Genomic DNA, 56,482 nt, shown 5'->3' with positions numbered 1-56,482 from the left:
GTTTCTGGCCACCTTGACTCGTGGGACCTCGGCACCGGAGCCATCGACGACGGTGCAGGAATTGCTGTTGCTATGCAGGCCATTCATCTTCTGCACGATCTCAACATCCATCCCAAGCGCACTGTGCGCTTTGTGGCGTGGATGGCGGAAGAAGAAGGCTCACAAGGCGAAGCCGCCTACGTGCCCGACCACAAGTCGGAGTTCGCCAACCACATTGGAGCTATCGAAGCCGACCTTGGGGCGGACCATCCCTCGGGCCTTGTCTACGCGGGCAAGCCTGCACTTGCGCAGTATCTGCGCCCTGTAGCGAATGTTCTGGAGCCGATTGGCGCAAACGTTTTACAAAGTGCGCCGGAAGCCGGCTCGGACATCGGCAGCCTGGGGGAAGCGGGTGTGCCGACCTTTGCGCCTATCCAGGATAGCCGCTTCTACTTCAACTACCATCACACTCCGGCAGACACCTTTGACAAGGTGGACTTCAAGCACCTGAACGAAAACGCTGCTGTGATGACGGTTTATGCGTATGCGCTGGCGGATGCTACGGAGGCTGCGCCGAGATAGAAAGACAGGGAGTAGGTGACAGTTTGCTATAGCCTTTATTGTCACCTGTAACCCTCCCCCTCTCTCACCACGTGGTTTCCATCTGCACTCCGTAAGTCATTCCCTTTGTGCCGGTCAGGTAGGCATTGCCCGCAACCAGTCCGCGGAAGCCGCCGAAGCCACAGCGGAACGGGCCTTGGCTGCTGTATCCGGCGCAACTCCCGGCAATGCAGGTGCGCTTACCGCAGGCTGCTCAGGAGTGGGAGCGTCACTGCGCGCCTCCAGCACGGTCAGCCGTAGTTCCAGTTCGCCAATCCGGTTCGCGTAGTCCTTCTTCAGTTGCTCAAGCTCGCCGCGAATCTCCGCAGCCTCCTGCACTTGATTCGGTGGGTGGCTGGATGGCTGATTTTGCGCGCTGGCAGGGAAAACAGCAGTGCTGAACAGGGCAATCCACAGCACAAGGGACTTTTGCCGCATCGGGGACATGCCGCACCTCCGCTTCCGCTGCAGCATAAATTTCGCAAGCCGCAGCCGCACGCGGCAGAGCCGGGTGTGCGCCTCAATGAGCAACAAAAGGGCGGAATCCGCACAGCAGATTCCGCCCCTTGTTCTGACCCCTGATCTCTGAAACCTGATCCCTATTCTATTTACTCAGCGTGTCATCCTTCCAAAGCATTACGCCACCAAGCAAACCCTCTTCATTCGAGACAATCGACACATTCTTCGGCAGCTCAAACTCAATCTTCTTCGTGTTGCCGCCGCCAATGTAGAGATGGTCCCAGTTAAAGGTGTGCAGTGTCTGCTCAATCACTTCCTGCACGCGTTTGTTCCACTTCTCTTTGCCGTACTTGTCGAGCCCGCGCCGTCCAACGTAGTCCTCGTAGGTGTGGTTCCGCCACGGATGATGTCCAAGCTCAAGCCCGGGGCAAAGCCGTCCGTTGGTGTAAAGAGAAGAGCCCAATCCCGTGCCCAGCGTAAGGACCATCTCCACGCCCTTGCCTTTGATGGCGCCGTAGCCCTGAACGGCTGCGTCGTTGGCCACACGCGCCGGCTTCTTCCAGAGCTTTTCAAGCTCTGCCTGCAGAGGGAATTCCTTCCACTCCGGGTGCAAATTCACCGCTGTGAACACCACGCCGCGCTTAATCACACCTGGAAAACCGGCAGAGACGCGGTCAAAGCCCGGCAGCGCCTTTGCAAGCTGCTCCAGGTCTGCAAGCACAGCCTTGGGCGTTGGCTCTTCCGGAGTAGGAATCCGCTGCCTGTCACTGATGGCATTGCCCACGGCATCCAGCAGCATGGCTTTCAGGCCTGAGCCGCCAATATCAAATGCCAGCGTAATGGGCTTTTTGGGCTTCGCGGTTTTCGTCGGTTTCGGGGAAGTGGGAGATGTGGTCGCGGCACTCATTAGCAACAAATTGTACCTGCGCGCGCGAGCTTCTGTACAAGGTCAAACTGCCTTTTCGGCTATCTGTAACAAAGTCACATACTCCTTGAGCGCTACGCAGCCAAACTCGTCGTTAATCACGCTGCGCAACTGGCTAAACAGCCGTTCCCGCACATCCGCAGCCATCACGCGGTGGTCAGAGTGCGTATCGAGCATCTGCACATACTCCTCCGCACTCAACTTGCTGCTCCAGTGGTAAACCTTGGTTTGCGCATGTGAGAAAACCCCGGATGCCTCCCATTCCTTCGCATCCGTTGCTTCAATATCCTCAATGCGCGGCAGCGAGTTTTGCGTGAGCTGCGGAAGGAGTTCCGCGTTGGCTTGTGCATGGATGGGCTGTGTGGCTGCGTTGAATTGCCCACTTGCTTCGCCCTGCACGTGGAAATTGCGGATGGTGGCAACATGCCCGCCTGCCGCAAGCCGCTCCGCAATACGCGGCACACGCGTAGCCGGATTCAGCCAGTGGTAGGCACTGGCTGAAAAGACGAGCTCGTAGAGCCCCGAGCCTTGCCACGTATCGAAATCCGCCACCGCAATGGCCACATCAGGAAACTCCGCCAGCTTTGCCCGCGCTACAGCGGCCATCTGCGCGCCCAACTCAATGCCGTCAATGTGCAATCCGCGTTGCGCCAGCGGAAGCGTGGCATGGCCTGTGCCTGAGCCAATCTCCAGCACCCGCGAGCCGGCTTTCAGCCCAACCAGCCGTACTAAATCGTCAAAGACCACTTCCGGATATCCCGGACGGGCCGCGTCATAAAGCGCCGCAACCTCGTCAAAACTCTCCCGCCGTTTCTCCCGCTGTTTTTCTACCGACATACTGCCAACTATGCCACACGCATTTTGATTTTCCTCCGTCGCTAGCCTTTTGCCCCTCATCACTCGATACACTGTTTCTTGCCCCCATGCCCGTTTATTGCGAAGTCGCACTCCCCGTTCCGATTGACCGCACCTTTACTTACGCGCTGCGTGATGGGCAGAATCCTGTGCGCGGCTCCCGCGTCATCGCTCCCTTTCGCAATGAAAAACTTGTCGGCATTGTGCTGAGCACAGGCGGGGAACCGGCGGCTGATTACGAAGTCCGCGCCATCGAAGCTGTTCTTGATGAAGACGAGCCGATTCTCGACGAAGGACTGCTTTCACTGGCAGAGTGGATGGCCGGTTATTATCTCGCACCTGTCGGAGAGGTGCTGCGCGGGATGCTGCCGCTGGTAGCGGAGGTGCGTCGCACCGTCTACTACCGCATTACGGATTTAGGCCGCGACATTCTCGCAAAGCTTGCAGACGGCGAACCAAACCTTCTGCATTCCGCCGCGAAAAAGGCGAAGGCTCCGCGTATTGGACAAGGGGAAACAGACGCGGCAGATTTGCAGCACCGCGTTCTGCATCGCCTTGCCGACGGAGAAGCCATCAAGCTCTCCACGCTGCGCACTTCGACAGGTATCTCGCAGCCTGCGCTTGCCGCCATGCTGCGCAAGAAGTGGATCGCTCGCGAAACGAGCGCAGTCGAGCGCGACGCACGCCGCCTGGAGCGCTTCGCAGTGCTGATTCCAGAGGCGCGATTGCCTTCGCTGACCGAGAAGCAGCAGGCGATTCTTGCCGAGCTTGCGGCGTGCGATGGTGAGATTCCTCTAGCCGTGCTGCGTGCCAAGGACCTGCCGCATTCCACGCTGCAAACGCTTGTACGCCGAGGCCTGGTGCGCATTGAGGAGCGGCCAATGGCCTTTCGTCTCGGCGGCATTGAGCGCTCCGCCGCGCCGGTGCGGTTGAATGAACCGCAAACTGAGGCTCTGGCGTCGATTGCCTCTGCGCTCGGCACGTTCAAGCCATTTCTGCTGCATGGCGTTACCGGATCCGGCAAAACTGCGGTTTATATGGCCGCGATGCAGAGGGCGCTTGATCGTGGGCAGTCCGCAATCCTGTTGGTGCCGGAGATTGGGCTTACGCCGCAGATGGCGGGCATTCTCGATGCTGCTTTCGGGCGAAAGGTGGCGCTGTTGCACTCCGCGCTTACGCCGGAAGAACGCAGCGAGCAGTGGAGGCGTATTCGCAGCGGCGATGCGCCAGTAGTTGTAGGCACGCGCTCCGCAATCTTTGCGCCTGCGCCGAATCTTGGGCTCATTCTCGTGGATGAGGAGCACGACCAGAGCTATAAGCAGGAGGAGACTCCTCGCTACAACGCTCGCGATGTAGCCGTGATGCGTGCGCACAATACAGGCGCGGTGGTGGTGCTGGGGTCGGCGACGCCTTCGCTGGAAACATGGCAGAATGCCGTGGCAGGGAAGTACACGCGCATTGCGATGAGCGAGCGCGTGAACCAGCGTCCGCTGCCTGCTGTTGAACTCATCGACATGCGCAATGAGTTCAAGGAAGCGGGGCGTGAAAATCTTTTTTCCCGTGCGTTGATTGAGCAAACGCAGGCTGCGCTAGATCGTGGCGAGCAGGCGATGATTCTCCTGAACCGCCGTGGCTATTCCTTTGCTGTAATGTGCCGGTCATGCGGCACGAAGCTGGAGTGCATCAACTGCGCGATTGCGCTCACGCATCACAAGCCGCACAACGGTGACGACCTCGCCCGTGAAGGCCAGCGGCTGGAATGCCATTATTGCGGCTATCGGCGCACTGTTCCGGCGCGGTGTCCGCAGTGCGATTCCGAGCACCTCTACTACCTGGGCGCAGGCTCCCAGCAGGGCGAAGAGCGGCTGGCGGAGATATTTCCCACGGCGCGCATTGGGCGCATGGATCGCGATACTGTGCGGGGTAGGCATGACCTGGAGCGGCTGCTGGCACGCCTGCATTCCGGCGAAATCAACCTGCTTGTCGGCACGCAGATGATTGCGAAGGGGCATGACATTCACGGCGTGACGCTGGTTGGGGTGGTGGGCTGCGACCACTCCCTTTCTATGCCGGACTTCCGCGCCGCCGAGCGTGTCTTTCAGTTGATGACGCAGGTTTCAGGCCGCGCCGGACGCGGCGATTTGCCGGGGCGCGTCGTGGTGCAGACGTACTATCCCGACCACTACGCGGTTCTTGCGGCCAGCACGCATGATTACATGAGCTTCGTTGAGAAAGAACTGAAGTACCGCCGCTGGATGCACTACCCGCCGTTCGGCGTGCTGGCCAACGTGCTGATTCAGTCGCAGAAGCTAGAAGAGGCTGCCGGATGGTCCGCAATTTTAGGCAAGTGGTTTGAGCAGGCAAAGCCGGAAGGCGTGCGTGTCCTTGGCCCCTGCACAGCGCCCATCGCCCGTATTAAAGGCACCTACCGCTTTCACCTGATATTGAAAGCCGCTTCGCGCAAAGCCCTCAATGCAGCGCTTCGCAGCATGCTGGCGCATGCCGAAGCCGCAAATGTTCCGCGCAGAAATGTGACCGTGGATGTGGATGCGCAGCGCCTGATGTGATCGAAGGGCGAGTGACGAAATCTACTCGGGAGATTGTCCCTCGTGCTTCGTCCCTCGCCCTTCAAAGATTACTCTGACTTGAGCTCGTGCAAGTCCTTGCCGGGCTTGAAACGGACAGCCTTGCCGGGGGCAATGGTCACTTCCGTGCCGGTGCGGGGGTTGCGGCCGATGCCGGTTTTGCGCGCGCGCACGCTGAAGACGCCAAAGCCGCGCAGTTCGATGCGGTCGCCCGCTGCCAGAGCCTCTTTGAGTCCTTCAAAGACCGTGTCCACGGCCGCCTCAGCCTTGGTGCGCGGCAGTCCCGTGCGCTCAATCACATGATGTACGATGTCCTGCTTAATCAAGGTAGACCTCTCGTGCTGCCGGTATGAACGCCCTACGTCACAGATGCTACAGGTTTTGTGGGATTTAGGGAATGGGGCAAATTTCCCTGTGCGGTGCAAAATCCTTCAAAACCCCTTACAGCTTACCCCAAAAAGCAAAAGCAACTGCAGCCAGAATGCATAGAAATGACAGGGCGTAGTTCCACTTCAGTCCTTCGCCAAAGTAAAGCCACGCAAAAATGATGAATACGGTCAGGGTGATGACTTCCTGAATGATCTTGAGCTGGAAGGCGGTGAACTGACCGTAGCCGAAGCGGTTGGCGGGAACCTGGAAGCAGTACTCGAAGAGCGCGATGCCCCAGCTTGCCAGAATCGCCACAAAAAGCGGCGAGTTGCGGAACTTCAGGTGGCCGTACCAGGCGAAGGTCATGAAGACGTTGGAGCAAAGGAGGAGAAGGATGGTTCTCATAGTTGCAACAGTAACCGAAAACTGCTGCTTTGATGGATGCCATACTGCTCAGAATTTCCACCCTGATTTGCACAATTGTCACACCCCGGCCAACTCTCGTAACATTGGCCTCAACCAGTCCAGACTGGGTTCAGGCAGTGGAGCAATTCCACGGCAAAAGTGAACATACAGGAGAAGCATGTCCATCAAGAGCGACCGTTGGATTCGGGAACAGGCAATCAACCACAAAATGATTGAACCCTTCAGCGAAAAGCAGGTTCGCGAGGGAGTTATCTCCTACGGGCTCTCGTCTTATGGATATGACCTGCGCGTTTCCGACGAGTTCAAGATTTTCACCAACGTCAACTCGGCCATCATTGACCCCAAGGCCTTTGACGAGCGCTCGTTTGTCTCCGTGCAGGCGGATTCCGTCATCGTTCCGCCGAACTCCTTTGCGCTGGCGCGGTCCATTGAGTACTTCCGCATTCCCCGCGACGTGCTCACGATCTGCGTCGGCAAGTCCACCTATGCGCGCTGCGGCATCATCGTGAACGTCACGCCGTTTGAGCCCGAATGGGAAGGCTTTGTGACCCTCGAGATTTCCAATACCACGCCGCTGCCGGCCCGGGTCTACGCCAATGAAGGTCTCTGCCAGATTCTCTTCTTCCAGGGTGACGAGCCTTGCGAAGTGAGCTATGCGGACCGCAAGGGCAAGTACCAGAAGCAGCAGGGAATTGTTTTGCCCAAGCTGTAGTTCGCTCTCCCGGTGGGACGCAGCTTCCCCTTGTACTTTTTTCGCGTGCTCGTTTGGCAGGACGCGTAATTGCTGTTGCACTCTGTTCGATTTTTTTGCCTGAGTGGGAGTAACGAATGTCCAGATCCGGCCAGGCGCCTAAAGCGTCCGGAAATGCTGCAGCATCCCTCGAACCGGTTCGTATCGGCATTGTCGCCGGGGAGCCGATTCGCGTGGAGGGTCTGCGTTCTATTTTTGACCAGCCTGCCACGCCGGGTCGGCCTCCGCTAGTGCCAATGGTCGGCAGCCTCTCGGAGCTGCTGGCCAACAAGCAGTTGGAGTATCTTGTTGTCGATCTGAACTCCTCAGACGGTGGTCTGGAAACCCTGCAGTCCGTACGCCGCGCGCGCCCTTCCATCAAGCAGATCGTTATTGGGCCCAGTAACGATGATGAGCTTATTCTTGACTCAATTGTTGCCGGAGCACGCGGTTATCTTGATTCGTCAGCAAGCCCGGAAACCGTCCGTGCGGCCATTGATGTGGTTGTCAGCGGCTCTATCTGGGCGCCGCGCCCGCTGCTTTCCCGCCTGATCGACCGGCTCCTCGGTATCCCCCGCAGCATGGTGCAAACCTCGTCCATGCGCCTCACCGACCGTGAGCGCCAGGTACTGGAACTGATTCTGCTCGCCCGTTCTAACCGGGAAATTGCCCGCCAGCTTGGCATTGAGGAGCGCACGGTCAAGGCACATGTGGGCCGCCTGATGAAGAAAACCGGCTCCGAAAACCGCATCGAGCTCTCTATGCGGGCTCTGAACCGTTCGCTTGTTTCCAGTAAATCCAACGCAGACTAAAGATTAGCGGCAGGCGTCCTGTCTCAAATAGCGCCAAATCGCTATTACCCACGAGTAAACAGGGTGGTTACTAAAATCCATTGTCCTTCCGTACTCTTGTCGCTTTCTTAGAGCGACCTCAGACTGTGTACAGAAACAACGCAGATCTGGGGAAAGGCGTTCCCTGACCGCATGTTTACATGTAGCCACGGAACGCCTCTTTTTTATTCTTTTTCAGCTCGTAAGGGCGTCCCATTCCTGCCGATTACCCTCCTTTGCCATCAAAAAATCCTGTTAACTCAACAAGTTCCTTTCCCGCTGCGGTGCGTGGAATGCGATAGCCTCGTTTTGGAGAGGTCTGGTGACGCCATTTGCGCGCGCCCACCAATCCGGCTTTCGCCCGTCTCAAGAAAGAATTGCCGCCCGGCGAAGCATAGAATCCGGCGCGGCGGATAAATAGAAAGGAATTACCCCAGAATGATGAAAAAGCTGATTCGCACCGTCGGCCTGTGTGCCGCTCTCAGCCTTGCCGCCAGCACCAGCTTTGCCGCCGCCTCACACCAGGATGTCCAGGACCGCGTGGACTCCGCCAAAACGGTGCTGGAGCAGATTATGAACGCTGGCGACAACAGCATTCCGCTGAACATTCTCAAGCAGGCCACCTGCGTGGGTGTCGTTCCCGGCATGATTAAGGGCGCATTTATCTTTGGCGGGCAGTACGGGCAGGGCGTTGTGACCTGCCGTACGGGCCATGGATGGTCCGCGCCGGTCTTTATCCGCCTTGCCGGTGGAAGCTGGGGCCTGCAGATTGGCGGCCAGGCTACGGACCTTGTGCTGATTGCCGTGAATGACAACGGCTTTCAAGACCTGCTCAAGAGCAAGTTCAAGATTGGAGCGAATGCCTCTGCGGCGGCTGGCCCGATTGGTCGCAGCACGGAGGCTTCCACGGACTGGAAGCTTACTTCCGAACTGCTGACCTATTCCCGCTCGAAGGGACTCTTTGCTGGTATCGACCTCGACGGTACTTCGATAAGCCAGAACACGGACGACACCACCACGTATTACAACGGCCAGGAGCAAAGCTTCTCGTCCATCCTGAAGGGCAACGTCGCTGTGCCGCAGGGAGCAATTCCGTTTGTCCAGTCTGTTGCGCACTATTTTGTAGAAGCAAAGAAGCAGTAGAAAAACAGGTGACAGGTTACAGAGAAGGCGCGGCGTATGCCGCGCCCTTGCTTTTGCTGCACACTGTAACCTGTAGCCTGTCACCTATTACACTTGTCCTTTAGCTCACATGAAGCAAAGGTTTGAATATTGGCTGGTTATCGGCGTAGCGAGCACCCTGGGATGGCTCCCGCGCCCCATTGCCCGCGCAGCCGTCCGTCTTCTCACGGCTACGGCTTATCTGGTTCTTGGACGCCTCCGCAAAACCGGCCAGCGCAACCTGGAGCTGGCGCTCCCCGGTCTTCCGAAGACTGAGCGCGACGAGATACTGCGTAAGCTGTTCCGTAATCTTGGCTGGCAGATGGTCGAGTTCTGCCGCATGCCTCGCTACACCCGGCAAAATACGCAGGGCTGGTTGCGCACGGACGGGCTTGAGCATTTTCTGGCCGCTGAGGCGCGCGGTAAAGGTGTTCTTGTTCTAACCGGGCACCTTGGCGCGTGGGAGCTGTCGAGCTTTTACCACTCGCTCATGGGGCATCCCATGGGCATGGTGATTCGCCGTCTCGACAACACGCTTCTTGATGCTTATGTGAATCGCATCCGCATGCTGCATGGCAACCGCGTTCTGCATAAGGACGATTTTGCACGCGGGCTGCTGAAAACCATGCACGAAGGCGGCACTGTGGGCATCCTCATGGACACAAACATGACTCCGCCGCAGGGGATTTTTGCAGAGTTTTTTGGCGTGACGGCGTGCACGGCATCAGGCTTGGCCCGCGTAGCGCTCAAGACGGACGCCGCCATTCTGCCCGGCTTTTGTGTCTGGGAGCCAGCGGAGCAACAGTACGTCCTGCGCTTTGGCCCGGAGCTGCATTTCACGAAGACAGGCGACACTGAAGCCGATATCCTTGCCGCGACGCAACAGTGCAATGATGTTCTTGAGTCATGGATTCGCCGCTATCCTGACCAGTGGCTCTGGATTCACCGTCGCTGGAAGACGCGTCCCGCGGGCGAGCCCGCTATCTACTGAAGGAGAACGATGAAGCTCGGCGAATTAGTGGAACAACTCGGCGGTGCACTTCCCAACGGCGGCGAGGACGTTGCTATTGAAGCGGTCAGCACGCCGTTTCGAGCCACGGCAACTGACTTGGTTTTCGCCGAAGACAACACTAGCGCCGCCATTGCGCTTGCGAGTGCTGCCGCAGCCGTTGTTCTGCGTCCGGGTGCTTATCTTTCCGACAAGCCCATCATCGAAACGCCGAATCCGCGCCTCTGGTTTGCAAGGGCCGCGCAGCTTCTCAGATCTGCGCCCACAGCATCAGGTGTGCATCCTGCGGCTGTTGTTGCCGCAACGGCAAAGTTAGCCGCCAATGTCACCATCGGAGCTGGCGCGGTTGTCGAAGAGAATGCCAGCATTGGCGAAGGTACACGCATTGACGCCGGCGCGGTTATTGGGGCTGGTGTTGAGATAGGCGCGAACTGCCACATCTATCCCCGCGCTGTTCTTTACGGTGGAACAACTCTCGGCAATCGTGTCGTGGTTCATGCTGGAGTCGTCCTCGGCGCTGACGGCTTTGGCTATGTGCGCGATCACGCCACCGGCACATATACGCAATTCCCGCAGCAGGGGACGCTGGTGCTGGAAGACGACGTAGAAATCGGGGCCAACTCCACCATCGACCGCGGAGCGCTTGCGGAAACCCGTATCCGCCGCGGCACGAAGATTGACAACCTAGTCCACATTGGCCACAACTGCGAGATCGGAGAGGATGTCATCATTGTCGCGTTGACCGGCATCTCCGGCTCCAGTTCCGTGGGCAAGGGTGCCGTCCTTGCCGGGCAGGTGGGGATTGGCGACCATGCGCATGTCGGTCCTGGCGTCATTCTCGGCGGACAGGCCGGAGTTCTCAGCGGAAAAACTGTGACCAATGAGGGGCTCAAGCCGGGCACCGTGCTTTGGGGAACCCCCGCGCGTCCCCTGATGCAAGTTCTTCGGGAACAGGCTACACTTGCGCGCCTGGCTAGGCGACGTCTGAAAGAGCGTGAATAGCCTCCCGCCTGTAGCAATTTGCTTCACTTTTTACACAGAAAGATTAAAGACACTGCCGCCCTCCGTCGATACGACCAACAGGAGGCAGTTTTCCATGGACATTATCCCTATCCAGAGCCTTCCAGCCGTAGGCCTGACCGCAGCAGCGGCTTCCCGCGCAGAGCTCGCAACTGCACGCTCGATTGAGTTCCATCCGCAGGAACAGGACGCCACTTACACACCCAGCAATGAGAACGAAGAAGAGCAGGAGGGTGGGCAGCATCGCAGGCCGAAGGGGCACGAGGCGGGCCCCCAGTTGCAGTTGGAAGTATTTCCGGACGAGCTAAACCAGAGCACAATCAGCCTTTTTGCCTGATTTGTGTGTCTGATCGGTCTGTTTTCGCTCTTGTAACGGGTTTGGTCAGCCCTCTGCAGGGAGGATTGCAGCAATTTTTTCTTATAAAAAATGACAAACCTGCTTGCATTCTGGTTTTGACGGCGGTAATTTACTAACCAGTTAGTTAATTATGATCATCCAATCCAATACCGCCCTCTCCGAACGTTCCGCCGAAACACGCGCCCGCATTCTCGACGCCGCGCTACGTGAATTCGCCGCCTATGGCCTTGCCGGGGCGCGCACGGAGCGCATTGCCGAAGCCGCCGGAGTGAACAAGGCGCTGCTCTACTACTACTTTGAGGGCAAGGAGAAGCTCTACATCGCCGCGCTGGAAGCCATCGCCATTCGCATCCGGGACTCCAGCCTGGCGATTCTTCACCGGGAGGCCAGCCCCGGCGAGTTGATGCTGCGCATGGCGCTGAACCACTTTGACCGCATCTGGAGCCAGCCTGAGTTTCAAAAGCTCATGCAGCAGGAGATGATGCGCGTTCGCGAAGGGCAACCCGGCCACATCTCCGTTCTTGCGGATATGGCTTTCAAGCCGATGCTTGGCATCTACGAGGCGCAGGTGCGGCAAGGCATCGCCAGTGGTGAGTTGATTGATGTCGATTGGATGCAGATGCTGCTTTCCGGGCTCGGTGCGAACGTTTTTTACTTCCTCAGCTCTACCATCTGGCGGATGGTTGTGGACGAGGATTTGCTTACCATCGACGCCATCAGCCGCAGGCGCAAGCTGCTTCTTGAGTTTCTTGGGCAGGCGATTTTTCAGGATCGCAGGCACGGAGCCGAACTGGCAGCGCGTGTCTTTGCCGATACACCTATGCCGGTTGCAACACCGAACCAGTTCTGTTCAGGGAGGTAATGCGTGAGTGCGCGCAATCGTGTCTTCATGATTCTTGGGATTCTTCTTGTGGGGTCGCTGATCTGGTATTTCTCTACGGCCCGTACGAACGGCGACCTGCATCTCATCGGCACGGTGGATGCGAATGAAGTTCTTGTCAGTGCAAAAATTCCTGGCCGTATTCAAACGCTCACGGTGCAGGAGGGGCAGGATGTGAAAGCCGGTGATCTGATTGCCGTCATCGAGAGCGATGATCTGGCCGCTGCACGCAGTGCCGCTGTGGCTACCGTTACCAGCCAGCAGCAAAAGCTGAATGAGACGGTAGAGACTGAGCGGCAGACACGCGGTGAGGTGACCAGCGCCACGGTGAACTCCGAAGCGCAGCTACGCTCTGCACAGGCAGCGCTTGCGCAGGCGCAGGCAAACCTGCTGAAGCAGCAAGCCGACACGCCGCGCACGGTCGCACTTGCAAAGCAGGGAATTGTGAGCACGCAGTCGAGTGATGAGGCTGTTGCAGCGCTGGCTGCGGATGAGGCTGCGGTAGATGCTGCGAAGCAGAATATTGCTGCTGCGGAAGCTTCCTTGCGGCAGGCGCGCGCGCATGAGATTTCGGCTGCGGCAGCGCAGAAGACGGTTGCCTCTACGCGTGCGCAGGTTGCGAATGCGCAGGCGCTCGCCAACCAGGCAGATGTAGAGCTTGGATATGCGAAGGTTTTTGCGCCGGTGACGGGCAAGGTGAACGTGTGGGCAGCGCGGCAGGGCGAGGTTGTGGCTGCGGGCACGGCCATTGTCACCATCATGGACCTTACGCAGACATGGGTATATGCTCCGCTGCCTGAGACGCAGGCAGATGCGGTACAGCTTGGCGACTCGCTTAAGGTGGATCTTCCCAGTGGAGCGAGCGTGCAGGGAAAAGTGATTGCGAAGTCTGCTGAGGCTGATTTTGCTACGCAGCGCGATATCAACGGTGGGCGCAAGCGCGACATTCGCACGGTTCGTATCAAGCTGCTTATCGACAATCCAGGGGAAAAGTTTGTTCCAGGCATGACTGCGGATGTGTACATACCCAAAGCCAAGCTGGTGAAGCAATGACTGAGCCGCACATACAAAACGGCGTGCCGCCCGTTGCAATTCAGGTGGAAAAAATCGTCAAGCGTTATGGCGATTTTGAAGCCGTGAAGGGAATTGATTTTGAAGTCGCGAACGGCGAGATATTCGGTTTGCTTGGGCCGAATGGCGCGGGTAAGAGCACGTTGATTCGCATGATGACCACGCTCATTCCTGTTACCGCGGGCCGCGCGATGGTTGCGGGGCATGACGTGAGCAAGGAGCCGAATGCGGTGCGCCGCGTGATTGGCGTGATTCCGCAAGCACTGACCAGCGATCAGGACCTTACTGTCGAAGAGAACCTGAGCATTTATGCAAAACTCTACTCCGTGCCGCGCGCCGAGCGTGAAAAGAATATCGCGGAAGTGCTGGAAGCAGTGGACCTGACAAAGTGGCGCAAGGCGGAGACGAAGACACTCTCTGGTGGTATGCGGCGGCGGCTTGAGATTGCGCGTGGGCTTGTGCATAATCCGCGCATTTTCTTTCTTGATGAGCCGACGACGGGGCTTGATCCTGTGAGCCGCATTGCTGTGTGGGAGATGCTGAACAACCTGAAGAAGACGCGCAACCTTACCATGCTGCTCACCACGCACTACATGGAAGAGGCAGACCGCTTGTGCGACCGCATTGCGATTGTGGATCACGGCACGCTGGTTGCGCTAGGCACGCCGGTTGAGTTGAAGCAATCGGTTCCTGGCTCGGATGTGGTGGAGGTGCGCTTCAATCGTGAGGACGAGCACTGGAAGGAGCGGCTCAGTGCGTTTCCCAACGTGACTGAGGTGCAATCGCAATCGGCGGGTGTCTACCGCATTCTTACCAGCAACGGATCGCAGACTACGACGCAGCTTGTTGAGATGGCGTCCTCACTCGGAGAGCAGTTAACGAGCCTCAGCGTGCAGAACACTTCGTTGGATGATGTGTTTGTCCACTACACCGGGCGGCAGCTTCGTGACGAGCAGGTGAAGGCTGTCTTTCGCATGCCAACCAAAGGAGGCATGTAGCTATGAATCGCTTTCTCGCAATTATTGAGCGCGAAATGCGCAAGTTCTTCCGCTCGCCTGTGCTGATGATTATGTCGATGATGCTGCCGCTGGTGCAGCTTGTCATCCTTGGCAATGCATTTGGCGGCAAGATCAAAGGCGCACGCGTGGCTGTTGTAGATTATGACCGCGGCCCGCAGGCAGTAAAGGTACGCGAGGCCTTTGATTCGGTTGCGGTCAACATTGCTACCTTCACTACGATTCCTTACGATGACGAAACCCTTGCGCGTGAGGATGTGCGGCAGGGCAAGATTGATGCGGCCGTCATTATTCCTGCGCAGTTTTCACGGCGCGTCTATGCGAGTGATGCGCCGCGCCTTGGGCTTGTCGTTGATAACTCCGATCAGTTCATGAGCAGCAGCATCGAATCAGAGATGCAATCGCTTGTGGATGCGCTGAATCAGCCTGTGATTCAGGATCGTGTCGTGAAGCAGATCGCGCTAGAGATTGTTGAGCTGTATCCCTATGTCGAGTACATGAAGTACCTGCTGTCCGGCTCGATTTCCCTCGCCATGTACATCTCGGTGATGATCGGCGGCGGCATGTTATATATCGACGACAAGGCTCGCGGTGTGCATGAGGGCTATCTTGTTACGCCTATCAGCAAGCTTGAGCTTGTGATGGGACTCAACATTGCCGGAGCTATCAAGGCTGTGCTCAGCGGCATCTCGCTGACTGTGATTGGATCGCTCATGGCTGGCCTCGGAGTTATCTTTCCCCCTGTCGCGTTGCTCAATCTATTCCTGTTGATTCTCGGCACGTCCATTGCATTTAACGGCATGATGTTCCTGATGATGGTTCGTGTAGATGATCCACTAGTGCCGCGTGCAATGTTCGGCGTGCTCAACACGTTGCTCTTCTTTCCGTCAGGCGCTATCTATCCCATTGCGGCGTTTCCGCCATGGCTGCGTGCCATCGCGATTGTGGACCCGTTCACGTATGCGATTCATGGCTTCAAATCCATCCTTCTGAAAGATGGTGGCTTTGTTTCCATTCAGACAGACCTGCTCTTCTTGTTTGTTTTTGGAATTGGCACGCTGCTGATTGCTACGCCGCTGTTTAAGCGAACGCTATAAGTTTCCGGGGCCCTAAGCCCACTCCGGAAAGCAAACGAGGCGATCCGTTCCTTGTGGGAGGATGGATCGCCTCGCTGCATCTTGCAAGTTAAGAATAACTCCTGGTAAAGCAGAACACTGCAGTCGTTACCGACATACCGGGCTAAAAGCTAGAAGCTGCTCTTAAATCGACTGCACTGGCAGTAGCGTTAAATCATCCACCAGCCCGACTTCCTTCTGCACGAACGGTTCGCCATACTTTACGCCTGCCAGCAGACCATAGTGCCGAGCCTCGGCAAATGTGCGCTCGCGGATTTCTTCTTCTGCTACAAACAGTCCGCCACCTGTTGCCTGGTTTGCGTACTGCGAGTGATAGGCCATCAGAGACGAGTGGCGTTGCTCGATGAACGGTGTAATGTCCACAATGAAACTAGGGCGAACATCCGCATACAAGCTTGCATAGACGATTTTGAACGGACGATGCGGAGCAGTGCCTGTATCAATCTTTGCAAGGCCCGACAGGAAGCATGCTTCATATCCCAGCGAGGCAACGATTGCGTGGTCGGGATGCCGCGCCTGCCAGTAGGGAAGAATCACAACACGCGGACGCACTTCGCGTAGCACGCGCACAATCTTCAGGCGGTTTTCGAGTGTGTTGGTAATTGCGCCGTCCGGCAGGTCGAGCGCCTGGCGCCAGCGCACGCCGAGAATCTTCGCCGCATCGGCAGCTTCGCGAGCACGATCTTCTGCAGTGCCGCGTGTTCCGGCTTCACCCTGCGTCAGGTCCAGAATCGCCGTGCGCAACCCACGCGAGGCAGCCCGCAGCAGCGTGCCGCCGCAGGTCTGTTCTACATCATCGCGATGTGCCGCAATCGCCAGGATATCCGCAATCATAGAAACAGCCCTTAGCTACCAGCTTTTAGCTCTTAGCTTATTTTGCCAGAGCTCAGTTGAGGTTATTTTTCCCAAAGGAAAAGCTCTTAGCTTTTAAGCCAACGTTGCAATCTTCCACAACGAGCTAAAAGCTAAGAGCTAGTGGCTAAAAGCTGCTTTTAGTAAACCGTGTTGTTCGCGTCGCTGAGACCGTCCATGTAGGCCACGTCATAGGCGGTGCCCGTTACGGTTACATACTGGTTGTTCAGTTCGGTCAGGTCGCTGGTGGTGTAGATGTGAATCTGTCCGCCCAATGCGGCGTATACCTTGTGCAGGCTCGTGACAGCCGCAACGCCGGTGGCGTCGCCGAGGTACGGCAGAATCGATTTCACCGCGCCAGCCGAGGTGTCATAGACAGTCAGGCAGCCGTAAGAAAGGCCATTCGCATAGCGTGCGCCGTTGGTGCACTTGGTGGTAGCAATCCAGAGCGTGTTGTCATCGGCCTCAATCATGCGTGTCGGCCCGTTCGGAGTGCCGTCGCTGATGGAAGTCCGCGTGCCAGCCGTTGCGGTTGCACCGGAGCCCGGTGCGAGGTTCAGTACCGTCAGGCTGCCGGTATACAGCCCACTGGTTGAGCCTGTCCCTGCGCATTGCGGATTGCCACCTGCCAGGGAAGTGGCTGCCGTGCACTGGCCAATCACGTACATTGTGGTCGAGTCGATCAGAGCATTGCTTGCACCGCCGGGAACCGGCAGTGTGCATGCGCTCTGATTTGCTGCCGAACTGCAGTTCTTGGCCACTGCGGCTGTTGTCGGCAGCAGTCCCGAGCCCTGGTTCGGCACAAAAATCATTCCGCCCGTGGGCAGCAGGGAAACAGACGAAGCCGTTCCGCCGCACTCCGGTCCGCAGCTCAGCACATAAGCCGTTGAGCCATCATTAGAGAACAGCGCCTTTACCGGGCGGTCAAACGCAAGCGGAGCACCGTAGGGCGTTCCAGTCGCGTCTGTCTGGTCAGGGCTCTGTGCCTGGAAGAGGCACCATGTCGGATGGTTCTGTGGCTCACAGTCCACAGCGGCCTTCGGCCAGCTTGTCGGGCCGCCGGCGTAGTTCTGCGTCTGGGAGGAGTTCAGCTTCTTCGGGTAGTACACATAATTCGAGTTCTGCACGAAGACCATTGCCACCGAGCCGCCCGGATTGACGCTGACGCGATAGGCTCCCGGCAGGCTCAACTGCGTGGGGGTGCCGGTAGAGCTGACCGTCTTGTCGATAACAATGACGGATTGGCTGCTTTGGCTCACAGCAAAAACATAGCTTTGGCTGCGCGTAACAAAGATGCCCGACGAGCCAGAGGTCGGAACGCTGGACTGCGTGCCGCTCGTGCTCTCCTTCTGGTAGTTGATGTACGTGTAGGAGCCGTCGCCTGAGCCGTACACGGCGCCAAGCTGCTCTTCTGGCATGTTCTGAATCGTGCTTGGCAGCGCGCCGGAGAAGCCAGAGATGGAAAAGGTCTTCGACTGGCTGTTATAGGCGTAGCGCGTGTCGTAATAGGCGTCCAGAATCTGCAGCGCGCCCTTGCTGAGAGACGAGGGGTTCTGGATTGCCACCAGAACGCGGTTGGTCAGCCCACTGGGTGGTAGGGTACGGCCAGCAAAGTAATAGGTCTGTCCACATCCGGCCAGCACCACAGCCAGGCCAAGCGCCGCGGCGGCGCAGATCCAAAAACTGCTTTTCTTCAAAACTTTTTCCCTCGTTCCAAATCGTCCCGAACTCGACACAAAGAGCGCTTTTGCCTCTTGCCGACAGGCTTAAACATCCGTCAAACGGCTGGTTTCAGCACACGCCCTGATAATCCTTTTGACTCCCGAAGTATAACAAAGCAACCCATTGCTTTTCCGGGTCGCCGGGGAGCAGCGTGTCTGCATTTTCCGGGCATAGGTGGCGGCGCGCAAACTGCGTTAGCATGGAAGCAATGGCTTCCTTTGCCGACATCTTCGGTCTGCGCCCCGTCTTGGCTGACGGCGCCATGGGCACCGTCCTGAACAGCCGTGGCGTCCTTATCAGCCGCTGCTATGACGAGCTGAACCTGATCGACCCCTCGCTGATCCTCAATATTCACGAGGAGTACCTGCAGGCCGGCGCGGAAATTCTGGAGACCAACACCTTTGGAGCCAACCGCTTCCGCCTGGCCCGCCACGGTCTTGCCGGCAAGGTTGCGGAGATTAACGCGGCTGGTGTGCGGCTTGCGCGGGATGCCGCGAACAATCTTTTAGCCCGTAATGCAGGTGAGGCCCGCGTCTCCGGTACCATCGGCCCCCTCGGCGTCCGCCTCGAACCGCTTGGCAAAACCGGCCTTGACGAAGCCCGACTTGCGTTTATTGAGCAGATTCGCGCGCTGGCCGCTGCTGGTGCTGACATGCTGACCATCGAGACCATGCCCGCGCTGAACGAGGTCCGCGAGGCGCTGCTGGCCGCTCATGAGGCCGCGCCTGACCTGCCGGTTCTAGCCATGGTCACAGTGGACGACGAGAGCAATTGCCTCGACGGCTCCTCCGCCGCTCAAGCCGCCGCACTGATTACCGAGTGGGGCGCAAATGCCGTGGGCGTGAATTGCTCCACCGGCCCGGCCAGCGTGCTTACCGCCATTGAGGCCATGCGCGGCGCAACCACATTGCCCATTGCCGCCATGCCGAATGCCGGCTTGCCCCGCGCCATCGGCGACCGCAACATCTACCTCATTTCGCCGGAATATATGGCCAGCTTTGCGCGCAAGGTAATTGCCGCAGGCGCGCAAATTGTCGGCGGCTGCTGCGGAACCACGCCGCATCACATTCGCGCCATGCGTACGGCTGTTCGCGCGATTGAGTCGCAGGGGGTTGTCGCTCATGGCGAGGCTGTTGTGGAGGCCGTCCGCGAAACTCCGCCCGCGCCGCTGGCTGAGCGCTCCCGTGTAGGCGAGCTGCTTGCGCATGGAATTTTTGTCACCATGGCGGAGATTGTTCCTCCACGCGGCATCGACTGCTCGCATGAGATTGACGGTGCGCGTTCGCTGGCAAAAATCGGCGTCCATGCCATCAACGTGCCGGATGCGCCTTCCGCCGCCGCACGCCTCAGCGCGGAAAGCCTCTGCATCCAGATTCAGCAGCACACCACGATTGACACCGTGCTGCACTACACCTGCCGCGACCGCAATGCGCTGCGTATTCAGTCGGATTTGCTGGGTGCATCTTCCATTGGCCTGCGCAACGTGCTTTGCCTGACCGGTGACCCGCCGAAGCAGGGAACCTATACCGATGCGACTGCTGTTATCGAGGTGGATTCCATCGGACTGGTGAACATGGCTCGCAGGCTGAACCACGGCCTCGACCTTGGCTCCAATGCGATTGGCGCAAGCACCAATTTTGCCATCGGCGTTGCCGCCAATCCCGGCGCGCCCGACATCGAAAACGAGCTGCGCCGCTTCAAGTACAAGGTGGAAGCAGGCGCGGAGTACGTCATCACCAAGCCCGTCTTCGATCTTCGTTTGCTGGAAGACTTCCTCGCCAATATCGAGGGCTATCGCATTCCAGTAATCGCCGGCATCCTGCCGCTAATGAGCCTACGCAATGCGGAGTTCCTGAAGAACGACCTCCGCGTTTCCATGCCGGAAGAGATGATGCTGCGCATGGCCCAGGCCAACACGCCGGAGGCCGCCAGCAAAGAAGGCATCCTGATTGCCAAGGAGATGCTGGCAGCCGTTCGTCCGTATGTGCAGGGCGTGCAGGTCAGCGTTCCAGCAGGCAACTATGCTGCTGCCGCCGATGTGCTGACCGGAGCAACCGTCCCCGCGCAGCCCGCGGAAGCTATACGCTAAGTTTCCACGGCCCGCGATACTCCCGCGTTAACAGCGCACTTGCTTCGGGGTCGTTGAGAATCTGTTCCTTCTCTACGTCCCAGTGCAGCTTGCGGCCTACCAGCATGGAAATCAATCCGAGGTGTCCCGGAACCGCCGAGTGATGCGCCACTTGCGCAGGCGCAATGGTCGGCTTGCGCGACTTGATGCTGTCGAGGAAGTTCCTCTGGTGATGTGTTGACTCAATCAGCTTGATTTTGCGTTGCGATTCCGGCAGCGTGAGCGTCTTTACCCACTCGGGATTGGAAGCGTCAAAGCCGCTGCGGTCCACCCACACCCAGCCATCGGTGCCAATCCACTTTGTGCCTGAAGCGATTCCGCCCGAGCCGCCGGCAATCGTGAACTTTACATCGTTCGCATAGCCGGTGACTTCCTTGCGATAGAGGCATTCGATGTTGTACTTACCCGCCGTGTTCCAGATGGCGTTCGATGGCGGAAACTTGCCCCAGCCTTCAATCTCTGACGGTCCGGTGAGGTCGAATCCAAGCCCCCAGTGCGCGATGTCGCCGTGGTGCCCAATCCAGTCAAGCAACTGGCCGCCGCCGGTGTTGTAGTTCCAGCGCCAGTTCTGGTAAACGCGCACATCAATGTATGGCTCTTTTTTGGAAGGCCCGAGCCAGAAGTCGTAGTCAAAGTCCGTAGGCGGATCGGTTATGGCAAGGTCCCATTCCTTTGTTCCTGGCACAATCTGGTCGGGCGACGGCGGTTCTTCGCCAAGCGATGCGAGCCGCTTGTTGAACGCGGGCAGAGCATTTGGAAAGTCATGGTGACCGGAGGGCAAGCCGACCTCCACGCGGATTACGTTGCCGATGAGGCCGTTACGCACAATCTCAGCGGCGTGATGAAAGCTCTTTACGGAGCGCTGCCAGGAACCCGTCTGCCAGATTACGTTGTTCTTCTCCACGGCGCGCACAATCGCCTGCTGTTCGGCAATCGTCTTGGCCAGTGGCTTTTCGCCATAGATGTCCTTCTTCCGCTTGGCGGCTTCTGTCGCAATCAGCGCATGCCAGTGGTCGGGAATGGCGTACATGATGGCATCAATGTCGTCCCGCGCAATCATCTCGCGGAAGTCTTTATAGCCCTTGCAGTCTTTGTTGCCATAGTGCTCGTTGATGGTGTTCATGGCGAGCGCCAGCTTCTTCGGGTCAAGGTCGCAGGCGGCAACAACCTGGCAATCCGGCTGCCCCAGCAGCCCCAGCGTGTTGTTTGGCCCCTGCATGCCCCAGCCGACTACGCCGACCGTGATGCGCTCAGAAGGCGCAACGCGCGCTGCCCGCGCAAATGGCCCGGTCGCCATCACTGCCGCCGCCCCGGTTGTCCTAAGAAAGCTCCGCCGCGAAACCCCTGAAGAAAATCGATACATCTCACGCTCCCTCGAAAATTCAGCGCAAGTCTAGCACGCCGTATTTTGTTCTGTCGTTATGCCATACTCAGGCATGCTGATTCGCCCGGCAGAACCCGCGGATGCCCTGGCTGTGGCGCGTGTGCATGTGCACTCCTCGCAGGTTGCCTACCGCAACCTGCTCCCAGATGATTACCTGGATCAGCAGCGCCCTGAAGACCGCGCACAGCACTACGATTTTTCGCATCAGGACTTCTTCTTGCATCAAGACCCGAGCAAGCCCTACACCATGCTGGCCGTTGAAGGGGCGGAGATTTACGGCCTTGCCTCTATCTCGCCGTCCCGCGATAGCGATCTGCCGCAATACGGCGAGCTGCAGGCTCTCTATGTAGCACCCGAGCACTGGGGCAGGGGAGTCGGCGCGGCACTCATCACCGCCGCGCGTGCCCGCCTTCTGCAGCAGGGGTTTTCCTCCGCGCTTCTCTGGCTCCTGGCCGGGAATCTCCGCGCTGCTCGCTTTTATGAAAACGACGGATGGCTCCCCGACGGCCATCAACGCAGAGATACGATATGGGGCATTACAGTGGATGAGATTCGTTATCGCACGGACCTCAATCGGGGCAACGCATAATCTGTTTTTGCAAGCTTTGCGGACTTACAATAGAAGAGAAACCCGGAGCAATCCCCATGCCCACTTTTGAAGACTCTCTCAAAAAACTGGAAACCATCGTCGATCAGCTAGAAAAAGGCGACCTTCCACTCGAAGACTCTCTCAAACTCTTCGAGCAGGGGGTAGACCTTTCCGCAGCCTGTAAAAAAGAGTTGGATGAAGCTGAGGGCAAGATTCAGATGCTCATCAAGCAGCGCGACGGATCTCTGAAAACTGCGCCATTCCCACCGGAACAATAATCGCTCCGCCGCCAACTTTCTGAGCGCGGCCTTAGCGCGCCACGAATCCAGCCTGCGTTACATGCGCTGCTGTCACCGGTTCTTCCAGCATGTGCATTCCCTGCGACAGGTTCATTGCCGCAGGCACAGCCACAAATCCGCCGCGTACCTCGCTGGTTTCACGCGCAATTGTCTTGAAGAGTATCGCGCGGCCATTCATATGCACTTCCAGCCGCTCGGTCTTCCAGTCCGTGTTGTTTACCTGCACGCGCTTCAGCTCAAACCAGCCGCCCTTGTAGAGCCGCCCCAGAATTCCATACCCAAAATCGACATTCTCTTCAAGATGGCCATTCAGACACGCCATGCGCTTCATCCGCGCATCCACCCACAGGTCGCCGCTCATGGCGTGAAAGATGCGTGCCTCAATCGAGTGTGGCGGATAGGCAGGATTCGGCCGGAACTTCAGATGCCGCAGCCCCTTTTCTTCGCCGGCGTCTTCGTATAGAAATGCCTCTGGCAGCAGTGCCACAATCCGGCCGATTCGTTTCTCATCGTCTAAATATGCTTGCTTGTGGTTCGCAATCTCTTTCGGAGAACTCATCAGCTCGTGCAGCTTTTCTTCTTCCTGCTCCTGCCCTTGCGCGTCCAGCGGATGCCCATTCAGCAGCACCGTTCGCGTTACCGGGCCGTCCTCGGTTTCCACCTGCTCCTCAACGCGGGTCTCTTTTGCCGCATGCTTCTCAATCCAGTAGCGCCACCAGCCGTGCCGCTCGTGATCGTGCAACTCGTTGTAGACAACCTCGCGCACTAACGTGGTGGCGGCAGCGGAGCTTTGCGCTTGATTGGGTGTGGGGGAGGGAGTCTGCTGCGCGTGTCCAGAATGCGTTATGGCAGCAAGAAGTCCTGTAAGAATGCAAACCGCATAGGCAGAGAACTGCCGGGATGGGGTTCGCAGCTTGACTCGCGGCTGAACTCGAATTTGGACTTGCATCGGGCCTCCTCTCGGCTTACCTGTGGGGAATGGAGGAATTCCGTCTCCGCCGTCAGTATCGGCGGATTGAGATAAACGAGTGACAAGGACTGCATGAATATTCCATGAAACACGCCTCAAACCCAAGGAAACCCGGAAAAACACGAACCCTGGTGATTAACCCCTGCGTATTCTCCTTGCTACACTGGCTTCATGATTGACGAACATGATTTCCGCCGTGCCGCTGAAACCGCGATTGACGCGTTGAAAAAGCACCTGATTGCCCGTGAAGAAGAAGATGAAGCGGGCTTTGAAGTCGAGGAGCAAAACGGCGTCCTGAATGTAGTTTTTGATGATCCGTCGTCAAAATTTGTTGTCACACCGAACACGCCTGTTCGCCAGATCTGGATTTCAGCTCTCTCCACCAGCTTCAAGCTCGACTGGGATGCTGCTACGAAGGCTTTTACGCTGCTCCGTACCAGCGAACAGCTTATTCCCCTCATGGATCGCCTCATCGACGAGAATCATGCCGGTTGAGCTTATATACTCTCACGGCTTTTGAAGGTGGGGATAAAAATGAACAAGACAGCACTGATTGTTGGCGTAACCGGCATCGTCGGACGCAACCTGGCAGACCTGCTGATTGCGGAAAAAGACTGGACTATCTATGGCATGGCGCGTCGTCCCGGCGAGCGGGAAGGCGTTCTGTCCATTCCCGTGGATTTGCAGAACGCGGACGCCGTGGCTGCGGCATTGAAGGATGTAAAGCCGACGCACATCTTTCTGGCAACATGGCTTCGCCAGCCTACAGAAGCCGAGAATATCCGCGTCAACGCCGGCATGGTGCGCAATGTGCTCAATGCCGTTTCCGGGGCAAGGACCGTGCAGCATGTCGCTCTTGTAACAGGGCTCAAGCACTACCTTGGCCCGTTTGAGGCGTACGGCAAAGGCACTCTGCCTGCTACGCCCTTTCGCGAGGAGCAGCCAAGGCTTGACCTGGAAAATTTCTATTACGCGCAGGAAGACGAAGTCTTCGCGGCTGCGGCGCGGGACGGCTATCACTGGAGCGTTCATCGCCCGCACACCATCATTGGCTACGCCGTGGGCAACGCCATGAATATGGGAACAACGCTTGCGGTTTATGCCACGCTCTGCAAAGAGCAGGGAAAGCCCATGCGGTCCCCCGGCTCTTCCGTGCAGTGGAACAGCCTGACCGACATGACCGATGCACGCCTGCTAGCAAAGCACCTGCTATGGGCTGCAACCACTCCTGCCGCACAGAATCAGGCTTTTAACGTGGTAAATGGCGATGTCTTCCGCTGGAAATGGATGTGGAAGCGCGTTGCCGGCTGGTTTGGCGTTGAGACTGCCGAGCTGGAAGGAGAAGGGATTCCGCTCGAAGAGCAGCTTGCGGAGGCTGCTCCCGAGTGGAAGCAAATTGCCGCAAAGTATCACCTTGCGGAAGAAGACTTGGACAGGCTTGCTTCCGCCTGGCATACGGATGCGGATTTAGGCAGGCCGGTGGAGGTGGTAACGGATATGTCGAAGAGCCGCAAGCTTGGCTTCACCGCCTACCAGCCTACGGACGAGAGCTTCTTTGCTCTCTTTCAAAAACTGCGCGATGACAAGCTGATTCCGTAATCCTCACACGTGAATCAAAGTAAAGAAAAAGGCCCGGCATACACCGGGCCTTTCCTGTTTTTGGCGCCGCAGGCACTTGCCTGTGCGGCCAGTTTTCTTACTCAAGCGTGTAGATAGTCTTCAGCACCTTTTCCGCCAGGTCAGACGGCAGCGGAGCGTACGACAGGGTGGAGACTTCGCTTTCGCCGGACTTCACAATCCAGCTCAGCAGGTCCTTCAGCACCTTGCCATTGGTCGCGTCCTTGGCCTTCACCGGAATCAGCAGGTAGGTGAAGCTCGAAATCGGGTAAGCATTCGCGCCCGGAGCGTTGGTGATGGAGACGCGGTAGTCAGCCGGAATCTTCGCGCCGGCGGCAGCAGCCGTCACGCCTTCAATCGAGGCCTTTACCCAGTTGCCGGCGGCGTTCTTCACTTCGCCGTAGCTGATCTTGTTCTGCAGCGCGTAAATCAGCTCCACGTAGCCAATTGCGCCAGGAAGCTGACGAACCAGGCCGGCAACGCCTTCGTTACCCTTGCCGCCTACGCCTACAGGCCAGTTGGGCGAAGTGCCCTTGCCGGGGCCGTCGTTCCAGCTCTTGCTCACCTTGCTCAGGTAATCGGTCCAGATGAAGCTCGTGCCCGAGCCATCCGAACGGTGCACCACGATGATCTTCTGGTCAGGAAGCTTCACGCCCGGGTTGTCCTTGGCAATGCGAGCATCGTTCCAGTTGGCAATCTTGCCTTCGTAGATATCAGCCAGCACGTCGCCAGAGAACTTGATGTCCGTAGCGCCCGGAACGTTGAACACCGGAACCACTGCGCCCAGAACCGTGGGAATGTGAATCAGCTTTACGGAAGAAGCCGAAAGCTGCGCATCCGCCATGGGCATGTCCGAAGCGCCGAAGTCCACCAGGCCCTTGGTCACCTGCGTAATGCCGCCGCCGGAGCCAATCGACTGGTAGTTGATTTGCACGCCCGGATGGGCCGTGCTGTACTCAGAGAACCATTTGGAATAGATGGGGTTGGGGAAGGTCGCTCCCGCTCCCGTGAGCTTCTGGGCCTGAGCCGCGCCCACGGCCATCATCAACAAACCTACGGCAATGCCAATTTTCTTCACGTTTCGCTCCTTGCAGATCTGGCGTTCCAAGGCGGATGCTTTCCAGAATCGCTCTTGACTGCCATATAGATTTTCTAAGGGCTATGTTACGGAGAGTTGAATAATTCGTGGAAGTCCCGTGTCTCCGTAGTTTTTCGCAGCCAAGTTCAGATAGTGGCACAATCTTTGCTCAGCCGGGCCCTTTGTTTACCAAAAGATTAAATGATACCGTTTACATTTTCTGCCCAAACCCGGTATCGTTGCTTTCGCACCACCAACAAAGGAAAATTCTTATGCGCCGCGCCCTTCTGCTTGCCCTCGGTACCTGCGTCTCCCTCTCCGCCCAAAACGCCATCCGCCCGCTGCCCGGCGGCAAAGCCTGGATTCTCGATGCAGGCAAGACCAGTTACGCCATCGGCGTGAATGAGCAGAACATGGTGCAGTCTCTCTACTGGGGCAGCAGCCTTCCCGCCAGCGCGGCACTTCCCGCCGCCCATAGCAGCGATGGCCGCGCCTCCTTCGACCCTCCAATCGGCACCACGCCGCTCGAATATCCCGCATGGGGTGCCGGACTCCCCACTGAGCCTGCTCTGAAGGTGGATTCCCCCAACGGTGACCGCACGCTCATCCTCGAATTTCAAAAGGCTGAGGTGAAAGATTCGGTTCTCGAGATCACCCTTCGCGATCAAGCGCAGCCTATCTTTGTTCATCTCTACTACCAGCCTTTTGCCGAGGGAATCGTTGGCCGCTGGTCGCGCATTGAAAATGCCGGCTCCGCTCCCATACAGATTGAGCAGGTCGCCTCTGCAACCTGGAACCTCCCCGCTGGAACGGATTACCGCCTGAACTGGCTCACCGGGCAATGGGGCGGCGAATTTCAGCTTCACACCGCGCCCATCCAAACAGGCATGCAGATTCTCGAAAGCCGCCGCGGTTCAACCGGCCAGCAGTCCAACCCATGGTTCAGCATCGGCAAGCAGAGCCAGACTACGGAAACCGCTGGCCCCGTCTGGTTTGGCGAGCTAGCCTGGTCCGGCTCGTGGCGCATCACGCTTGAATCCACCGCGCTCAACAAGATTCGCGTCACTGGTGGCTTTAACCCTTATGACTTCCGCTATCCGCTGGCTCCCGGCTCTTCGCTGGAAACTCCACATTTCTACGCCGGATACACCAACGGCGGCGAAGGCGAAGCCTCGCGCATCCTGCACCGCTTCCAGCTAGCGGAAATCCTCCCCACGCGCCCTGACCCCAAGCCGCGCCCCATCATTTACAACTCGTGGGAAGCTACCGAGTTCAACGTCAATGAAGAGGGGCAGACCTCTCTCGCCGAGCGCGCCGCCAAGCTTGGCGTAGAGCGCTTCGTCATCGACGATGGCTGGTTTGGCCAGCGCAAAACCGACCACGCCGGCCTTGGCGACTGGTACGTCAATCCGCAGAAATTCCCGCATGGCCTCAAGCCCGTCATCGACAAAGTGCACTCACTCGGCATGGATTTCGGCATCTGGGTTGAGCCGGAAATGATTAACCCCGACAGCGACCTCTATCGCAAACATCCCGAGTGGGCCATGCAACTGCCCGGTCGCGTGCATACCGAGCAGCGCAACCAGCTCATGCTCAACCTCGCCCGCGAAGACGTGAAGGAGTATGTCTTTCAGTGGCTCGATGAGCTCGTCAGCAAGAACGACATCGCCTTCCTCAAGTGGGATTACAACCGCAACTGGTCCGAGCCTGGCTGGAACACTGCTCCCGGGAGCTCGCCAGAGCATCCCAACGCCGACGCAGAAAAGCAGGTTTACGTCCAGTTCGTGCGCAACGTGTATGAAATCCTCGACCGCTTGCGTCAGAAGCATCCCAAGCTTGAAGTCGAGTCTTGCTCCGGCGGCGGTGGACGCGTCGATCTCGGCATTCTGCGCTACACCGACGAGGTTTGGCCTTCGGATAATACCGACGCACTCGACCGCCTTAACATCCAGTCCGGCTATACGCACGCCTACACGCCGGAGACCATGGTTGCCTGGGTCACGGATATTCCCAACTTCCTCGATAACCGCCGCATCCCGCTCGACTTCCGTTTCCTCGTTACCATGCAGGGTGCGCTCGGCATCGGCGGCAACCTGAACAAGTGGACCGACGAAGACATGGCCACGGCTACGCGTCTCACGGCCTTCTACAAGCAGATTCGTGAGACCGTGCAGCATGGCAATCTCTACCGCTTGGCATCTCCGCTTGAAGGCGACGCCTCACAAGTGGAGTACATCTCGCAGAACGGCAGGGAAGGAGTTGTCCTTGCCTATCTGCACTCGCAGCGCTACGGCATGGCGTATCCAGCCGTAATTCTGCAGGGGCTCGAATCGAACGCCACGTACAAAATCACTCCTCTGGATGCAAACAAGTACAGCGGCCCGGAAACCGCCACTGGCGCATGGCTCATGAACAACGGCTTGCAACTCAATATGACCGGCGACTACGCGGCCACTGCCATTCGCATCGAGAAGCAGTAAGAGCAGGGAATAGATGACAGGTTACAGGTGACAGCAAGCGGCTTTACTGTCACCGGTAACCTTCAACCTGTAACATGAAAAGCTCCTGCCAGCACCTCGCCGGCTTTGCCTTCCACAATTGCTGTAAACGCCTCTGCATTGAGCGGCCTTTCCGGTCCAACATAGACCGTGCGTGCGCCCTGCTGCCGCGCCCAGTGCACAAAATCCGCTGCTGGATACACGGAGCCGGAAGTCCCAATCACCACCATCACCGAAGCACGCGCAATCTCCCGTTGAATGCGGTGCATCTCCAGCGGCATCTCTCCAAAGAAAACGATGTGAGGCCGCAACCGCGCTCCGCATTCCGCGCATTGCCCCACTTCACTCAGGCTTGTATAAACGCGATGGTCCTCTACAGGAGCCGCGCCGCACTCCTGCTCGCACCGCGACTTCGCCAGCTCACCGTGCATGTGCACCAGCCGCGTTGAGCCGGCGCGTTCATGCAGGTCATCCACATTCTGCGTGCAGAGAAAGAGCCTGTCGCCAAGCTGCTTTTCCAACTCGGCCAGTGCAACGTGCGCAGGATTCGGCAAAGCCTTCGCACAGTCCGCACGCCGCTTGGAATAAAACTCCCAGACCAGCCAGGGATTCCGCTCCAGCGCTTCAGGAGTACAAATATCCTCCACGCGATGTCCCGCCCAAAGCCCATCCGAAGCGCGAAACGTAGGCAACCCGCTCTCCGAGCTGATGCCTGCTCCAGTCAGTACAAACACGCGATCATCCGCACGAATTGGAATCGAATTAGTGTTCATAAAAAATAGGCTCTTAGCTTGTCTGACAACACGCAGCAGCTCATGTTCCCGTAATCGAGCTAGAAGCTAAGAGCTAACGGCTAATAGCTGCTTTTCACGGCTCTAAAAGAATCTTGCCCGTGGTCTTCCGCCCTTCCATATCCTCATGCGCCTTGGAAGCCTCTTCCAGCGCATACACATGCTCCATGCGCAGCTTCAGCTCGCCGCTCGCAGCCCACTTCAGCACATCGCCCGCACGCCACTCCAGCTCCTCGCGTGTCTGGATGTAATGCCACAGCGTAGGCCGCGTTAAAAACAGCGAACCCTTCGTGCTGAGCTGAATCGGATCAAACGATGGTACTGCGCCGCTTGATCCGCCGAAGAGCGCCAGCATGCCGCGCGGATGTAAGCAGTTCAGGCTGCCCTCGAATGTTGTCTTCCCTACGGAATCGTATACAACGTCTACGCCGCGCCCTGCTGTGATGCGCTTCACTTCTGCAACAAAATCCTTTTCGGTGTAGAGAATCACTTCGCTCGCTCCCGCCTCTCGCGAAAGCTCCACCTTCTCTTCCGTGGAAACGGTTGTGATAACCCGTGCGCCAATTCGCGCCGCCATCTGCGTCAGCAGCAGCCCTGTGCCGCCCGCGCCCGCGTGAATCAACGCAGTTTCACCAGCCTTCAGCGGCCACGTCGAGTGCGACAGATAATGCGCCGTCATTCCCTGCAGCATCGCTGCCGCAGCTTTCTCCGGACTCAGTCCATCGGGAACCTTCACAAGCTGCGTCGCCGGCACAAGCGCATACTCTGCATAGCTGCCCATCACGGAGGTAGAAGCTGCAAGATCCCCGACAGCAAACCCGCTGACTCCCGGCCCAATCTCTTCAATCACGCCAGCAGCTTCACTTCCCGGAACCAGCGGCAGCGTAGCTTTGTACTGCCCCTTGCGAAAGTACGCTTCAATGAAATTCACGCCAATCGCTTCAATACGCAGCAGCACCTGCCCCGGTCCCGGCTCAGGAATCGGCAGCTCAGCAAGGACCAGCTTTTCCGGTCCGCCCGTCTCACGAATCTGAATAGCTTTCATGCTGGAAGGATGCACTGCAACGCTATCGCGTTGCAAGGGAATAGGGAGTAGGGAATAGAAAGCAACAGCAAGACCGCATACGCATACCTGATGCTGAGCAAAAAGGAAAAGGCCTAACCGGACTCATTCGGTTAGGCCTTTGTTTGCTGCTACCTATTCTCTTACTGTTTACTCTCTGCCGTTAAAAGGCAACATGCTGGGCTCTTCCGGAGCGCGCAGCCGCACCAGGCGATCAATCGCATACGGCGCACGGTGCTGCGTGGTGTAGTAGTGCCGCACCTGCAACTCGCCGAGCAGTCCAATTGCCAGCATCTGAATTCCAGCCACAATCAACACACCCGCAATCACAAATAGCGGCCCATGCTGGTCCATCACATTCTGGTGCCAGTTGGTCAGCTTCATTCCCAGCAGCAGCGCCGAGAAGAAGCTTCCCAGCAGAATGCCCAGTGCGCCAAAGGTGCCGAAGAAGTGCAGCGGCCTGCTCATGTACTTCAACAGGAAGCGAATCGTCATCAGGTCAAAGAAGACGCGGAAGGTGCGCCCAATGCCGTAATGGCTCTTGCCGCGCAACCGGTTCACGTTCTTGATGGGAACTTCGCAAATCGAAGCGCCATACCAGCTAGCCAAGGCGGGAATGAAGCGGTGCATCTCGCCATACAGCGGAATGTTCTGAATCACCTCGCGGCGATAGGCTTTGAACGTGGTGCCGAAATCGTGAATCTCCACTCCCGAAAGCTTGGCCATCAGCCAGTTTGCCACCTTGGAAGGAAAGCGCCGCATCACGAAGTTGTCAATGCGCTTTTCGCGCCAGCCGGAGACAACATCGTAGCCCTCTTCGAGCTTCTCGATAAAGTTCGGAATCTCGTTCGGATCGTGCTGCAAATCACCGTCCATCGAGATGATGAAGTCGCCCGACGCGTGGTCAAAGCCGGCGGCAAGCGCGGGCGTCTGGCCAAAGTTGCGGCGCAGCTTCACCACCAGCACACGGCTGTCCACTGCGGCAATCTCTTCCAGCAGCTTGTAGGTGCGGTCGCTGGAGCCGTCGTCGATCAGGACCAGCTCAAAGCTGTCCCCAATCTGCTCCATCACCTGTTTCAGCTTCGCGTAGAGGGCGGTTACGTTTTCTTCTTCGTTATGGAAAGGGACGACTATCGAATACTTCGGCATATCAATAGTATAGATGGGGCAAAGTTCACAAAAGATGACAAAAATCACAGTGAATCAGGCGAAACAAGAGACGGAAGGGGCTATGGGGACTAAGGGACTGGAAGACTTCTCGTCCGCAACTCAATCAAGACCTCAGCTCCAAATGCGAAAACCCCATTTGGCAATCACGCCAAGCGGGGTTTGTTTTTAGTCCCTTCAGTCCCTTGGTCCCTGCTTGACCGCTAGCGGTCAAGCTCGTCCAGCATTCCCTGCATCTCGCTCAGAGCATGGCGGTTGCCCGTCCGCGCGGCACAACTGATGCCGTCCTTCAGCATGGCAATTGCCTCCGGCGTCCGCCCGGCCTTGGCCAGCGTCTGCGCCGACATAAAGTATCCAGCCGTGTAATCCGGATCATTTTTCAGCAACTGGTTAAACTCAACCATCGCCTCGTCCACTTCGCCGCGAGTCGCCAGTTCCACGGCAATTCCATACCGTGCAAAGCTGTTTTTCGGGTCCAGAGAGAGGATTTCCTTCAATCCTGCGATCTTGTCTGTGGTGCTCATTCGGAAGTTCAGATTACCTTGCTGGGGAGAATTTGCTTAAATTGCGTGGATTGCTGAAACTGGAAGAGTACTTCCTGCTCTGCCTGGCCCCCGCCTGAACCATTGTATCTGTTCAGAGGCCAATTCAGAGTAACACTGAAGTTTCCACCTTGCCGCCCACTGGTAAGTGGAAAAAGAAACTCGATACGCGAGCAAGGGAAGTCAGTTCCGGAAGTACTGGAGAAAGCAAGAGATGAGTTCCAACGAAATTCCCCACGCCGCGCGCCTTGTCGCGGATTCGCAGTCCGAGATGACCGAAATTATTCTGCCCAACGACACCAACACCCTGGGCAATCTTCTCGGTGGCCGCCTGATGCACTTCATTGACCTCACCGGCGCCATGGCCGCCTACCGGCACACGCGCACGCACGTCGTCACCGCGTCTATGGACCACATCGACTTCATCCATCCGGTCCACGTGGGCGACCTGCTGATTCTCAAATCCAGCGTCAACCGCGCCTTCCGCACCTCGCTCGAAGTAGGCGTCAAGGCATGGGTGGAAAACACCTTCACCAGCACGCGCCTCCACGTCGCCAGCGCTTATCTCGTCTTCGTAGCCATCGACAAGAACGGACGCCGCATGGTGGTTCCCGAAGTCACACCCACAACCGCCGACGAGCAGCGCCGCTACGACGACGCGCTTCTGCGCCGCCAGCACCGCGAAGCCGAAGCCGCCCGCCGCAAAGCAGGCCGCAAAGCCACCGCAGCACTCGCCAACGCGTCTAGCTAAAAATCAAAGTTTCTTTGAAGGGTACGGGCTTTAGCCCGTACGTCAAGAGAAGCAATAATGGTCGGGGCTTTAGCCCCTGAGGTTTTGCTTTACCCTGAAGGAGTTGAAACAATGGCACACGGCCACGCACATGCCGCACCCGCTCCCGTAGCACTTCCGGGCGTCTCCAAAATCATCGCCGTAGGTTCCGGCAAAGGCGGAGTAGGCAAGACCACCACCGCCGTCAACCTCGCACTCGCGCTCAGCCGCCTCGGCCAGCGCGTCGGCCTCGTGGACGCCGACATCTACGGTCCCAACGTGCCGCTCATGATGGGCTCCACGCAGCAGCCCAAAATCACCGACGGCAACATCATCGTCCCGAACCTCACGCACGGCATCAAGACCATCTCCATCGGCTACATCTCACCCGGCGACAAGCCGCTCGTCATGCGCGGCCCCATGCTCCACCAGATCATCCGCCAGTTCCTGCAGCAGGTCGATTGGGGCGAACTCGACTACCTCATCGTGGACCTGCCTCCCGGCACCGGCGACGTAGTCATTTCTCTCGTGCAGACCGTCCCGCTCACCGGCGCAGTCGTAGTCTCCACACCAAGCGACGTGTCCCTGCAGGACGCCCGCAAAGCCCTCGAAATGTTCGCGCAGGTCAACGTCGATGTTCTCGGCATCATCGAGAACATGAGCCACTTCACCTGCCCGCACTGTGGAGAAATCATCGACATCTTCTCCAAGGGCGGCGCCGAGCGCACCGCGCAGCAATTTGGCATCCCGTTCCTCGGCTCCATTGAGCTGGTTCCCGCCATCCGTGAAGGCGGCGACAAGGGCATGCCTATCGCACTCGCCGGCCCCAAGAGCCCAGCGGCCGAACCCTTCTACAACGCCGCGCAGAAGCTGATGGAGCAAGCCGAAGCCGCCGCAGCAAAGAACACTGACGTCCTCGAAATCCAGTAAGCCACAACCTCGGATATTCCACTCATGCGCCCATTGATCGCATGAGTGGAATATTTATAGTTCTGGCTTTTTATAGTTTTTTTCGTTTATCTAAAACCCTTGTCCCTTTTCCCTCTGTCCCTTTGTCCCTGCTATCATTCCCTCCGTACCCATCCCCGGAGGTCCTTTATGCGCACTCGAATTCTTCCTCTGCTGCTCTGCTTTACCGCAGCTACATTCGCCCACGCAGCCACCAAGTCGGCGCATGCCGATATCGTCAACGCGCAAGGCGCAACCATCGGCCATGCCAAGCTGAAAGCTACCGCCGACGGCGTAAAAGTCTCCGTTGCCGTCACGCAACTCACGCCCGGCGAACACGGTATCCACATCCACAACGCAGGCAAGTGTGATGCCCCGGCCTTCACAACCGCAGGTGGCCACTTCAACCCGACAACGGCGCACCACGGCATCCACAACGCGGCCACGCCCAACCCGCACATTGGCGACTTGCCCAACCTCACCATTGATGCGAGCGGCAAAGGCAAGCTCAGCTTTGTAGCCAAGGGCGCAACACTCGGAGAAGGACCTAACTCACTCTTTCACGATGGCGGAACGGCGCTCGTTATTCACGCCAAGGCAGATGACCTGATGAGCGACCCCTCCGGCAACTCCGGCGACCGCATTGCCTGCGGCGTCATCCAGCAGTAAGAGCTTCTCAAGCTCGCAGTGGAAAGGCACGGCCAAAGCTGTGCCTTTTTCTGCATGCAATCAAGCCAACCGAATTTTCTAAGATATGCTTGTTCCAATCGAACTATTAGAAAACCGAGCCGCAAGAAGCAAGAACCAGCTCGCGCCAGTTTCTTACTCCCCTTAGTCCCATCTCATTTCAAGGAAACCCAATGAAACGTCTCGCGTCTCTGGCGGTACTGTTCCTTTGTTGCACGACGGCCCTTCTCGCGCAGTTCGCTTCTGTTCCCGGCACTGCGCGCTCCATGGTCGTCTCCAAATTCGGCATCGTCTCCACGCCGCAGTTCCTGGCCTCGCAAGCGGGTGCGCACATCTTGGAAGAAGGCGGCAACGCCATTGATGCGGCCATCGCAGCCAACGCGGTCATGGGCGTTGTACAGCCCTACGTCAACGGCATCGGCGGAGATCTCTTCATGCTTTACTACGAGGCCAAGACCGGCAAGCTCTACGGCCTCAACTCCAGCGGCTGGACGCCGAAAGCCCTCACCATCGACTACCTCAAAGCTAAAGGTGTCACGGCCATCAATCCCATCGGCGTCGAAACCATTGATGTGCCCGGCGCAGTTGCCGGATGGGACGCGATGCGCACCCGCTTCGGCTCCTTGCCCTTCAGCCAACTCCTCGCGCCCGCCATCTACTACGCCGATAACGGATTTCCGCTCGCCGAGCGCAATGCCCGCTACTGGATCGCCAAAAAGCTCCTCACCCAGCCCGGCTACAAGGAGACTTTTGTGCCCTGGGCCACACCGCCCAAGCCCGGAGATCTCTTCAAGAATCCCGCACTTGCCAACTCGCTCAAGCAAATTGCCGCACATGGCCGCGACGCTTTCTACAACGGCGCCATGACGGAAATGATGGTGAAGTTCCTCAACGCGCAAGGCGGAACGCACACGCTTGAGGACTTCCGCGACTTCCAGCCCGAGTGGGTTGAGCCCGTCTCGACGACGTATCACGGATGGACCGTCTACGAGCTTCCGCCCAACGGTCAGGGTGTCGCCGCGCTCTCCATGCTCAACATCATGGAGCACTTTCCCCTCGCGCAATACGGCCACAACTCCGTCGATGCGCTGCACGTCATGATTGAAGCCAAGAAGCTCGCCTATGCCGACATGTACAAGTACGTCGGCGACCCGCGCTTCACGCAGGTTCCGGTCAAGCAACTCATCTCGAAAGACCTCGCCGATAAGCGTTACAAGCTCATCGACCCAACCAAGGCATCCTGCCAGGTTGTGCCGTCAGAGATCGAAGCCGAACTCGACAAGCACGGCAACTCGACCATCTATCTCTCCACCATCGACAAGGACGGCAACATCGTCTCGCTCATCCAGAGCAACTACGCAGGCTACGGCACCGGCTTTGTCGCTCCCGGCCTTGGCTTCTCTTTCCAGAACCGCGGCGCGGGCTTCCAGCTTACGCCCGGCCTGCCCAACTCGCTCGCCGGACACAAGCGCCCGCTCCACACCATCATTCCTGCCTTCATGGAGAAGGGCGACATGCACATCGGCTTCGGCATCATGGGCGGTTGGAACCAGGCGCAGGCCCACGCGCAGTTTGTCTCCAACATTGTGGACTTCGGCATGAACCTGCAGGCCGCTCTCGAACAGCCTCGCTTTACCAAGGAGACCTTCGACGGTTGCGATGTGCTGATGGAGCCCATGATTCCTGAAGAGATTCGCAATGGCCTCACGCAACGCGGCCACAAAATTCAGGTCATTGATCCGTTTTCCTTCACCGTAGGGCAGGGAGCAGCCGTGGCTCACGACAGCACGCGTGCAGTTAACTTCGCCGCCGGCGACCCCCGCTCCGACGGCGCAGCCATCCCGCAAGGACCACCAATCAAGTAACTTGAAGAACGCTACATTTTGCGCTGCAAAAGAAAGAGAGGGACGCTTCAAGCGTCCCTCTCTTTTCCTCTTCAGAGCACTAAACGCTAGCCACCGTTGCAGAAGCCAACACCGCACCCAGCGCCGAAATCGCTGTTTCGCAATCCTCGCGGCTCACATCATGATGCGTCACCATGCGCACCGCATCCGGACCGAAGGCGCTGCACAAAATCCCCTCCGCCTTCAGCTTTGCAGCCAACTCCACAGCCTTCACCGCGCCCGTTAACCGGAAGATGACGATGTTGGTCTCCACAGTCGTCGGATCAATCGCAACGCCGTCCATCTTCGACAGCGCCTCTGCCAGCAGCTTTGCATTCGCGTGGTCCTCGCCAAGCCGCTTCGGCATCTCTTCGAGAGCAATCAGTCCTGCAGCCGCCAGCACGCCCACCTGCCGCATGCCGCCGCCCAGTGCCTTGCGATAAAGCCGCGCCTGCTCCATCAACTCCGCAGAGCCAACCAGCACAGACCCAACCGGAGCACACAGCCCCTTCGACAGGCAGAACATCACCGTATCAAAGCCGCTCGTCAGCTCCTTCACATCCACACCCAGCGCCGTAGCCGCATTGAAAATCCGCGCTCCATCCAGGTGCGTCGGCAGCCCGCGCTCCTTCGCCCCATCCCAAATCTCTTCCAGTACGGGAACCGGAGTACAGCGCCCGCCTGCAAGGTTCGCCGTATTCTCAATCTCAATCAGCCCTGTAGCCGCGCGAAACCCTCCGCGCTTGAACAGTACCGGCTCAATATCCTTCCACCGCAAAATCCCGTCGCCCGTCGGCACAGCGCGAATCGTCGCGCCCGCAAAGACCGCCGTCATTCCCATCTCCCAATCGAGAATGTGCGCCCGCGATTCGCAGACAATCTCCTGCCCCGGCTGCGTATGTAGCTTCAGCCCAATCTGGTTGCCCATTGTTCCGGTAGGCACAAACAGCGCCGCCTCACGCCCAAAGACCTCCGCCGCACGCTTCTCCAGCAGGTTGACAGTAGGGTCCTCGCCATAAACATCATCGCCAACCTCAGCGTTAGCCATAGCTGCGCGCATCGCAGCCGTAGGACGAGTCACAGTATCAGAACGAAGGTCAATCAGGTGAGGCAAGTGAAGCTCCTTTCAAAAGCAGGGACTAGGGACATAGGGACTAGTATTTTGTACCGCAAGCGGCCTGGCTTGTTTTTGAAAATTGTTTATTGGTGCAAAAGTGCTCTCGACCACAAAGCCGATGCTTTTCCTAGTCCCTATGTCCCTAGTCCCTACGTCCCTGCATTTACGGAATTCTATTCATCGGCAACTCCATAATCGGAGTGATCTTGCCGCCATTCGACGAGTAAGCCCAGAAACCATGGAAGCTGCCGCGCAGCACCGGCTGCGCCTTCAAAAGCGCGCTCATCACCGTCGTAGCTTCCGTACGCAGAGCCGCCTGGTCCGTCACGCCTGTCGATTCATACACCACGCCAAGGTCCGCCTCATGCGCCGCCGTGTCAAAGTGTATGGAGTCAATCTTGAAAGTCCGGTCGCCCGCCTGCACGTTATATGGAAACGTAGGCGCACCCGCAATCTGCGATTGCTCCGTATTCAGCTTGTCGAGATTCGGCGACGAAAGAAAATCCACCGGAACCAGCAGCGTCCGCGCCGCGTCGTACGCGTAATAGGCTGCCCACGGAGCACCAGACCGCGACGCCTCGCGTGCCCGCTGCCAGTAGTAAACGCCGTCATGCCCGTCAAGCTGCCCAGGCCGCACAAACAACCCACCCAGCTTCCACGCGCCGGCATCCAGCCCAAGCACCAGCCCAATCTGTCCCGCCATTGGCGCGCCCGCCGCATCCGCCAGCACCACCGCATACTTGCCCGGCGGCAGCGACCGCATGGAAATCGTCACGGTCATCGCGCCATTCGCACTGGAGCAGAAAAACTGCGTATCCGCGGCAGCCGTGAGGCTCGTCGCATCCAGCAGATACAGGTTCCGCAACTGTGTCTGCCCGCCCTTTACAAAGGCCGAGCCAATCTCCGCCGTATCGCGAATCCCATCCCACTGCCCCGTAACCGAAGGCAGCAGAGAAGCCTGCAATCCTGCCGTATCGCCCTGCACTACCGCCGTCGTAAGCCTTTGTCCCGCCAGCGCCAGCGCACTGCGGTCAGCCGCCGTCAGTCCCGCCTGCGTTGTGCAGGTTACCGCCAGCCCCGCCACCGGAGCGCAAACCAGCGCGCTCAACGCCAGCAAGCACCGGGCAGCCATTCTATCTATCGCAATATGCATCAAAAATAACTCCAACACGAAAGCCCGCATGCGAGCGTTCGGTAACCACTGCTAGTCTAGTACACAGACGCGTAGCCGACTGAATGTGCGAATTTTGACGCGCACCTCCGTCTAAAGAAAGCAGCAGGGAAGCGAACCGCAGTGCCACATACGCCCAACAATCCGCGAACCGGCAAGCTGCTGCTCTTTGCCGCAGCGCTCGCATTGGCCTGCCTTCATGCTCCTGCGCAGACCGCGCCCAAGCCCTCGCCCGCACAGCCCTTCGCTCCGCGTAATACATCGGTGCCGGCCTTCGGCGGCCAGGCTCAGTCCGCCCCAGTCGCAGCTCCTGCGCCCAACTGGCCGGTGAATCAAACCCCCGCGCCCGCGCAGATCAAGTGGGACAGCCAGGGCCTCCGCGTCAGCGCCGCCAACTCCAGCCTCCGCCAGATTCTCACGGAAATCTCCACCCGCACCGGCGCAAAACTGGAAGGCCTGACCGGCGACGAGCGTGTCTTCGGTGAATACGGCCCCGGCCCCGCCCGCGAAGTTCTCGCGCAAATCCTCCACGGCTCCAGCTACAACATCATGCTCATCGGAGACCAGGGGGAGGGAACTCCCCGGCAAATCGTGCTCAGCCGCCGCACTGCAACGGCCAGGGCCGCGCAGCCCAACGCCACCCCCAACTCCGAGTCACAAGACTCTGACGACGATTCCGCCGACCCCACACCGGAAGAGCCGCCACAGCCTCAGCAGCCGCCGCAACCCGCGCAGCCTCCAGTGCCGCAGCAGCCCGGAGAGACCACTCCCGGCCCACGCCGCGTAGGAGTTCCCATCCAGCCGCCACCACAGCAGCCGCAGGAATAAGCTTTTTCAATCAAAATAGGAGCCGCCGCACAGAACCGTGCGGCATAAGGTGGAGCCTGAATCTAAGTTAGAGTGCCACTTCAGGCTGTGGCTTCACGGCAACGGCTTCGTTCGCACTGCGCGGCTTCATCAGAGCAAATGCCGACCAGAAAACTCCATACGCTGCAAGAACACCAAGCGCCATGGCGCCCACGCATGCGCAAACTACCATCAACAAATTCACTGCGTCCGTCATCACTAGCCTCAGGGGAGAGTCATTCCAGCGTCTTGTTCTTATCGGCCACCGTCCGGAAAGCTTAAATCCGGTTCTGGTGCTCGTCTGCATTCTCGCAGATTTTGCGCTTCGTTGACCCTCTATTCTGTTGACAACTAAAATACCTCTGTAATCTTGCAATCCGGCTGCTTTATAGGATGCTACCGCGCTCCGTCCGCGTTGCCTGATGTGACTCCCTATGGCCATTACACACATTTCCGTACGCGGAGCGCGCCAGCACAATCTCAAAGACATCAGTGTGCGCATCCCCCGAAACACCCTCACCGTGGTCACCGGGCTCTCCGGCTCCGGCAAGTCCTCGCTCGCTTTTGACACCATTTATGCCGAGGGCCAGCGCCGTTATGTCGAGACACTTTCGGCCTATGCACGCCAGTTTCTCGACCAGATCGAGCGCCCGGACGTGGACTCCATCGAAGGCCTCAGCCCGGCCATCTCCATCGAGCAGAAGACCACCAGCCGCAGCCCCCGTTCGACCGTCGGCACCATCACGGAAATCTACGACTACCTCCGCCTGCTCTATTCGTCCGTCGGAACCCCGCACTGCCCCAACTGTGGCCGCCCCATCGCCCGCCAGACCGCCGAGCAGATCGTCCAGCGCATCCTCCAGCTAGGCAATGGCGAGCGCGTCACCATCATGGCTCCCGTTGTCCGAGGCCGAAAGGGCGAGTTTAAGGATTTGCTGGATCAGATTGACCAGCAAGGCTTTCGCGCCCGCGTCGATGGCGAAATGCGCGACCTCTCCGAGCCCGTTCAACTCGACCGCCGCAAGAACCACAACATTGAAGCGGTAATCGACCGCATCCTTCTCAAGCCGGAAAGCGCCGCTTCCGCATCCAGCTCTCTCCTGCCCGCCGCAACGCAAAAGCTGGCCGCGCAAACTGGAGTTAAGACGACAGCGGCAGCAACCGCCACCGGCAAGCAGAGCCTCGAAAAGCGTCTCGACGCTGCCGTTTCCAAGTCACTCCAAATGGCCAACGGCTTGGTACTCGTCCTGCTCTCCAACGGTGAGGAACAGCTCTTCTCGTCCTCCATGGCCTGCCCCGACTGCGGCCTCGACGTACCCAAGCTCGAACCCCGCAGCTTCAGCTTCAACTCCACCTTCGGTGCATGCCCCGAGTGCCACGGCCTCGGCTCGCTCTACGACTTCGACCCCGCCAAGGTCATCACCGACTGGTCGAAACCGTTGTTAGACGGCGGCCTCGGACCCGGAAGCTCCTCGCAATACCTGCTGAAGCTGCTCAATCTCGCCTCGCAAAAATACAGCATCGATCTCAAGACACCTTTTGAGGACCTGCCCGCCCGCCAGCAGCACATCCTCGTCTATGGCCCTCCCAAAGGCGACGCTCCGCGCACCGGCTTCCACGGCATCCTGGCCTATCTCCGCAACTCCGTAGAAGAAGCCAATTCAGACGGTTACCGCGAGTACATGATGCAGTACATGAGCGCCACGCCCTGCCCGGTCTGCCGCGGCAAGCGCCTGCGTCCGGAATCGCTGGCCGTCAAAATCAACAACCTCTCTATCGCCGACTTCACTGCGCTCCCGCTCAACCGCGCCTTCACCGCAGCGGCAGAACTCAAATTCAACGACCGCGAAGCCCTCATCGCCGAGCGCATCCGCCGCGAAGTCGTCGAACGTCTCGATTTTCTCTGCGCCGTCGGCCTCAACTATCTCTCGCTCGACCGTAGCGCCGCCACTCTCTCCGGCGGCGAAGGCCAGCGCATCCGCCTAGCGACACAGATCGGTTCCCGCCTCCGCGGCGTCCTCTACGTCCTCGACGAGCCATCCATCGGCCTCCACCAGCGCGACAACACCCGCCTGATCGGCGCACTCGAACAACTCCGCGACCTCGGCAACACCGTCCTCGTCGTCGAACACGACGAAGACACCATCCGCCACGCCGACTACGTCCTCGACCTCGGCCCCGGCGCAGGCCGCCTTGGCGGAGCCGTCGTAGCCGAAGGCACGCCCGACGAAATCATGGCCGCCCCCGACTCGCTCACCGGCAAATATCTTAGCGGAGCCATCGAAATCCTCCAGCGCGAGAAGCCCCGCGAACTGAGCGGCAAGTGGCTCACCCTCACCGGCGCCCGCGAGCATAACCTGCAGGAAGTCAAAGCCCGCATCCCGCTCGGCGTCATGACCGTGGTGACAGGCGTAAGCGGCAGCGGCAAAAGCACGCTTATCAACGACATTCTCTACCGCTCGCTCGCGCAAAAAATCTACGGCTCCCGTGAAGAGCCCGGCTCCCACGACGACCTCACCGGCGCGGAACAGCTCGACAAGGTAATCCGCATCGACCAGTCGCCCATTGGCCGTACCCCGCGCTCCAATCCCGCGACCTACACGCAGGTCTTCGGCCCCATCCGCGACCTCTTCGCGATGCTCCCCGAATCCCGCGAACGCGGCTACAAGCCCGGCCGCTTCAGCTTCAACGTTGCCGGAGGCCGCTGCGAAGCCTGCGAAGGCGACGGCCAACGCCGCATCGAAATGAACTTCATGCCGGACGTCTACGTCCAGTGCGAAGTCTGCAATGGCCGCCGCTACAACCAGGAAACCCTCGCCGTAAAATTCCACGGCCACTCTATCGCCGACATCCTCGAGCTCACCATCGAAGACGCGCTGACGGTGCTCAAAGATGTCCCCACCGTCAACCAGAAGCTGCAAACACTGGTCGATGTAGGCCTTGGCTATGTGCACCTCGGCCAGAGCGCGACGACACTCTCCGGCGGCGAAGCCCAGCGCATGAAGCTGGCAAGGGAGCTAAGCAAGCGCCAGACAAGCCGCACCCTCTACGTTCTCGACGAACCGACGACAGGCCTGCACTTCGACGACGTGCGCAAGCTTCTCGAAGTCCTGCACCGCCTCACCGACCTCGGCAACTCCATCGTCATCATCGAGCACAACCTCGACGTCATCCGCAACGCTGATTGGATCATCGACCTCGGCCCCGAAGGCGGAGAAAACGGTGGCCGCCTCGTAGCGGAAGGCCGTCCCGCACGCGTCGCATCGGTCGCGGAGTCCTTCACCGGCCAGTTCCTCAAGCGCTACTACGCCTCGCATCAAGGCCATCTGGCGGAGCTTCCCACCGACGCCGCCATGATCGCTCTGGCTGACGCTCCCGCCGCAGCGGAGCCCGAACCCGAGCCGAAGAAGCCAGCCGTAAAACGCAGCGCAGCGAAATCAGCTCCCGCAAAGAAAGCTGCCAAAAAGACCGCAGCCAAAAAAGCGGTGCGCAAATGACCGGCGAGCCAATCGACCCATCCAGCGAACAGCCCGACTTCACGCTTTCCCCCGCCGCCACGCCGCCGGAAAACTCGTTCCTCGCCAATTACGCCTCCGAACCGGAGCATCCCGCCCCGCCCATGCGGTTTCCCAACTTCGCGGACGTGGCCCTTGCCTCCATCGTGCTCATCGTCTCCGGCCTTCTCTCGATGGTGCTTACACGTGCCGCCCTGTACTTGCATCTTTTCGGCGTCACCACCCTGCAGCAAGCCCAAACGGAAATCCATTACAGCCTCGGCAGCCAGACCGCCTGGTACCTGTTTTCGCTCATCAGTTTCGTCGTCATCTTCCCCAGCTTCTGGCACACCAGCTTCTTCGCTGGCGTCGAGTGGCGCATCTCCACAGCCCTCCGCATGCGCTGGCATCTCTTCAGCGCCGCAGCTTTCTGCGTCGTCCTCGCCATCGTGGACAGCATCGCCATGCCCGGCCCTCAAAACGCCCCCATCGACGAAGTCTTTCACCGCAAAGACGCAGTATGGCTTCTGACCATCTTCGGCACCACCTTTGCGCCATTCTTCGAGGAGCTGATCTTCCGCGGCCTCCTGCTCCCCGCCTTCTGCACAGCCTGCGACTGGGCCGTCGAGCGCTTTACCCACCGCCCCGCGCCATGGCCTGACGCCGAAGGCCGTACCCAATGGACGCTCCCAGCCATGGCAGTAGGCTCCGTCCTCACCAGCATCCCCTTTTCGCTCATGCACTTCGCGCAAAACGGAGGCTCCATCGGCCCCTTTCTCTTGCTTGTCGGAGTCAGCATGGTTCTCTGCTGGGTACGCTTAAGCACGCGCTCCCTTGCAGCCAGCACCCTGGTACACGCCAGCTACAACCTCCTGCTCTTTGCCCTCATGTTCGCCAACACCGACGGCTTCAAGCACCTCGACAAGGTATAAGGGAATGTCCTGTTCAAGTTAGTGGATAACGAGAGTACAGGGCACGACTGGTAGGCCGGGGATTTATCCCGGCAATCAAGACCTGAAAAGAGCACTGGGCTTTAGCCCCTGAGGTTCAGCTTTTCTGCACCCTGTAGCCCGCACCCTGTCCCCTGTTTACAATCAATCTCGATGACCACCACGACCAACGCCACGCAGCTTCTCAATCTCCTCTCCCGCATCAGCTTTAAGCTCGGCAGCTTCAAGCTCTCCTCCGGCGGCACCAGCGACTACTACATCGACTGCCGCACCACCACGCTGCATGCCGAAGGAGGCCGCCTCACCGGCCACGCCATCCTCGACCTGCTGACAGAGAAGGGAATCAAGCTGGACGCCGTAGGCGGCCTGACCATGGGTGCCGACCCCATCGTCTCGAACGTTGCGACAGCAAGCGCGCAGCGCGCCATTGAGAAACCCGGCTCTTCGCTAATCCAGGGCTTTCTCGTCCGCAAAGCCGAAAAGGCTCACGGCACCGGCCGCCGCATCGAAGGGTTCCTGCAAGAAGGAGCCAAAGTCCTCATTGTGGACGACGTCTGCACCACCGGCGCATCGACAATCAACGCCATCGAAGCCGCCCGCGAGTCCGGCATGCAAGTCGCCGCCGTAGTCTGCATCGTAGAGCGCCAGGAAGCGAATGGCCGCCCCGCCGTAGAAGCCGCCGCGCAGGGCGCACCTTTCTTTAGCCTCTTCACCGCCAACGACGTCCGCGCCGCCCACATAGCCCAGCTCGAAAAGCAGTAGCACAAAGCTAGGTAAGCAGCAGGCAAAGGTAGGCCGGGGATTTATCCCCGGCAACAAACCAACCAAAAGAAAGAGGGGCTTTAGCTCCTGAGGTATACGGGTGCGGGTGCCCCACTCATGCGCGCTTTTGCGCATGGGTGGGATATCTACAGCCTTTGCTTTTTATAGCTTTTGCTTCTTATCTAAAATCCTGTACCCCGCACCCCTTACCCTGCCTTCTACGCTTCCCACCAATCCATCTTCCCCATCCGCGGATAATACAAGCCGCATCGAACCGCAGCCCCATCCCCATGCAGCAGCCTCAACACCCGTGCATAAAGCTCAAGCTGTGCCGCAAAAACCTTCCGCAACTCAGACAACTCCACATCCAAATGCGCCGTCTTGTAATCCACAATCCACCAAACGCCATCCCCGTCAGTCAGCGGAGCATCACCAGCACGAAACACCCGGTCCGCCTGCACCGTACGCAGCTTCCCATTCAGCACACCCGCCCACCGTGTCTCGCTCGCTGCACCCGCATGCGGCGAAAGAATCCACCGCGCAGCCTCATCGTCTGCAGCCCGCAGCGCAATCGCCAGTGCCTCCGCACCAAGCCCCTCCGCCTCAGCCTTTTCCACACCCGCCGCCCGAATCTGCGCCACAACTCGCGGCACAAAACTCTTCAGCGAATCCTTCACCGCATCCCAATCCAGCGCGACCTGCAACCGCGCCATCTCTTCCATCAACGCATGCACCGCCGTTCCCAGCGCCCGTGACAACAACCCGCCCTCATGCCGCGAATAGAGCCTCTGTTCGCCCAGCCCAATTACCTCAGCCTGTCGCGAATCCGCCGCCATTACCGGAGCCACATAATCCGAAGACAACCGCCGCAACATCGTCGCTTTCTCCGCAGCCTTCGCTTCGACCTCATCCACCTCACGAGGCTCCCACTCCGCAAATCGCGCTGCAACCTCTTCGCTCAAAGCAGGCCAGGCCGTAGCCAGCAAACTCCCCAAAGGCTCCACCAACTCTCGTTCGTCGTCCGTCTCCCTGTACTCAGGCCGAGCAAACAGGTGCAGCTCCTCGCGAGCACGCGTAGTCGCCACATATAAAATCCGCCGCATCTCCTGCAGCTCCCGCGACCGATACACGCCATCTACCCAGCCCTTCGCCAGCCCGCGGTCTTCTCCTTTTGATTGCTGCGGCGCAACCAGGAACTCCGTAATCTCTCCGGACTCATCCGCATCTGCAACGCCGCGCTCCAGCCACGCCATCATGCGATGACTCGTCACCATCCCCCGCGCCTGCAACTCCGGCACAATCACAACCTCAAACTCCAGTCCCTTCGACTTGTGAATCGTCATCAGGTGCACGCCGCAGTCGCTCTCCGCTGCTGGATCAGGTTGCGCTGTCAACTTCGCAATCGCCGCATCCAGCGCGCCTCCCAGCAAATCCGCTTCCCCATCCGGCAACGCATCCAGGCAACCCCACAGCAGCTCCAGATTTTCCCGCGCTGCCGCATCCACGCACCCCGCGCCACCCAGCCGCAGCCAGATTTGCTGCAGCCACGTCCCCAGCGCACTCACCGGCAGAGCCGCCGCATCTTTCAACACAGCCATCAACCGAGCAACCGCCCTCTGCCCCTCGTCACTCAGCAAATGCACCCGTTCGCGCAACAACTCCGGAACCGCCCGCCGCCGAACCGCTGCATCATCCCCACTCGTCAACAAATACAAATCTTCCAGCGACAATCCACACCACGGCGCACGCAGCACACCCAGCCACGCCACGCGATCCTCGCCATTCTTAAACGCCTTAGCCAGAGCCAGCGCATCCAGAACCTCTGGCCGCTCACCCAGCCCCTCCAAATCCACCGCAACAAACCGAATCCCCGCTGCCCGCAACGCCGCCGCTACCGGAGCCAGCGCAGGCCGCGTTCTTCCCAGCACAGCCACGCGATACTTCCCGCCACTCCTACGAGCTTCTTCCATCCGCTCCGTATGGCTCGCAATCAGCGCAACAATCTCGCGCACCTGCGCCTCACCCGCAGCCAGCCGTATGCTTTTTGCGTTGTCATCCGCATTCCTCTTCACCTGCGGAACAAACTCAAGATGCAGATGCAGTCTCTCCGCGCCGTCCGTTTCAGCCCGTGCAGGCTTTGCCTCAGAGAACGTTATGCCGCTTCCATCCCGCACGCCAAACACCTGCGCAAATGTGTCATTCAGCTTCTCAACAAGCTCCGGTGCAGTTCGGAAGTTGGAAGACAGTGGCGCAAACGTAAAGCGATGCGCATCATGATCCGGCAACTCCAGCCCAAGCGTCCGCACCCGCGGAAACAACTCCGCATCCGCATCGCGAAAGAAGTAAATCGACTGCATCGGATCGCCGACAACAAACACCGTCCGCTCCGCCGTATCACCGCCCCACGCCGCCACAAGCTTGGCAATCAACTTATGCTGCTTGCGGCTCGTATCCTGAAATTCATCCACAAGCAGATGCCGAATCCGCCCCGCAATCTCAATCGCCGCATCTGTCGGAAGCTCTGTTACCTGGTCCCACAGCACAGCCTGTGCAATCTGCGAAATTTCGGTGTAGTCCACCACTCCCGCATCGGCAAAGGCCGCCTTCAGTTCTCCCGCCGCATGCCGCAGCAGCGTAAAGCACGCCCGCACAATCTGCCAATCCTCTTCCGTATATCGCGCGGGAGGCAGTTCCCGCAGCCCTGCAAGCCTCTCGTCTAATCCCGTTAGCTCTTCAAGCCTGCTCAGCAATGCAACAAGCCGCTGCTTCTCGCTCTTCGCCTCCGGAGGAAAGCCAATCCCAACATTGATTCCACGCGGCTTCCGAAAATCTCCATCATTTGTCAGCAAGAGCTTTGCAAGGTCGAGATAAGCATGCCGCGCTGCATTCAACGCATCCGCATCTTCAAAAGGCCCATGCGGCAACTCCGCAAGTTCCGCAACATTCGCATACAGCTCATAGTTCTTCTGCGCGCATGCAAACCGCGCTAGCTCCAGCGCCTCATCTTCCAGCTCCGGAGCAGCGCCAAGCAGCCGCGACACGCCACTCAAAGCCTCTGCAACCGCATTCGCAAATGGGCGCTCCAGCCTCTCACGAAGCGCATCCCAATCCTGCTCCCGTTCGAGAACAAAATCCTGCATCCAGCGGTCGCGCTTCGCCAGCATCTCCACTAGCTGCTCTTCCACGTCCTGCCAGTTGTTGTCGCGCCACACCAGCAGCGCCTCAATCGCTGCCTGCAACTCCGCACTGCCCACGCCAAGCGCGCCAAGAGTATTTCGCGCCGCCAGCCGATACAACTCCTCCGGCTGTTCCGCAATATCCAATCCGCCACCAAGCCCGGAAAGCAAAGGCTGTTGTATCGCCAGCTCGCGGCAAAACGAATCAATCGTAGAAATCCTCAACTGCGAAGAAAGCTCCAGCAGATTCCATCCCAACAGTTGCGACCGCTCCAAAGCCCGCGCCGCAAACTCACTCACCTGCGCATCAGCTTCGTTCACTTGCCCAGCAGCAGCCTTCTCTAACTCGGCAAGAATGCGATGCCGCATCTCAGCCGCAGCAGCCTTGGTGAAAGTAATCGCAACAATCTCCGCAGGATCATTCACTTGACTCAACAGCCGAAGAAATCGCTTCGTCAGCAGGGAAGTCTTACCCGAACCCGCAGGAGCCTGCACCAGCACTGAGCAGTTTGGAGCCAAAGCCTGCTCTCTCTGCTGTTGGTCAGGAGGAGTAACGCGCTCAACCAGCGTCATAAGCAGCCTCTTCCTCTTCCACACTCATCACCGCATCCTGCTCATACACACGGCACACCGCCTGCAGCCCGCAGTTCTCACACGTCTTCGGAAAATCCCTCGGATCAACCTCCGCCTTCCCCGCAAGAAAATCCCTCGCCAACTGCTCAATGCCGTCGCGCCAATCCAGCAGCTTCTCCCCTGTCAGCGCATTCTTCACCAACCCTGACGTGCCCTTCAGCGTCTCAAACAGCGTCGCCTTCGCATCTCCCACGCAACCGGCAAACTCGTTCTGTCCTGCGCTCACCTTCGCAAACGCCAGCCCGCCCAACTCGCTTCCCTCCGGTAGCGCAAACCCCGCATACAGCGGCAACTGCACATCCTCCGCCCGAGGCATCTCCCACTGCTTCGGTCCAACATTGCCCGTCTTGTAATCAATCACCAGCAGCGACCCATTGTTCAGCACATCCACACGGTCCAGCCGCAGGCTCAGCGTAAGCCCCGCAATCGTGACCTCTTTTTTTACCTCGGTTGCTTCCACAGAGAAGGGAAGCCGTGCTGCCTCATAGTTCAGCCACTCCGTAACCAGCCGCACTAGCCGCGTCGCTTCCAGTTCCAGATACCGCTCCGGCATCTGCTCCTTCACACCAGCCGGAATCTTCTCCCGCATCACCGTCCGCACATGCCCATCAACAAACTCGCGCAAATCGGCAATCGCCCGCAACTCCTCCAGCGTGCGAATCCCACCCGTCTCCGCCCCACCCCATACCGCGTGCATCACCTCATGCAGCAGATTTCCACGCATCAGCGCCGTCAGCCCTGCCTCCGCTGCATCCCATCCCCGTGCCTCCAGCCTCGCCGTGGCAAACGCCTGGAACGGGCACTGAGACTGCGCCGTCAACACTGCCGAGCCGCCGTGTACGCCGTTCTCCGCAACCACACGCAGCGGAACACAACCAGCATCCCGCACAACCTCCGTCCGCAACTCTGCTGCGGCCAACTCTACATTCAGCGTCTTTGCCTCACCCGCAAGCTGCGTCACCAACCGCGAAGCCCTCGCCTCCACGCCATCCTTCTGCCGCGCAAAACTAAACCGCATCGTCGCAGCCGACCCCATCAACCGTTCCGTAACCGTCCGCGCCAGCTCCGCATCCAACTGCGCCGTAGCATGCGGCATCTTCGCCGTCTTCTGCACCTCCGCAGGAATCAACGGATGCAGCGCCCCTCTCTGCGGCCACGCATCCTCATCCACTCCCGCAAACCAAGCTGCATCCGCAACCAGCCCAGCCGACTCCGCAGGCCCCGCAATCAACACCGGAGCCTCCTCCGACTCCGCCGCAAACAGCGTCGTCTCCGCCGCATGCCCCAGCTCTTTCAAAAACGTCCGCCAATCCACGCGCCGCCCATCAAACCCCAGCGACCCGCAGGCATCCAGCGCCCGCTCCCACCGCTTCACCGCCTGGTAATCCGCGCTCGTTGCTTGTACTCCCGGCCAGCCCATCGCCTCCAGCAATCGCGGAACCACCGCGCACCACTCCACCGGCGCAAGCCTCTTCGCACTCTCTCGCAAAATCCCCCGCGCTGCCTCCACGCGTTCGACCCAACCCTTCGGCAATCCCTTTTCGTGCAGCCAGGCTGTCAGCGACCACTCCGTCCGCTCCCGCCCTCTTCTTCTCACTTCCCGATGCGCCCTCTGCAGACCCGCGCGCTCTTCCGCCGACCCAATCCAGGGCGAAGAAAAAATCCAATCCACCTCGCGCTCTTCCATCTCGCCATCCAGCCACCGCAACATCAGCAGCGCACTCCGCACCAGCGCAACAGAAGCCAGCGGCACGCCGAGCGAAAACTCAAAATCCACGCCTTCACGCAAAAACGCCCGCTCAATCTCCCCGCGCCGCAACTTTGCATCCTGCGTAACCACCAGCAACCGCGCATCCGCATGCGTGTCCAACTCACGCTTGCACCACGCCGCACAAGCCGCCAGCTCCGCCTGCACATCCGCCGCCGCAAAATAAGCCACATCTCCCGCCGCTGCACCCTCTGGCGCTAAACTCCATGTGCCCCACGCATCCAGCACATCCCGCTGCACCGGAGTCACCCGGTCAAACCCCACCAGCAACAGCGCCTCACGCCCATCCGCGTCTTCTCTCAGTAGGGAACCCAACTCCACCGCCACCCGAGCCGCACCGACCACCTCATTCGCCGCGCAAGTCGCATCAAACTCTTTCAGCCATTCGCTGAACGCCCCAGCATCCTGCAGCCAGCTCCGCCTCTTCCCGCCATCCAGATAACCCGGCGCATACCCGCACAGCAGCGCATGCGCCTCCATCGCCAGCCCCGCCAGCCTCCGCAGCGGTCCATCCAGCAGCGCAGCGCCATGTCCGCTCGCGGCAATCACCTTCACCCACAGCGACTCTTCCTGCAGCGCATTCAGTACCAGCCGCCCGTCAGCACACCGCACCAGCCATTCACCCTCCGCAAACGCGCCCCAGGCCTGCACCGCCGGAGCCACCCACGCCGCCAGCCCTTCCTTACGCCGCTCCCGGTGATACGCCTCAAGCACAGCACGCGCCGCGCGGTCGCTCGACGCCACCACGCGCCCGCCCTCGTGCAGCCACTTGTTCACATCGTTTTCCAACCTGGTCCCCATGTAGGAATCCTATCCGCAAACCCGGTAGTACACTGTTGAGTGATTCGCCGACTTCTTCCTACCGCGTTTCTAGCCACGGCCTTGCTCGCCGGATGCCACACGGCACCCAGCCCCACCGCCGTAGCCTCAACCAACTCTTCCTACAAAACCTACAAGCTCCGCGGCAAGGTTCTCTCCGTCAACCTTTCCACGCAGGAAGCCACAATCGCCCACTCTGCCATCCCCGGCTTTATGGAAGCCATGACCATGCCCTACAAGGTCAAGGACGCCAGCGTCCTCAGCGAGCTCCACGCCGGCGATACCATCACCGCCGACCTCGAAGTCTCCCAGCACGACGACGCCGACATCTTCCTCGACCACATCGTCGTCGTAGCGCAGTCCCGCCCCGACTACAAACCCACCAGCATCTACCACGTCCCCACCCCAGGCGACCCCGTCCCCGACTTCGCGCTCCGCAACCAGGACGGCCACCCCATCCATCTCGCGCAGTTCCACGGCCAGCAGCTTCTCATCACCTTCATCTACACCCGCTGTCCAGTTCCCAACTTCTGCCCGCTCGTCACGCGCAACTTCGCCCATCTCAATGAGCGCATCGCCGCCGACCCCGCCCTCAGCGGCAAAACGCATCTCCTCTGCGTAAGCTTCGACCCCAAAAACGACACCCCCGCCCGCCTCCGCGCCTATGGAGCCCAATACATCGGCAGCGACTCCAAAGAAGCCTTCGCCCACTGGGACTTCGCCGTCCCCACCGAAGACGTGCTCCACAAAATGGCCTTGTTCTTTGACATAGGCCTGACCCCCGGTGAAAACGACACCATCACCCACACGCTTTCCACCACCCTCATCGGCCCCGACGGCAAAGTTGTCAACTTCTACCCCGGCAACGACTGGACAGTCGATCAAGTCTTCGCCGACGTAAAACAATCCGCCGCTCGCAGCTAATCTTCCTTTGCATCGCAGTCATCGCTCGCACATCTACTTGATATGCTGGCGATGCACCCTACGGAGCCCCATTCATGGCAAAAATCACCATTCTCTTCGCAGTCCTCTTAATAGCCCTCGGCCTCATCGGATTTATCGGCACCGGCAGCATCCACCCCACCGCCCTCATCCCCACCTGGTTCGGAATCGCCCTCGGCATTGGTGGCTTCTTATCCATGAGCCCCAGCGAATCCCGCCGCAAGCTCTTCGCGCACATCAACGTTACGCTCGGCCTTCTCGGCTTCCTCGGAACCATCACCGGCCTCATCCATTTTCTGACCGGCAAGCTCGGAGAAAATCCGCCCGCCACGCAGGCCAAGGCCGCCATGTCCGCCCTGTGCCTCATCTACGTCATTCTCTGCGTGCGTTCCTTCATCGCCGCACGCCGCACCGGAAAGGTCTAGCTTTATGGGCACCATGCGCCACGGAGGAGGTCTCGGCAACCTGCGCGCCGAGCGCACAGGAGGCCGCCAGATGCGCGCCGGCGCAACTAGCGGCGATGCCCCCAAAAAGCCCAAGCCCAGCCTCAGGAAAATCTGGCCGCAGGCCGCCGCGCTCATCGCCCCGCGCAAAGGCCTGCTTCTCACCGGCCTCCTGCTCATGGTCGTCAACCGCATGGCCGGTCTGGTCATGCCTTACACGACAAAGCCGCTGCTTGACAAGGCCTTCTTAGCCACCGGCAGCGCCCTACTCCCTAAGCTCATCGCCCTCGTCTTCAGCGCCATGCTCGTGCAGGCCATCACGTCCTACGCGCTCACGCAATTGCTCTCCAAAGCTGGCCAGCGCCTCATCGCAGAAATGCGCCGCAACGTGCAAAAGCACGTAGGCCTCTTGCCTGTCGCCTACTACGACGCCAATCGCACCGGCAATCTCGTCTCGCGCATCATGACAGACGTAGAAGGCGTCCGCAACCTCGTCGGCACCGGCCTCGTCGAGTTCCTCGGCGGACTGCTCACCGCCATCCTCGCCTTCATCTTCCTTCTGCATAAATCCGTAGTCGTCACGCTGACTGTATTCGCCGCGTTAGCAGTATTCGTCTTCATCCTGCAATACGCCTTCAAAACCATCCGCCCCATCTTCCGCGAGCGCGGCAAAATCAACGCCGAAGTCACAGGCCGTCTCACGGAATCACTGGGCGGAGTCCGCGTCATCAAGGGCTACCACGCGGAAGCTCGCGAGCATGAAGTCTTTGCTGCCGGAGTAGGCCGCCTCCTCGACAACGTAATGAAGTCCCTCACGCTTACCAGCGTCATGTCGTCCGCATCGACAACCATGATGGGCCTCGTATCAGGCTTAGTCATGTGGCTCGGCGGCCACGCCGTGATCCACGGCCAATGGACCACCGGCGACTACTTCCAATACAACATGTTCCTCGTCTTTATGGTCGCCCCCATGATCCAGATAACGAACATCGGCACGCAGCTTACAGAAGCCTTCGCCGGCCTTGACCGCACTGCGGAAATCATGTCCGAGCTGGAAGAAAACGCCGCCCCCGAGCGCACCGAAAGGATGCCCCCCATCCAGGGTTACGTCGAATTCCAAAACGTAGAGTTCGCCTATGAGCCGGAAAAGCCCGTCCTCCACGGCATCAGCTTCGCTGCTACTCCGGGCAGCGTAACCGCGCTCGTCGGCTCTTCCGGCTCTGGGAAATCCACCATCATCAGCCTGCTTTGCGCCTTCCATGTACCCACATCCGGCAGCATCCTCGTCGATGATTTCGACCTCTCAAAAGTTGACCTCAACACATTCCGCAGCCAGCTTGGTGTAGTTCTGCAGGAGTCCTTCCTCTTTGACGGTTCCATTCGTGAGAACATCATGTTCTCCCACCCCGAAGCCACCGAAGAACAATTCCTCGCCGCCTGCAAAACAGCCAGAGTCGATGAATTCGCTGAGCGCTTCCCCGAGCAGTACGAAACCATCGTCGGCGAGCGCGGCGTCAAGTTAAGCGGCGGCCAGCGCCAGCGTCTCTCCATCGCCCGCGCACTCCTGGCCGAGCCAAGAATCCTCATCCTCGACGAAGCCACCAGCTCCCTCGATTCCGAATCCGAATCGATGATTCAAGAAGGTCTCGCCCAGCTCATGCAAGGCCGCACCACCTTTGTCATCGCCCACCGCCTCTCCACCATCCGCCGCGCCGACCAGATCCTTGTAGTAGAGCAGGGAAGAATCATAGAGCGCGGCAACCATGACGAGCTATACGCCCTCGGCGGTCGTTACTACGACCTCTACACCCGCCAGCACGGCCTCGAAACCAACCTCTTCCTGGCCCCTGGCGAAGGCGACAAAATAGAAACCCGCTCCTGATCCCACCAACCTCCCGTGCCCCATCCTTCGAGCGCTTTTTGCTAGAAGGATGGGGCACATCCATATCCTCACTTCTCCCAAACATCCCGCCCCATTATGGGAAACGTTTACCTGTCCAAATTCCTCCACGCATTGACACACGCTACCGCAATCTGGAACACTAAGCTCATCCATTAGGCGAAACGGGAGTCCATAATGCGAGACGCAGCTACCCACGGCACCTACAAGGTGCAAGCCCTTGACCGGGCCTTTGCCGTTCTTGATCTCCTTGGTGAAAGCGACACGCCGCTCGGCCTGGCGCAGGTAGCCTCATCCCTTCAACTGCATAAAAGCACCGCCCACCGCTTCCTCATGGTCCTTGAGCGGCATCACATGGTGGAGCGCACCGGCAACGGCAAATTCCGCCTCGGCCTGCGCTTGTTCGACTTCGGCAACCGCGCCATCGAGCAGTACGACCTCCGCGACCGCGCCCAGCCTCACCTCCGCCGCCTCGTCACGGAGACGGAAGAAACCGCCCACCTCTGCATTCTTGAGGCTGCTCACGTCATTTACATCGACAAGATCGAGCCCGCCCGCTCCGTCCGCATGATTACCCGCATCGGAGCCAGCAACCCGGTCCATTGCACCTCGGTCGGCAAAGCCATCCTGGCCTTCATGCCGGAAGAGCGCATCAACGAAGTCATCCGCCGCACCCGCTTCGAGCGCTTCACCCACCGCACCATCGCCACTCCGGAAGCACTCCGCACCGAAATCGAAAAGACCCGCCGCCGCGGCTACGCTGTAGACGATGAAGAATTGGAAGAAGGCCTCCGCTGCATCGCCGTGCCCGTGCTCGACGCCCAGCGCCAACCCGTTGCCGCAGTCAGCGTCTCCGGCCCGTCCTTCCGCGTCACCGCGCAAAAGCTGCCGTCCATTGCCAACCATCTTCTGCAATGCGTCCGCGGCATCTCGGCAGACATGGGCTTCATCTCCGGTGCTCGCAGCAACCGCGCCACATGGTCCACAAACTAAATAGCAAAGCTTTACAGAATCGTGTCAGAAGCTTGCGCAAACAGCGCAAGTTTCTGATACACTCAATCATGTTGCAGCAATGAGAAAGCGCCCTCAGCGCACCTTGTTGCCAACCCACGCAGTTGGCCGTAAAGCTCCCAGATCGTTAGATTTGGTTCGAGCAAAATAATCCGGCAAAACAAGTGGGGACGTAGCTCAGTTGGTTAGAGCGCCGCCCTGTCACGGCGGAGGTCGCGGGTTCGAGCCCCGTCGTCCCCGCCATAAACCAGATAGAATCAAGGGTTTATGGCGATATCCATATCTTTCAGTTGCCTAAGTTGGGTGCCGGTGGGTTCGAATGCGCCCCGCCTGAAATTAGAGCCGAAAATGCTAGGTTCTGCGCCGTGCGTTTCTCTGTGCTGACGGCCTGTTGATAAATCCTCATCGTGATGTTCGGATTTGCATGGCGAAGCCGTTCTTGGGTTGTCTTGATGTTGACTTCGAGAGAGCCGAGCAGTGTCGCGAGCGTGTGACGGAAGGTGTGGTAACCCACCTGTTTCGTTACGCCAACCTTCTGCAATGCTGGCCGAATCTCACGTTTCAAAATGCTGTCGGGCGAAATGGCCTGTTTGCCATTCTTCCGAATGGACGGGAAGAGAAAATCATCCTCTTGATCTGCTCCCAAATTTCCGCACAGACCGGAATATGATTTTCGTATTCAGAGGGTGAGCGGGAGATGTCGAAGAGCAAGCACAGTGAAGCGCGGATGATTGGTGCGCTGAAGCAGTTGGAGGCGGGCCGGAAGGCCGAGGATGTAGCCCGCGAGATGGGCGTATCCAAGCATACGATATGCATCGCGGCGCGCCGCTATCGATTCGCTGCGATAATGGCCCGGAGCTGACGAGTCGCCATTTCCTGGCCTGGGCGATTGAGAACAAGGTTGAGCTGGTGCATATTCAACCGGGCAAGCCGACGCAGAACGCTTATGTGGAGAGCTTCCACGGACGGCTGCGGGAGGAGTGCCTGCGGATAAGCTGGTTCCAGAATTTATTCGACGCCAGAAGAAAGATCGCGGCCTGGCGGCATGACTACA

51 protein-coding genes, 1 tRNA gene and 1 pseudogene (1 of these 53 cut by a window edge) are annotated in these 56,482 nt (G+C 58.9%); 33 read left to right on the top strand and 20 right to left on the bottom strand.

The annotated features are described in order from the left end of the window. Positions 1-561: the 3' portion of a M20/M25/M40 family metallo-hydrolase gene (locus AC5S3R_RS12965; protein WP_494267462.1), read on the top strand. 831 nt of this gene lie to the left of the window's left edge; the window shows 561 of its 1,392 coding nt (coding positions 832-1,392); the start codon falls outside the window, past its left edge; the stop codon is at positions 559-561. A gap of 114 nt (positions 562-675) precedes the next feature. Here AC5S3R_RS12965 and AC5S3R_RS12960 read toward each other — a convergent pair whose 3' ends face one another. From AC5S3R_RS12960 to AC5S3R_RS12950, 3 genes are all read right to left on the bottom strand, one after another. Continuing rightward, positions 676-1,026 (bottom strand): hypothetical protein, encoded by a 351-nt coding sequence (locus AC5S3R_RS12960; protein ID WP_494267461.1) that lies wholly within the window; start codon positions 1,024-1,026, stop codon positions 676-678. Positions 1,027-1,183: 157 nt separating this feature from the next. Continuing rightward, a complete protein-coding gene (locus AC5S3R_RS12955; RefSeq protein ID WP_494267460.1) occupies positions 1,184-1,945 on the bottom strand; it encodes an ROK family protein in 762 nt (253 codons plus the stop codon). Positions 1,946-1,987: 42 nt separating this feature from the next. Beyond that, positions 1,988-2,800, bottom strand: a complete 813-nt coding sequence (locus AC5S3R_RS12950) for a class I SAM-dependent methyltransferase (RefSeq protein ID WP_494267459.1) — start codon at positions 2,798-2,800, stop codon at positions 1,988-1,990. Positions 2,801-2,886: 86 nt separating this feature from the next. Between AC5S3R_RS12950 and priA the strand changes: the two genes are divergently transcribed. Next, positions 2,887-5,385 (top strand): replication restart helicase PriA, encoded by a 2,499-nt coding sequence (gene priA / locus AC5S3R_RS12945; RefSeq protein WP_494267458.1) that lies wholly within the window; start codon positions 2,887-2,889, stop codon positions 5,383-5,385. A gap of 68 nt (positions 5,386-5,453) precedes the next feature. Here the strand turns inward: priA and AC5S3R_RS12940 are convergent, their stop codons facing one another. After that, on the bottom strand, positions 5,454-5,729 hold the full coding sequence (locus tag AC5S3R_RS12940; RefSeq protein WP_494267457.1) for an HU family DNA-binding protein: 276 nt from the start codon (positions 5,727-5,729) through the stop codon (positions 5,454-5,456). 115 nt (positions 5,730-5,844) lie between these two features. Further along, the gene (locus AC5S3R_RS12935) at positions 5,845-6,177 is read right to left on the bottom strand and encodes a DMT family protein (RefSeq protein WP_494267456.1); all 333 of its coding nucleotides are present in this window, start codon (positions 6,175-6,177) and stop codon (positions 5,845-5,847) included. 178 nt (positions 6,178-6,355) lie between these two features. Between AC5S3R_RS12935 and dcd the strand changes: the two genes are divergently transcribed. The 10 genes from dcd (at position 6,356) to AC5S3R_RS12885 (ending at position 15,370) form a co-directional block, all read left to right on the top strand. Further along, on the top strand, positions 6,356-6,910 hold the full coding sequence (dcd, locus tag AC5S3R_RS12930; RefSeq protein ID WP_494267455.1) for a dCTP deaminase: 555 nt from the start codon (positions 6,356-6,358) through the stop codon (positions 6,908-6,910). A 116-nt stretch (positions 6,911-7,026) separates the two neighbouring features. Next, entirely contained in the window at positions 7,027-7,740 is a 714-nt protein-coding gene (locus tag AC5S3R_RS12925; protein WP_494267454.1) for a LuxR C-terminal-related transcriptional regulator, read from the top strand. A 456-nt stretch (positions 7,741-8,196) separates the two neighbouring features. Then, positions 8,197-8,901 (top strand): lipid-binding SYLF domain-containing protein, encoded by a 705-nt coding sequence (locus AC5S3R_RS12920; RefSeq protein ID WP_494267453.1) that lies wholly within the window; start codon positions 8,197-8,199, stop codon positions 8,899-8,901. A 109-nt stretch (positions 8,902-9,010) separates the two neighbouring features. Further along, positions 9,011-9,910 carry a lysophospholipid acyltransferase family protein gene (locus AC5S3R_RS12915; RefSeq protein WP_494267452.1) on the top strand — a complete coding sequence of 300 codons (900 nt, stop codon included), beginning with the start codon at positions 9,011-9,013 and terminating at the stop codon, positions 9,908-9,910. A 9-nt stretch (positions 9,911-9,919) separates the two neighbouring features. Next, positions 9,920-10,930, top strand: a complete 1,011-nt coding sequence (gene lpxD / locus AC5S3R_RS12910; RefSeq protein WP_494267451.1) for a UDP-3-O-(3-hydroxymyristoyl)glucosamine N-acyltransferase — start codon at positions 9,920-9,922, stop codon at positions 10,928-10,930. Positions 10,931-11,024: 94 nt separating this feature from the next. Next, the gene (locus tag AC5S3R_RS12905) at positions 11,025-11,285 is read left to right on the top strand and encodes a hypothetical protein (protein ID WP_494267450.1); all 261 of its coding nucleotides are present in this window, start codon (positions 11,025-11,027) and stop codon (positions 11,283-11,285) included. A 151-nt stretch (positions 11,286-11,436) separates the two neighbouring features. After that, complete coding sequence (locus AC5S3R_RS12900) at positions 11,437-12,168, top strand: TetR/AcrR family transcriptional regulator (protein WP_494267449.1); 732 nt, start codon at positions 11,437-11,439, stop codon at positions 12,166-12,168. Between the two features lie 3 nt (positions 12,169-12,171). Then, a complete protein-coding gene (locus AC5S3R_RS12895; RefSeq protein WP_494267448.1) occupies positions 12,172-13,239 on the top strand; it encodes an HlyD family secretion protein in 1,068 nt (355 codons plus the stop codon). After that, entirely contained in the window at positions 13,236-14,255 is a 1,020-nt protein-coding gene (locus tag AC5S3R_RS12890; protein WP_494267447.1) for an ATP-binding cassette domain-containing protein, read from the top strand. The genes AC5S3R_RS12895 and AC5S3R_RS12890 overlap by 4 nt, the downstream gene beginning before the upstream one ends. A gap of 2 nt (positions 14,256-14,257) precedes the next feature. Further along, positions 14,258-15,370: an ABC transporter permease gene (locus AC5S3R_RS12885; RefSeq protein ID WP_494267446.1), complete on the top strand. Its 1,113-nt coding sequence runs from the start codon at positions 14,258-14,260 to the stop codon at positions 15,368-15,370. A gap of 162 nt (positions 15,371-15,532) precedes the next feature. Here the strand turns inward: AC5S3R_RS12885 and bshB1 are convergent, their stop codons facing one another. Further along, on the bottom strand, positions 15,533-16,243 hold the full coding sequence (gene bshB1 / locus AC5S3R_RS12880) for a bacillithiol biosynthesis deacetylase BshB1 (protein WP_494267445.1): 711 nt from the start codon (positions 16,241-16,243) through the stop codon (positions 15,533-15,535). A gap of 158 nt (positions 16,244-16,401) precedes the next feature. Continuing rightward, positions 16,402-17,958, bottom strand: coding sequence for a YncE family protein (locus tag AC5S3R_RS12875; protein ID WP_494267444.1), 1,557 nt, complete (start codon positions 17,956-17,958; stop codon positions 16,402-16,404). A gap of 233 nt (positions 17,959-18,191) precedes the next feature. Between AC5S3R_RS12875 and AC5S3R_RS12870 the strand changes: the two genes are divergently transcribed. Then, complete coding sequence (locus tag AC5S3R_RS12870; RefSeq protein WP_494267443.1) at positions 18,192-20,072, top strand: bifunctional homocysteine S-methyltransferase/methylenetetrahydrofolate reductase; 1,881 nt, start codon at positions 18,192-18,194, stop codon at positions 20,070-20,072. Here AC5S3R_RS12870 and AC5S3R_RS12865 read toward each other — a convergent pair. Next, on the bottom strand, positions 20,062-21,474 hold the full coding sequence (locus AC5S3R_RS12865; protein WP_494267442.1) for a Gfo/Idh/MocA family protein: 1,413 nt from the start codon (positions 21,472-21,474) through the stop codon (positions 20,062-20,064). The two genes, AC5S3R_RS12870 and AC5S3R_RS12865, sit on opposite strands and share 11 nt — an antisense overlap. Before the next feature lie 58 nt (positions 21,475-21,532). Between AC5S3R_RS12865 and AC5S3R_RS12860 the strand changes: the two genes are divergently transcribed. Further along, the gene (locus tag AC5S3R_RS12860) at positions 21,533-22,084 is read left to right on the top strand and encodes a GNAT family N-acetyltransferase (protein WP_494267441.1); all 552 of its coding nucleotides are present in this window, start codon (positions 21,533-21,535) and stop codon (positions 22,082-22,084) included. 56 nt (positions 22,085-22,140) lie between these two features. After that, positions 22,141-22,362 carry an exodeoxyribonuclease VII small subunit gene (locus AC5S3R_RS12855; RefSeq protein WP_494267440.1) on the top strand — a complete coding sequence of 74 codons (222 nt, stop codon included), beginning with the start codon at positions 22,141-22,143 and terminating at the stop codon, positions 22,360-22,362. A 31-nt stretch (positions 22,363-22,393) separates the two neighbouring features. On the opposite strand, the gene AC5S3R_RS12850 is transcribed toward AC5S3R_RS12855, so the two are convergent. Beyond that, positions 22,394-23,332 (bottom strand): hypothetical protein, encoded by a 939-nt coding sequence (locus AC5S3R_RS12850; RefSeq protein WP_494267439.1) that lies wholly within the window; start codon positions 23,330-23,332, stop codon positions 22,394-22,396. A gap of 192 nt (positions 23,333-23,524) precedes the next feature. Between AC5S3R_RS12850 and cyaY the strand changes: the two genes are divergently transcribed. Both cyaY and AC5S3R_RS12840 read left to right on the top strand, forming a co-directional pair. Beyond that, positions 23,525-23,848, top strand: a complete 324-nt coding sequence (gene cyaY, locus AC5S3R_RS12845; protein ID WP_494267438.1) for an iron donor protein CyaY — start codon at positions 23,525-23,527, stop codon at positions 23,846-23,848. A 39-nt stretch (positions 23,849-23,887) separates the two neighbouring features. Beyond that, positions 23,888-24,952 (top strand): SDR family oxidoreductase, encoded by a 1,065-nt coding sequence (locus AC5S3R_RS12840; protein ID WP_494267437.1) that lies wholly within the window; start codon positions 23,888-23,890, stop codon positions 24,950-24,952. 97 nt (positions 24,953-25,049) lie between these two features. Here the strand turns inward: AC5S3R_RS12840 and pstS are convergent, their stop codons facing one another. After that, on the bottom strand, positions 25,050-26,048 hold the full coding sequence (pstS, locus tag AC5S3R_RS12835) for a phosphate ABC transporter substrate-binding protein PstS (protein ID WP_494267436.1): 999 nt from the start codon (positions 26,046-26,048) through the stop codon (positions 25,050-25,052). Between the two features lie 272 nt (positions 26,049-26,320). Here pstS and AC5S3R_RS12830 point away from each other — a divergent pair, with 272 nt between their 5' ends. Then, complete coding sequence (locus AC5S3R_RS12830; RefSeq protein ID WP_494267435.1) at positions 26,321-28,528, top strand: alpha-galactosidase; 2,208 nt, start codon at positions 26,321-26,323, stop codon at positions 28,526-28,528. A gap of 62 nt (positions 28,529-28,590) precedes the next feature. On the opposite strand, the gene AC5S3R_RS12825 is transcribed toward AC5S3R_RS12830, so the two are convergent. From AC5S3R_RS12825 to AC5S3R_RS12810, 4 genes are all read right to left on the bottom strand, one after another. Further along, positions 28,591-29,319 (bottom strand): SIR2 family NAD-dependent protein deacylase, encoded by a 729-nt coding sequence (locus AC5S3R_RS12825; RefSeq protein ID WP_494267434.1) that lies wholly within the window; start codon positions 29,317-29,319, stop codon positions 28,591-28,593. A gap of 94 nt (positions 29,320-29,413) precedes the next feature. Beyond that, complete coding sequence (locus tag AC5S3R_RS12820; protein ID WP_494267433.1) at positions 29,414-30,382, bottom strand: quinone oxidoreductase family protein; 969 nt, start codon at positions 30,380-30,382, stop codon at positions 29,414-29,416. A 168-nt stretch (positions 30,383-30,550) separates the two neighbouring features. Beyond that, positions 30,551-31,549: a glycosyltransferase family 2 protein gene (locus AC5S3R_RS12815; protein WP_494267432.1), complete on the bottom strand. Its 999-nt coding sequence runs from the start codon at positions 31,547-31,549 to the stop codon at positions 30,551-30,553. Between the two features lie 221 nt (positions 31,550-31,770). After that, complete coding sequence (locus AC5S3R_RS12810) at positions 31,771-32,091, bottom strand: tetratricopeptide repeat protein (RefSeq protein WP_494267431.1); 321 nt, start codon at positions 32,089-32,091, stop codon at positions 31,771-31,773. A 232-nt stretch (positions 32,092-32,323) separates the two neighbouring features. Here AC5S3R_RS12810 and AC5S3R_RS12805 point away from each other — a divergent pair, with 232 nt between their 5' ends. From AC5S3R_RS12805 to ggt, 4 genes are all read left to right on the top strand, one after another. Continuing rightward, positions 32,324-32,860: an acyl-CoA thioesterase gene (locus tag AC5S3R_RS12805; protein ID WP_494267430.1), complete on the top strand. Its 537-nt coding sequence runs from the start codon at positions 32,324-32,326 to the stop codon at positions 32,858-32,860. A 111-nt stretch (positions 32,861-32,971) separates the two neighbouring features. Then, positions 32,972-33,808 carry an Mrp/NBP35 family ATP-binding protein gene (locus AC5S3R_RS12800; RefSeq protein WP_494267429.1) on the top strand — a complete coding sequence of 279 codons (837 nt, stop codon included), beginning with the start codon at positions 32,972-32,974 and terminating at the stop codon, positions 33,806-33,808. A gap of 168 nt (positions 33,809-33,976) precedes the next feature. Then, positions 33,977-34,495: a superoxide dismutase family protein gene (locus AC5S3R_RS12795; RefSeq protein ID WP_494267428.1), complete on the top strand. Its 519-nt coding sequence runs from the start codon at positions 33,977-33,979 to the stop codon at positions 34,493-34,495. Positions 34,496-34,686: 191 nt separating this feature from the next. Next, positions 34,687-36,378 (top strand): gamma-glutamyltransferase, encoded by a 1,692-nt coding sequence (gene ggt / locus AC5S3R_RS12790; protein ID WP_494267427.1) that lies wholly within the window; start codon positions 34,687-34,689, stop codon positions 36,376-36,378. Positions 36,379-36,457: 79 nt separating this feature from the next. Here ggt and AC5S3R_RS12785 read toward each other — a convergent pair whose 3' ends face one another. Together AC5S3R_RS12785 and AC5S3R_RS12780 are read right to left on the bottom strand one after the other, a co-directional pair. Next, positions 36,458-37,501: a threonine aldolase family protein gene (locus AC5S3R_RS12785; RefSeq protein WP_494267517.1), complete on the bottom strand. Its 1,044-nt coding sequence runs from the start codon at positions 37,499-37,501 to the stop codon at positions 36,458-36,460. Between the two features lie 175 nt (positions 37,502-37,676). Beyond that, positions 37,677-38,645, bottom strand: coding sequence for a hypothetical protein (locus AC5S3R_RS12780; protein WP_494267426.1), 969 nt, complete (start codon positions 38,643-38,645; stop codon positions 37,677-37,679). Between the two features lie 162 nt (positions 38,646-38,807). On the opposite strand from AC5S3R_RS12780, the gene AC5S3R_RS12775 reads away from it, so the two are divergent. Further along, on the top strand, positions 38,808-39,512 hold the full coding sequence (locus tag AC5S3R_RS12775) for a hypothetical protein (RefSeq protein WP_494267425.1): 705 nt from the start codon (positions 38,808-38,810) through the stop codon (positions 39,510-39,512). Between the two features lie 67 nt (positions 39,513-39,579). On the opposite strand, the gene AC5S3R_RS12770 is transcribed toward AC5S3R_RS12775, so the two are convergent. After that, on the bottom strand, positions 39,580-39,747 hold the full coding sequence (locus AC5S3R_RS12770; RefSeq protein ID WP_494267424.1) for a hypothetical protein: 168 nt from the start codon (positions 39,745-39,747) through the stop codon (positions 39,580-39,582). A 217-nt stretch (positions 39,748-39,964) separates the two neighbouring features. Here AC5S3R_RS12770 and uvrA point away from each other — a divergent pair, with 217 nt between their 5' ends. The 3 genes from uvrA to pyrE all read left to right on the top strand — a co-directional run bounded on the left by uvrA (position 39,965) and on the right by pyrE (position 44,736). After that, complete coding sequence (gene uvrA / locus AC5S3R_RS12765; RefSeq protein WP_494267423.1) at positions 39,965-43,027, top strand: excinuclease ABC subunit UvrA; 3,063 nt, start codon at positions 39,965-39,967, stop codon at positions 43,025-43,027. After that, entirely contained in the window at positions 43,024-43,956 is a 933-nt protein-coding gene (locus tag AC5S3R_RS12760; RefSeq protein WP_494267422.1) for a CPBP family intramembrane glutamic endopeptidase, read from the top strand. The genes uvrA and AC5S3R_RS12760 overlap by 4 nt, the downstream gene beginning before the upstream one ends. A gap of 171 nt (positions 43,957-44,127) precedes the next feature. After that, positions 44,128-44,736: an orotate phosphoribosyltransferase gene (pyrE, locus tag AC5S3R_RS12755; RefSeq protein WP_494267421.1), complete on the top strand. Its 609-nt coding sequence runs from the start codon at positions 44,128-44,130 to the stop codon at positions 44,734-44,736. Positions 44,737-44,954: 218 nt separating this feature from the next. On the opposite strand, the gene AC5S3R_RS12750 is transcribed toward pyrE, so the two are convergent. Both AC5S3R_RS12750 and AC5S3R_RS12745 read right to left on the bottom strand, forming a co-directional pair. Further along, positions 44,955-48,485 carry a UvrD-helicase domain-containing protein gene (locus tag AC5S3R_RS12750; protein WP_494267420.1) on the bottom strand — a complete coding sequence of 1,177 codons (3,531 nt, stop codon included), beginning with the start codon at positions 48,483-48,485 and terminating at the stop codon, positions 44,955-44,957. Continuing rightward, positions 48,472-51,114 carry a PD-(D/E)XK nuclease family protein gene (locus AC5S3R_RS12745; RefSeq protein ID WP_494267419.1) on the bottom strand — a complete coding sequence of 881 codons (2,643 nt, stop codon included), beginning with the start codon at positions 51,112-51,114 and terminating at the stop codon, positions 48,472-48,474. The genes AC5S3R_RS12750 and AC5S3R_RS12745 overlap by 14 nt, the downstream gene beginning before the upstream one ends. A 39-nt stretch (positions 51,115-51,153) precedes the next feature. Here AC5S3R_RS12745 and AC5S3R_RS12740 point away from each other — a divergent pair, with 39 nt between their 5' ends. From AC5S3R_RS12740 to AC5S3R_RS12720, 5 genes are all read left to right on the top strand, one after another. Then, complete coding sequence (locus tag AC5S3R_RS12740; RefSeq protein ID WP_494267418.1) at positions 51,154-52,056, top strand: SCO family protein; 903 nt, start codon at positions 51,154-51,156, stop codon at positions 52,054-52,056. A 74-nt stretch (positions 52,057-52,130) separates the two neighbouring features. Next, on the top strand, positions 52,131-52,499 hold the full coding sequence (locus tag AC5S3R_RS12735) for a hypothetical protein (RefSeq protein WP_494267417.1): 369 nt from the start codon (positions 52,131-52,133) through the stop codon (positions 52,497-52,499). Between the two features lie 4 nt (positions 52,500-52,503). Then, positions 52,504-54,399 (top strand): ABC transporter ATP-binding protein, encoded by a 1,896-nt coding sequence (locus AC5S3R_RS12730; protein ID WP_494267416.1) that lies wholly within the window; start codon positions 52,504-52,506, stop codon positions 54,397-54,399. A 195-nt stretch (positions 54,400-54,594) separates the two neighbouring features. Next, entirely contained in the window at positions 54,595-55,410 is an 816-nt protein-coding gene (locus tag AC5S3R_RS12725) for an IclR family transcriptional regulator (RefSeq protein WP_494267415.1), read from the top strand. Between the two features lie 184 nt (positions 55,411-55,594). Continuing rightward, positions 55,595-55,671, top strand: a tRNA-Asp gene (locus AC5S3R_RS12720). Positions 55,672-55,714: 43 nt separating this feature from the next. Here AC5S3R_RS12720 and AC5S3R_RS12715 read toward each other — a convergent pair. Then, positions 55,715-56,074 (bottom strand): tyrosine-type recombinase/integrase, encoded by a 360-nt coding sequence (locus AC5S3R_RS12715; RefSeq protein ID WP_494267414.1) that lies wholly within the window; start codon positions 56,072-56,074, stop codon positions 55,715-55,717. Between the two features lie 51 nt (positions 56,075-56,125). Between AC5S3R_RS12715 and AC5S3R_RS12710 the strand changes: the two genes are divergently transcribed. Together AC5S3R_RS12710 and AC5S3R_RS12705 are read left to right on the top strand one after the other, a co-directional pair. After that, positions 56,126-56,290 carry a transposase gene (locus AC5S3R_RS12710; protein WP_494267413.1) on the top strand — a complete coding sequence of 55 codons (165 nt, stop codon included), beginning with the start codon at positions 56,126-56,128 and terminating at the stop codon, positions 56,288-56,290. Beyond that, positions 56,245-56,482 (top strand): annotated as a pseudogene (locus AC5S3R_RS12705) (integrase core domain-containing protein); the annotation flags it as partial. The gene AC5S3R_RS12710 and the pseudogene AC5S3R_RS12705, both read left to right, overlap by 46 nt.

It is taken from the genome of Occallatibacter sp. FHG110214_02 (assembly GCF_059115385.1).
Note: the sequence above shows the minus strand (reverse complement) of the source record. Positions and strands in the feature narration are given on the sequence as shown.

What these genes read in the sequence shown, in the direction of transcription:
- AC5S3R_RS12960 (WP_494267461.1), bottom strand. Translation starts at nt 1,026, where the DNA reads ATGTCCCCGATGCGGCAAAAGTCCCTTGTGCTGTGGATTGCCCTGTTC.
- AC5S3R_RS12955 (WP_494267460.1), bottom strand. Translation starts at nt 1,945, where the DNA reads ATGAGTGCCGCGACCACATCTCCCACTTCCCCGAAACCGACGAAAACC.
- AC5S3R_RS12950 (WP_494267459.1), bottom strand. Translation starts at nt 2,800, where the DNA reads ATGTCGGTAGAAAAACAGCGGGAGAAACGGCGGGAGAGTTTTGACGAG.
- priA (WP_494267458.1), top strand. Translation starts at nt 2,887, where the DNA reads ATGCCCGTTTATTGCGAAGTCGCACTCCCCGTTCCGATTGACCGCACC.
- AC5S3R_RS12935 (WP_494267456.1), bottom strand. Translation starts at nt 6,177, where the DNA reads ATGAGAACCATCCTTCTCCTCCTTTGCTCCAACGTCTTCATGACCTTC.
- dcd (WP_494267455.1), top strand. Translation starts at nt 6,356, where the DNA reads ATGTCCATCAAGAGCGACCGTTGGATTCGGGAACAGGCAATCAACCAC.
- AC5S3R_RS12925 (WP_494267454.1), top strand. Translation starts at nt 7,027, where the DNA reads ATGTCCAGATCCGGCCAGGCGCCTAAAGCGTCCGGAAATGCTGCAGCA.
- AC5S3R_RS12920 (WP_494267453.1), top strand. Translation starts at nt 8,197, where the DNA reads ATGATGAAAAAGCTGATTCGCACCGTCGGCCTGTGTGCCGCTCTCAGC.
- AC5S3R_RS12915 (WP_494267452.1), top strand. Translation starts at nt 9,011, where the DNA reads ATGAAGCAAAGGTTTGAATATTGGCTGGTTATCGGCGTAGCGAGCACC.
- lpxD (WP_494267451.1), top strand. Translation starts at nt 9,920, where the DNA reads ATGAAGCTCGGCGAATTAGTGGAACAACTCGGCGGTGCACTTCCCAAC.
- AC5S3R_RS12905 (WP_494267450.1), top strand. Translation starts at nt 11,025, where the DNA reads ATGGACATTATCCCTATCCAGAGCCTTCCAGCCGTAGGCCTGACCGCA.
- AC5S3R_RS12900 (WP_494267449.1), top strand. Translation starts at nt 11,437, where the DNA reads ATGATCATCCAATCCAATACCGCCCTCTCCGAACGTTCCGCCGAAACA.
- AC5S3R_RS12890 (WP_494267447.1), top strand. Translation starts at nt 13,236, where the DNA reads ATGACTGAGCCGCACATACAAAACGGCGTGCCGCCCGTTGCAATTCAG.
- AC5S3R_RS12885 (WP_494267446.1), top strand. Translation starts at nt 14,258, where the DNA reads ATGAATCGCTTTCTCGCAATTATTGAGCGCGAAATGCGCAAGTTCTTC.
- bshB1 (WP_494267445.1), bottom strand. Translation starts at nt 16,243, where the DNA reads ATGATTGCGGATATCCTGGCGATTGCGGCACATCGCGATGATGTAGAA.
- AC5S3R_RS12870 (WP_494267443.1), top strand. Translation starts at nt 18,192, where the DNA reads ATGGCTTCCTTTGCCGACATCTTCGGTCTGCGCCCCGTCTTGGCTGAC.
- AC5S3R_RS12865 (WP_494267442.1), bottom strand. Translation starts at nt 21,474, where the DNA reads ATGTATCGATTTTCTTCAGGGGTTTCGCGGCGGAGCTTTCTTAGGACA.
- AC5S3R_RS12860 (WP_494267441.1), top strand. Translation starts at nt 21,533, where the DNA reads ATGCCATACTCAGGCATGCTGATTCGCCCGGCAGAACCCGCGGATGCC.
- AC5S3R_RS12855 (WP_494267440.1), top strand. Translation starts at nt 22,141, where the DNA reads ATGCCCACTTTTGAAGACTCTCTCAAAAAACTGGAAACCATCGTCGAT.
- AC5S3R_RS12850 (WP_494267439.1), bottom strand. Translation starts at nt 23,332, where the DNA reads ATGCAAGTCCAAATTCGAGTTCAGCCGCGAGTCAAGCTGCGAACCCCA.
- cyaY (WP_494267438.1), top strand. Translation starts at nt 23,525, where the DNA reads ATGATTGACGAACATGATTTCCGCCGTGCCGCTGAAACCGCGATTGAC.
- AC5S3R_RS12840 (WP_494267437.1), top strand. Translation starts at nt 23,888, where the DNA reads ATGAACAAGACAGCACTGATTGTTGGCGTAACCGGCATCGTCGGACGC.
- AC5S3R_RS12830 (WP_494267435.1), top strand. Translation starts at nt 26,321, where the DNA reads ATGCGCCGCGCCCTTCTGCTTGCCCTCGGTACCTGCGTCTCCCTCTCC.
- AC5S3R_RS12825 (WP_494267434.1), bottom strand. Translation starts at nt 29,319, where the DNA reads ATGAACACTAATTCGATTCCAATTCGTGCGGATGATCGCGTGTTTGTA.
- AC5S3R_RS12820 (WP_494267433.1), bottom strand. Translation starts at nt 30,382, where the DNA reads ATGAAAGCTATTCAGATTCGTGAGACGGGCGGACCGGAAAAGCTGGTC.
- AC5S3R_RS12815 (WP_494267432.1), bottom strand. Translation starts at nt 31,549, where the DNA reads ATGCCGAAGTATTCGATAGTCGTCCCTTTCCATAACGAAGAAGAAAAC.
- AC5S3R_RS12810 (WP_494267431.1), bottom strand. Translation starts at nt 32,091, where the DNA reads ATGAGCACCACAGACAAGATCGCAGGATTGAAGGAAATCCTCTCTCTG.
- AC5S3R_RS12805 (WP_494267430.1), top strand. Translation starts at nt 32,324, where the DNA reads ATGAGTTCCAACGAAATTCCCCACGCCGCGCGCCTTGTCGCGGATTCG.
- AC5S3R_RS12800 (WP_494267429.1), top strand. Translation starts at nt 32,972, where the DNA reads ATGGCACACGGCCACGCACATGCCGCACCCGCTCCCGTAGCACTTCCG.
- AC5S3R_RS12795 (WP_494267428.1), top strand. Translation starts at nt 33,977, where the DNA reads ATGCGCACTCGAATTCTTCCTCTGCTGCTCTGCTTTACCGCAGCTACA.
- ggt (WP_494267427.1), top strand. Translation starts at nt 34,687, where the DNA reads ATGAAACGTCTCGCGTCTCTGGCGGTACTGTTCCTTTGTTGCACGACG.
- AC5S3R_RS12780 (WP_494267426.1), bottom strand. Translation starts at nt 38,645, where the DNA reads ATGGCTGCCCGGTGCTTGCTGGCGTTGAGCGCGCTGGTTTGCGCTCCG.
- AC5S3R_RS12770 (WP_494267424.1), bottom strand. Translation starts at nt 39,747, where the DNA reads ATGACGGACGCAGTGAATTTGTTGATGGTAGTTTGCGCATGCGTGGGC.
- uvrA (WP_494267423.1), top strand. Translation starts at nt 39,965, where the DNA reads ATGGCCATTACACACATTTCCGTACGCGGAGCGCGCCAGCACAATCTC.
- AC5S3R_RS12760 (WP_494267422.1), top strand. Translation starts at nt 43,024, where the DNA reads ATGACCGGCGAGCCAATCGACCCATCCAGCGAACAGCCCGACTTCACG.
- pyrE (WP_494267421.1), top strand. Translation starts at nt 44,128, where the DNA reads ATGACCACCACGACCAACGCCACGCAGCTTCTCAATCTCCTCTCCCGC.
- AC5S3R_RS12750 (WP_494267420.1), bottom strand. Translation starts at nt 48,485, where the DNA reads ATGACGCTGGTTGAGCGCGTTACTCCTCCTGACCAACAGCAGAGAGAG.
- AC5S3R_RS12745 (WP_494267419.1), bottom strand. Translation starts at nt 51,114, where the DNA reads ATGGGGACCAGGTTGGAAAACGATGTGAACAAGTGGCTGCACGAGGGC.
- AC5S3R_RS12735 (WP_494267417.1), top strand. Translation starts at nt 52,131, where the DNA reads ATGGCAAAAATCACCATTCTCTTCGCAGTCCTCTTAATAGCCCTCGGC.
- AC5S3R_RS12730 (WP_494267416.1), top strand. Translation starts at nt 52,504, where the DNA reads ATGGGCACCATGCGCCACGGAGGAGGTCTCGGCAACCTGCGCGCCGAG.
- AC5S3R_RS12725 (WP_494267415.1), top strand. Translation starts at nt 54,595, where the DNA reads ATGCGAGACGCAGCTACCCACGGCACCTACAAGGTGCAAGCCCTTGAC.
- AC5S3R_RS12710 (WP_494267413.1), top strand. Translation starts at nt 56,126, where the DNA reads ATGTCGAAGAGCAAGCACAGTGAAGCGCGGATGATTGGTGCGCTGAAG.